We start from the raw sequence: 57,148 nt of genomic DNA, 5'->3' as shown, positions 1-57,148 counted from the left end.
GAAAAACTTCGTCTGCTTGCTCTAATTCTTCTAGCGTAAAGGCTCGCTCTTCTACCGGAATATTATTTTTGAAGCTAAGGTTTAAAATAACATCCTTTGTAATTCCTTTTAAGATTAAATGATTTGATTCATGGGTGATCACAGCCCCATTTTTTATGATAAATACATTTGAGGCACTTCCCTCGGTTACGGTTTGCCCACGATGTTGAATTGCTTCATAGCAGCCCTGTTCAGCAGCTTTTTGTTTCGCTAATAAGTTCCCTAATAAATTTAGGCTTTTAATATCACAGCGCAGCCAGCGAATATCCTCCGTTAAAATCGTCTTCACACCAGATTTTAGGCTCTCTAGGGGCCGGGGAACTATATTCGTGTAAGCAATTAAAGTTGGCTTAATCTCTGTTGTAGGAAATACATGATTGCGAGGTGCGGCCCCTCTGGTGATCTGCATATAAATATTCCCTTGTTCAAGGTTGTTTTTAACCAAAAGATTCTCTACCAGCTCTGTTAATTGTGCCGTGTTATATGGAAGCGAGATTCCAATGCTGCTTGCACTTTTTTCAAATCGCTCCAAATGTTCCTTCGCAGTGAACATTTTCCCGTTATAGACACGAATCACCTCATAGACGCCATCGCCAAACTGAAAGCCTCTGTCTTCGACGTCAACCCTCGCTTCTGAACGGTCTATCAATTCCCCGTTTAATAAAGCAAATCCCATTCTCCCATTTCCCCTTTTCCTTTTATTCAGCTTGAGCTAACTCAAAGATTGCTTGTGCATAGATAGCCGTTGCTTTTAATAAGTCTTCGATAAAGATATATTCATCTTTTTGATGGGCAATGTCAGTTCTTCCTGAAAATAATGGGCCCTTCATCTAGCAGACTTTTAATATGTAATAGTTCCTGGGTGTCTTTGATCAGTAACTCTCTTCTCTTTTCTACTTCCGCAAGCCAATTGATTTTTTCCATCCAACTTGACCTCCTTATTAAACTTCTAATAAAAACAATAGCATTTTTACAAATAAATTAGCAATCCTCTCTGGTCAATCAAATAAGATTTATTTCCTAATAAAAATTTACTAAAAATTCAATTTATTATCATATTCTTAACGTTATTGCCCATAGACTAAAGTAAGAAAAAGCTAAAGGAGGGGAAAATCCGAACGATTTAAGCGATAAATGGAAGATTATTTGAAAAATTACTTGTAATGGTGGAAATTTTCAGATATTGTGGGTACAATAAGGTTAATGATAGACATCATAGTTCCCACTGCAACGATTCACAAAAAGGAGTTGTCTGCGGAAAAGAAAATTACATAATATGCAAAGAGGCTGTCGGTAGCAGGAATATATTGCCATAGGGTTTGAAAAAAGGATAGGGAGTGGTTCTTTGAAACCTTCGACTAACCGGATGTTAAACCGCATCAAATGCATCTACATGTTTATTCGTAATAATGGGACTGTCACGACGCAAGAACTTGTAGAGGAATTTGGTATCACTCCTCGCACCATACAACGAGACTTAAATGTTTTAGCCTATAATGACTTGGTAATAAGCCCAAGCCGCGGAAAATGGACGACCACAGAAAAGAAAGTGAAGTTATCCTCTTAAACATCGAATAAAAGTAAAATGAATATAATCAACTGAAATAGCATGCCTTTCGCATGCTATTTTTATTCGTTTTCTTCAATGAAAGGTTCATATAAAAGTCGTTGACGATTTTCTAGAAAATACTTAGTGATGGTATAGTGGTCTGTCAACTCGTATTCAATTCTTGAGATATCCCCATGATCAAAACAATAAACACGACAAAAAAACAGCTTTACTTATTTAGTAAAGCTGCGGTGCCTCTTTCTTTTGGCTATATATCTAATGAGCGAGGTTATGATTAAGATGGTCATTATTGAACAATGTTTTTCCCGTAAAAAATTTCATCCATCTCAAGCTTTAAACGTTCGGTAATTTCAATTAGTTCATCAGGGTTTAATTTATCTTTTGTATACCCAAATAAATAATTATTAATATCGAATGCTCTTAGCTTGCATTTTGTATGAAAAATGTTTTCTTGATAGACATTTACATCAATCATATCGAATAACTCGCCCAAATCCTCTGGTATATAGTTTTGAATGGAGTTAATTTCATGATCAATAAAAAGCTTATGACCTGTTTTATCCCGTGTAAATCCACGAACACGATAGTCTATTGTCATTACATCCGTCTCAAAGGAACGAATAAGATAATGAAGTGCCTTTAAAGGCGAGATTTCCCCACAGGTCGATACATCAATATCAGCTCGAAATGTACTGATTCCCTCATCTGGGTGGAACTCAGGGTATGTATGCACTGTGATGTGGCTTTTATCTAGCTTCATTATAATTGAATCTGGCAGCGGCCCTGGTGATTCCTCAAAGTGTTCTGATGGGGCGTTTGTCACCGGACCTTCTGATACCAGCATGGTTACACTTGCTCCCTGCGGATCAAAATCCTGGGCGGCAACATTCAGAACATGTGCACCAATGATTTCGGCAACATCCTTTAAAATTTTTTGTAATCTTCCGCCGCTATATTCTTTATCAATATATTGTAAATATGCCTCACGCTCTTCTCTCGTCCGTGTATAGCAAATATCATACATATTAAAACTTAATGACTTCGTCAAGTTATTAAAACCATGTAATTCAATGAGGTTCTGGTGTGTTAGTTCCATGACGGCTTCCCCCTTAACAATATAAATTCTCTTGTAAATATTTTTAGAATGCCCATTTATAAAAAAATCACCCAACATTTGATCATTGATAATTTTTAACATATTCTTTTCCGTTTGGTGGAAAATAACTATATGTGAATGGATGAGGTGATGAAATGAGAAAATTGATATCTATACTATTGCTTGTAATAATGGTGATACCAGGACTTGCAAAGGCAGAGTCGACGCTGAACGTCGCCTTTATTAGAGATGGATATTTGTGGACATTAATGAACGGCAAGGAAGAGAAGATTACAACAAAAGCTGCTATCTATCATTATGACCCGCAATGGTCACCTGATGGGAAATGGATTCTCTATCAGATTGAACCTAAAGAGAATACAAATGTAGACTTTCAGAATGAAATTTGGGTATATAGTTTAGAAACGAAACAGCATAAACGAATTACTCCTGATGGCGCCAATCCAAAATGGTCACCTGTAGAAAATATCGTGGCCTTTAAAAGCGGCAGGGTTCTTAATGTCTCGAACCTTGATACTTTTTATAATATCGCTCTAGGTGTTGATGATTATGCTTGGTTTCCTGACGGGAAGTCTTTTATTGGCTCTTCAAGTGCATCCTTGCACCCTGATGGCTGGACAAATCCAAAGCTTTATAAAATCGAACTTAATAAAGACTTTGATAGTGTTACAAGTCTGACGGAAGGAGTAAAGCCTTTATATACGATCCCTAGTGAAATTAAAAAGGGGGATGTCAATCTACTGGCCATTAATGCCAGTGATTTCCACTTTTCTCCTGATGCCCAATGGATTAGCTTTATCGTCAGCCCTACAGCTTCCTGGTCGATGGATAGTAATTTAGTTGGTGTTATTTCTGCGGATGGGAAAATGTTCGAAGCCATTGATGAAATTATTCTCCATCTAGATTCTCCTAAATGGGCGCCGAAAAAAAATCTATTAGGTTATATTTCTGGGGGAGGTAGAATTGTGCTCGGGTTTAAAGAGAAAGATATGACGATTACCGAAATGCCTGCTTTTAAATCCATGAACCTAACTCCTGCCAGTTTTGCTGAACTAGGTTTTTCTTGGCGAGATGATGATTCGCTTGTTGTTTCTAGAGTAAAGGAAAGTGAATGGTCAAACGATCCAGCCAAGAGACCAAACCCATCGTTGTATTTAATTAAAATGGGTGAACCGATGCAGATCCAAATTTCGCATCCACCAAAAGGGTATGGAGATTATCAGCCCACATATATTAAAGCGATTAAGAAGCTCACATGGGTAAGAAAGAAACACTTAACTGATTCTAGCCAGAATTTGTGGATGGCAGACGCAGATGGAAAAAATGCTCAGGTATGGTTAGAGCGGATCAGCGGATATGATTTCTATTTTTAAAGAAGAAACGCATGTGGATTTGGCTCCACATGCGTTCATTTATTTAACTTGATACTCTTTTAATAACTCTACTTCTAGCTCTGTTAGCTCCCTGTATTCTCCAAGCTCGAGCGTCTCATCTAACTGGAGCGGTCCCATGGATATCCGCTTTAAATAAACCACTCTTTTCCCTACAGCCTGGAACATTCTTTTCACCTGATGAAATTTCCCTTCGGTAATGGTAAGTTCAATGTCGGAATGTAGTCCTGTTTTTAATATTTTTAAGTCACCAGGTTTAGTTTCGTATCCGTCATCGAGTATTACCCCTTCGGAAAAGGCTTTAACGTCTTCTTCGGTTACTTCGCTGTCTATCACTGCAAAATATGTCTTGGGAACATGTTTCTTCGGTGATAATAATTTGTGGGCTAGCTGCCCATCATTGGTAATAAGCAATAACCCCTCAGTATCCTTGTCCAGCCTTCCAACAGGAAACGGCTCATACACTTGGTCATCCATTTCTAATAAATCAATAACCGTTTCTGTTGATTGATCTTCTGTCGCGGACAATACTCCTGGCGGCTTGTTCATCATTAAATAAATAAACTCTTTGTATTCCACTACTTCACCATTTAAGGTCACCGTTTGTGTATTTGTGTCGACATGCTGTTTCGGATCCTTTACAACGACATCGTCTACCTTTACGGCACCGGTTTTTAAAAGCTGCTTTACTTCTTTACGGCTGCCAAACCCTAGATTGGCCAGCATTTTGTCAATTCTCACTATAATCTCTCTCCCCTTATTCTTAGGAGTTATGAACCCATTCCCAATTTACTTTTTAGACGTTCTACCCTGTTACCAAATAGTCTGGTAAGAAGTCCTGATTTTAATCCAAGGTAAAAATAGATAATCACCCCAACACCGGCACTAATCATAATAATAATGAGCGATTGAAACTTACTTTCTGGCGATAGGAACAATGATAGCAATTGATAAATCAACCCTGTACCCACCCACATTAAGCCAGCAAAAATAACAATTAATAAACTTCTGCGCCATACTAGCTTAAACGGATATCCTGCAAACTTTTTAATAACAAAAATATAAATTAAAATTGATACGGTATACCCAAGTGCTGTTGATAATACAGCTCCTTTAGTACCAAACAGATTGATTAAAGGAATATTAAGGGACAGCTTAATTAACAACCCAACCAGCAATCCTAAAACGGTAAACCTTTGCTCATTTATTCCTTGCAGAATCGCTGCCGTCACTAAAAACAGGGCAAATAGGATAGCAACTGGAGCATACACACTTAAAACCTCTGTACCGAGCATCTTATGCTCATAAAACACCGTGTAAACCGGTTCAGCTAAAAGTGAGATTCCGACAGCAGCAGGTAAAGTTAAAAACAGCATAATTTGAAAGGACTGATTTAATTGTGTATTTAAGTCCCTTCGGTTATTTTCAACATAGGCTTTCGTGATACTTGGGACAAGTGCCAGTGAAAATCCAGTAGCCAATGAAACAGGGATAATCACGATTTTATGTGATTCAAAATTTAAAATAGAGAACGCTGCTTTAGCTGCAGCTTCACTATTCCCCATCTCCATTAAAGCCCTAGTAACTGTAACTTGATCAATCGCTTGAAATAACGGACCTGCAATCCCGACAAACACAAATGGGGCAGCATAGACAATGATCTCTTTATAAATTTCACGTAAGGATATTTTTACTGTCCCTCTATCTTGCCGCAGCAGTTCATCAAGGTGCGGTTTCCGCTTATACAAATACAAAAAAAGGACCACCAAACTTCCAATCGCACCAATAAAAGCAGCAAAGGTAGCTACACTCACAGCAGTTACTATACTACCATCTAAAATATGGATGACAATAAAGGCTCCAGCTAATAGAAATACAATCCGAACAATTTGTTCGACTACCTGCGAAACGGCTGATGGTCCCATGGATTGATGGCCTTGGAAGAATCCTCTGATCAGACTCATAAACGGAACCACGATAAGTGCAAAACTGACAGCTCTAATTACAGTAGTAATGTCCTTAATGCTTGACGCCACTTCTTTGTCGTTTTTAGGGAAAATCCACTCGGCAAGGAATGGTGCTGATAGATACAAAATTAAAAACGACGCAAAACCGGTTATCAGCATAATCAATAATCCGGATTTAAACAACTTCCTGCCTACAGCATATTCCTCAATTGCATTATATTTTGAAATAAACTTTGATACAGCCAGTGGTACCCCGGCGGTTGCTATACTAATAAAAATCGTATAGGGTATGTAAGAATATTGATATAGTGCAGTTCCCTCAGATCCAACGATCTGGTAAAAAGGGATCACATAAAGCAAACCAAGAACCTTTGATAAAATTGTTCCAAAAGTTAATATAAATGTACCTCTTATTAGCTTAGATGACATAACCTCTAAAATCCCTTCCTAGTGAAGAAAAATAACTACTTTTGCACACTATTAGTAGTTTACATCTCTTTTATCCCCGATGCTACTAACAACGATAGTAAATTTAATAAAATTGTTGACATTTCGTTTTCTTTTCAGAATTTGTGGATATGTTTATAATGAGTAATTAGGATGACTATAAATAAAGTTGGTGTAGTAGATGGATTATGATGTAATTGTAATCGGCGGCGGCCCTTCTGGCTTGATGGCAGCCATTGCTGCAGGTGAAAAAGGTGCAAGGGTTCTATTAATTGATAAAGGTGATAAGTTAGGCAGAAAGCTGGCTATTTCAGGCGGCGGTCGCTGTAATGTTACTAATCGTCTGCCTATTGAAGAAATTATTAAGCATTTACCTGGCAACGGTAAATTTTTATATAGTGCATTTTCGATTTTTAGTAATGAAGATATTATCAAGTTCTTTGAAAGACTAGGTATTGAGTTAAAAGAAGAAGACCATGGCCGGATGTTCCCCGTTTCAGATAAAGCACAATCTGTCGTTGACGCCCTGTTAACTCAATTAGAAAAGCTGCGAGTGAAAGTGTATACCAATAGCCCCGTTGCCAACCTTGAATATAAGGATGGGCGTGTCGCGTCTGTGCTATTAAAAAATGGAACGAAAATCTCGGCTAAAGCAATCGTCATTGCCGTGGGAGGAAAATCCGTTCCTCATACCGGTTCAACCGGAGACGGTTACGCTTGGGCCAAAAAAGCGGGGCACACGATCACTGAATTATTTCCTACAGAGGTGCCTGTCACCTCTAATGAGCCATTTATTAAAAACAAATCACTACAGGGCCTTTCTTTAAGGGATATCGAATTAAGCGTTTTGAATCCAAAAGGAAAGCCGATCATTTCTCACCGGATGGATATGATTTTTACTCACTTTGGTCTTAGCGGCCCTGCGGTACTTCGCTGCAGCCAATTTGTCGTAAAGGCGATGAAGAAGTGGAAGCTAAATGAAGTGACCATGAGCGTTGATGCTTTACCTGATAAAAAAGAAGAAGAGGTATTTCAAGAAATTGTGAAACTGGTAAAAAGCGATCCAAAGAAGAGTATCAAAAACACCTTGAAAGGCTTTCTTCCTGAACGATATCTTTTATTTATTTTAGAGTTTAATGGCATCGATGCTTTAGTGCAGGGTACAATGATTTCAAATGAAAAAATTAGAAGCTTTGCGAAAAGCTGCAAGCAATTCTTAGTAAAGGTTAATGGAACATTGCCGCTAGAAAAAGCATTCGTTACCGGTGGAGGTGTATCCGTTAAAGAAATAGAACCACAAACGATGGGCTCAAAAATGATGGAAGGTCTCTTTTTTTGTGGTGAGATCCTCGATGTCCATGGATACACAGGCGGCTATAACATCACCTCTGCTTTAGTAACTGGCAGACTTGCGGGGGGTAATGCTGCACTTTTTTCTAAATAATACGAATGTTAAAACCCTAGTCAAATTGACTAGGGTTTGCCAATTGAGTACTAGTTCTTCCCGGTGAACTCTGTCCTTTTAGCTTTCTTTTAAATACAAGACTGAGAAGTAAATAAAGAAGAGGAAGCCCCATGCTGATCCTTTACAATTGGCAAAATAAAGGCCACATGAGCCATTGCCCAATCTGCCGTATGATGTCTGCTTGCCCAGCGATCTGCTATTACTCCATAGCGAAAAATCGGCATTAATTCCCTAATATCAAATTGTCCGATTGAGCCCAAAATAATTAAGGATGTTTAAGAATAAGATTGAAAATCAGATGTTCTGAACACACCGTGGTTTTTATGGGTAATTGCGGGGGGTACTTTTGGATTAAACATGATAGGACCAGTGCTCATTTGGAAGATTACAAGCAGTAAAACAAAGGGATAGGCTTGGAGTTCAGTATTTTTTGGGGCCTAACTTTTGTCAGGCCCGGTAAATAATCATGGCTGAAAAACAATAAATCTGTTCTTCTTCTACTTCCTCTGACATCGCTGCGACGTTATACTTTATATCTACTAATTTCTTTTCATCTATACCTTTTAAAAACCGATTCATTTCTTTTTCCAAATCTTTTTCATGCTCGCGGTCGAATAGCTTAACCTGAATCATTACCATATCCCCTTTCCATTTTTCTACTAGTATTTCCAATTTTTCAGAAAATTAAAATTTACATCAAAAAAACGATTCCACACTTGGAATCGTTTTTCGCTGATGAACTATTTAGTTTCTCCGGTCCATTCGAGCATACCGCCAGCCATATTGCGGACTTTGTACCCTTGTTCCTGAAGATAGTGACAAACGTTACCACTTCGTGCACTTGAGCGGCAAATAAAGATATATTCTTTTTCCTTATCAAAATAGTCTAGGTTAACAGGAATATCTCCCATCTTGATATGCTTTGCACCAGGGATTTTTCCTTGAGCAACTTCATGATCCTCACGAACGTCGACCAGTTCAAGCTTTTCCCCTTGCTCCAGCTTTTTCTTTAATTCTTCTGTCGTGATCATTTGAATCTCTTCCATCTATACATCCCCTTTTGAAAAACTTAATTAGCTACGATATTAACTAGCTTACCTGGAACGGTGATGACTTTACGGATTGTTTTACCCTCGATTTGTTCCTTAACACGGTCATCGTCCATTGCAATTCCTTCTAGTGCTTCTTTGCTTGCACCGGTTGGTACCATAAGCTTGGTTTTCACTTTGCCGTTTACTTGGATCACAATTTCCACTTCGTCATCCACAAGCTTCGCCTCATCATATGCCGGCCACGCCTCATATGAAATCGTTTCACTAAACCCTAGTTTCTCCCAAAGCTCTTCAGCAATATGCGGGCAAACAGGGGCCAGCATTTTAACAAAGCCCTCAACGTAATCTTTTGGAAGAACTGTTGCTTTGTAGGCCTCATTAATAAATACCATCATTTGCGAAATTGCCGTATTAAAACGTAAGCCTTCATAGTCTTCTGTTACCTTTTTAACCGTCTGATGGTAGACCTTTTCTAAGGCTGATGCCTCTTCTGTTGCTTGAATCTTAGGGTTCAGTTCACCGTTCTCCTCTACGAATAAACGCCAAATACGATCTAGGAAACGACGTGAACCATCCAATCCATTTGTCGACCAAGCGATACTCGCATCAAGTGGTCCCATAAACATTTCATACAAGCGAAGTGTATCTGCTCCATGGCTATCTATAATATCATCAGGATTTACTACATTTCCTTTTGATTTACTCATCTTCTCATTGCCTTCACCTAAGATCATTCCTTGGTTGAAAAGCTTTTGGAAAGGCTCTTTCGTTGGCACCACACCGATATCATATAGGAATTTATGCCAGAAGCGTGCATATAACAAGTGAAGTACGGCATGCTCTGCTCCACCAATATAGATATCAACTGGGAGCCAATGATTCAACTTCTCAGGTGCAGCTAGTGCTTGATCATTCGTAGGATCAATATACCGTAAATAGTACCAGCAGCTGCCTGCCCATTGAGGCATTGTATTCGTTTCACGTCGGCCTTTTTTACCTGTCTCTGGATCAACCACATTTACCCAGTCTTCAATATTTGCAAGAGGTGATTCACCAGTTCCTGAAGGCTTGATATCCTTTGTCTTTGGAAGCATTAATGGAAGCTGGTCATCAGGTACAGCGGTCATCGTGCCATCTTCCCAATGGATGATTGGAATCGGCTCACCCCAATAACGCTGACGACTGAACAACCAATCACGTAAACGGAAGGTTACTTTCTTCGTACCAATGCCTTTTTCTTCTAACCAAGCAATCATCTTTTGAATCGCTTCAGTTTTGTCTAAACCATTTAGGAACTCGGAGTTAATATGCTCCCCATCACCTGTATAGGCTTCTGTTTCAATATCTCCGCCTGCCACAACCGGTTTAATCGGAAGCTTGAACTCTTTTGCAAACTCATAATCTCGCTCATCATGTGCTGGAACTGCCATAATTGCACCTGTACCATAGCTCACTAATACATAATCAGCTATCCAAATTGGCATCTTCTCGCCGTTAGCTGGATTAATCGCGTAGGCACCAGTAAAGACACCTGTTTTCTCTTTTGCAAGATCTGTCCGTTCTAAATCGCTCTTCGTCTTTACTTTATCTAAATAGGCTTCAACAGCAGCACGCTGTTCTTCGGTCGTGATTTTATCAACAAAGCTATGCTCAGGAGCAAGCACGGCATAGGTTGCACCAAAAAGCGTATCAGGACGAGTAGTGAATACGGTAAATGTTTCTTCATGTCCCTCGATGTTAAAAGTAACTTCAGCACCTTCTGAGCGGCCAATCCAGTTTCGCTGCATTTCTTTTAAACTCTCAGGCCAGTCTAGTTCTTCTAAATCTTCAAGTAAACGATCACCATAGGCTGTAATTTTTAAGATCCACTGTTTCATTGGTCGACGTTCAACGGGATGTCTGCCACGCTCACTTTTGCCATCTATAACTTCTTCATTTGCTAAAACAGTTCCAAGTGCAGGACACCAGTTAACAGCTACCTCATCCACATATGCAAGACCCTTTTCAAACAGCTTTAAGAAAATCCATTGTGTCCATTTATAGTATTCAGGATCAGTTGTGTTTACTTCACGGTCCCAATCATATGAAAACCCGAGTGCCTTTATTTGCCTGCGGAAGGTATTAATATTTTGCTCCGTAAATTCCGCAGGGTCATTACCCGTATCCAATGCATATTGTTCTGCAGGTAATCCGAAAGCATCCCATCCCATTGGGTGAAGGACATTATATCCTTGCATACGCTTTAAGCGTGAAAGGATATCGGTTGCCGTGTAACCTTCAGGGTGTCCGACATGCAAGCCTGCACCGGATGGATATGGGAACATATCTAAAGCGTAGAATTTTCTTTTGTCATATTCCTCGCTCGTTTTAAACGTCTTTTCCTCTTCCCATTTAATTTGCCACTTCTTTTCGATTTGCTGGTGACCGAAACTCATAATTTTTCCTCCTAAAAAAAAATAAAAAACCCCTCATCCCAAAAAGGGACGAGAGGATTATGTATGTATCTTCCCGCGGTACCACCCACATTAGTGCCTAAAAACACTCGCTTCATTCAGCCATAACGCGGCAGACGGCAAACATTACTATGATTCATGTCTGCAACTCCTAGGCGAGTTCGTGATGCACCCGATTGACTTTCACCAGCCGTCAACTCTCTAACTACAGGTACTAACCACTACTACTCCTAATCACGGTTTTTAACTATAAATGAAACTTCGATCAGTGAAGTTTTAATGCCCGTTAATGCGGGATAAAAGTATTACGGTTATTGTATTAAATTTTCCGGCAATATGCAAGCAAACTTAAGCCTAATTTCAGGATAGTCTAAAAATCTTTCATTTAAACATCACCATGAAAGAACAAAGAAGAAGATCGATTAGGAACTTCTCCTTTGTTCCACTTTATATTGTAGCGGTAACCGATGTTTCGGATTTTAAACGTCGGTCGTAAAGTAGTGTTGTGATAATCGCAACTAGGAATAATGCAAGTAGGACGTAGAATAGTGCAGACATGCTGTACAGATCAACGAGCATTCCTCCTAATAATGGTCCGAGCATTCTGCCTCCTGTTGCTGTGCTCGTTACGATTCCTTGGTAGAAACCCTCCCGTCCCTGTGGAGCAAGGTTAAAGGCAACGGTTGGAACAGCAGGCCAGATAAACATTTCCCCTATTGTCAGGATTATCATTGCGACTAGGAACCCTGTAAAGGCACTTGCATTTCCGGCCACTATAAACGAAACAATAAATATCCCAATCCCAATTAAAATTTGAATTTTCAAGGTAGAATTAAGGTGTTTTAAGACGCCGTTTAAGATTGGCTGGCCTAGAACAATTAATGCTCCGTTTATCGTCCATAAAAGACTGTATTGGCTTAAGCTTATATTGATTTCTTGCGAGTGGGAGGCAATGGTTGTGGACCATTGCACGTAAGCGACCCAGCATAGTAAATAGCCTGAGCAGAGAATTAATAACGCAATAAGATTTTTCCGATTAGTACGGAAAGCTGCTTCCTTAATTCCTTTCGCTGGTTTAACCGACTCTTCAGTTGAGATTCCCTTGTAGCCAAATAGAGCAATTAATAAGAATATAGAGAACATAACCGTATTCGCAAGGAAGATTAATTCAAATGAGTAATCTGCAATAACCCCTCCAAGCGCAGCTCCTATTGCTACCCCTAGATTTTGAGCTACGTAAATGGCATTAAAAGCCCTGCGTCCGCCCTCTTTCCAAACTGACCCTGCCATTGCAAACATAGCAGGAAATACAATTCCAGTCCCGAAGCCAATGATGATTAAGAAAAAAATGTATTCTGGCCAGCCATGCCAGAAGGTTAACCCAACTAATGCTGTTAGCGTTATGCATATTCCAAGCAAGATTGATTTATAGCCGCCAATTTTATCAAACAGACTTCCTCCGAACAAGTTTCCGATTACACTTGCTGCAGAGTTTAACATTAATACTACACCGGCCATTGTTAAGGATTTCCCTAAGTGATCATGAATATAGATGGTGTTTAAAGGCCATAAAAAAGAAGAGCCTGTAACATTCACTGCCATACCAATAATTAAGAGCCATACGGCACGCGGCATGAAAAACGCTCCTTTACCATTTAACTATTTCGATTTCCAAAGGATATTGTATTCCCATTTCAAGGTGCATGCAATCATTTTGTTTATTAGAATCTTAATTGTTGGAATTGAGATCTAGACTTGTCACTAATACGCTCGACAAGTGACCTCTTCTTGTGATTTTGACACTTAACTGGTCACTTAGACACCGGCTAAGTGACCTCTTCTCTTGCTTCTGAGTCCCAACGGTCACTTAGACAATTTAAAATAAAAAAAGTCCTCAAGGGACTTTAAAGAGCAGACTATTTCCATTCAACTAACTGTTACCTTTTCTTCTTTTTAGAGTTATCTACAGCAACTTTACTTTTATTAACAACCTTTTCAATTATTAGCTCCACATGAAAATGTTTTTCATCAATGGCTGAAACACTTGAAACTTTTCCTTTTTTACCTTTGATTGTAATATTTTCTCCTAAGGATGGAACACGTTGAAGCAGCTGGCTCAGAAGGACATTTTTGTTTTCGATAAAATGAACAACAAACATAAGGGTCTCTCCATTTCATATGGATTACATACTCCCTATAAATTATTTATTGACGATGAGTTTTAGACCATAATTCATCCTAGACAGGCGGCCTTTTCTATAGCAAATTGACACATCCAAATAATTTTGTAAAAATCAAAACAAGAAAACACTATTTCTATAAAAGTAATGGGTTATGTTATGAGGTGCATTTCTATAATTGAAGTCGAAATGACAAACGTTTTTACATAGCGATTGGTATATTTAACGCAAAACGTCGCCGAAAAATTGACGGTTTTTTTTAATATGAGGATGAAAGCCATTTCCCTTTGAAAAATCAGAGAAAAAGGTCTTCATAAAGGTGATGAAGACCTTTCCCTTTAAAAAATCAGAGAAAAAGGTCTTCATAAAAGTGATGAAGACCTTTCCCTTTGAAAAATCAGATAAAAAGGTCTTCATAAAGGTGATGAAGACCTTTCCCTTTGAAAAATCAGATAAAAAGGTCTTCATAAAGGTGATGAAGACCTTTCCCTTTGAAAAATCAGATAAAAAGGTCTTCATAAAAGTGATGAAGACCTTTTCCTTTGAAAAATCAGATAAACATTTGAAAGGGTCTATTTTTTTACTGCTGGAAGTTGTGCAGGGAAATAACTATTGGTCGCATGATCTTTTTTCTTCTCGTTAACTGTTTCCGCTTTGACAGCTTCTTTCACTTTCTCGATTTCCGCATTTAGTTCATCAATGCTAACGCCCTTTTTCACAAGTTCCTCTGTTGCCAAACGAATCGCATTGTTTGATTGTACAACTGATTCTCTTAATGAGTCCATTGATCCTTGCGGGTTGTGGAAGCCTGAAGAATTTTCTGCTGCAATGATATCCCAGAACCATTGGCCCTTACGGACAAATTCTTGAGCTTGCTTAATTTTATCTTCGCTTACTCCAGAAGTAATCATTTTGTTTACATAGTAGTGAGCAGATGTTGAGATATCTTGTGCTTCATGTAATGCACTAACGTTAGCATCTTGAATTTCAAGAACGCGGTCTTTTAATTTGTCTAAATCACGATCACCGTGGCATTGTCCACAAGATGTCTGCATCGTTTTAAGTGGAGAAGTCCACCAGTGGGAAGTGATTTTTCTCTTTCCGTCTACACGCTCATATGGCATATGACAGTCAGCACAGGATACATTTGCCTTACCGTGCGTACCGCCAGCATGTGTTTCATACTCAGGGTGCTGTGCTTTAATCATTGGTGTTCCGGAGATCGTACTAACCCAATCTTTCTCAAATCCATTTTCTTTTGCAATTGTATCGTAGTATTTATACATTTGTTCGGGTTTAAATCCTTCATTCCAAGGGAAAGTAACTTCACTATTGTTAGCAGCAAAATGGTACTCTACATGACACTGACCACAAACATAGCTTCTCATATCATTTTTAGTAGGGTTTGAGGTATCAATACCTTGTGCTTCTAAAGCTTTATAAAAGCTTGGACGAGTGATACGTAAGTCCATTGTTTGCGGATCATGACAATCTGAACATCCGATTGGCGAGTGGCCCATTTCTACACCTTTTGGCCAAATGACTTCATTGAAGTTTGCTCCCCAATAATCGTCACCCATTTCTTTAATCATGCTAGGTACTGCGGTTGACTTACATGTATAACATGAACCAACTGATTTATCAGTAATCCGTTTAATATCACGAACATCATCAAGCGCATAGATGTGACCACGATCTTCGTTATACTCAGTTGCGAACCCATAGCCGTTGAAAAGAACTGGCAGTAATGGTTCTTTGTCTGGATCATACTTGCTTCGCTTTACCGATCCATTGTATTTTGTGTCTTCCATTTTTTCATTTTTCATATAGCTATTATATTGTAGTGGATATAAATCCTTAAATGCTTCATTACTTATTTCATCTTCAGATAGGCCTGTAGTCTCCTGTGTTTCCTTAGCACCCGCTGTCTTCTCACTGGTATTTTCACTGCTGCAGCCAGTAATAATGAGGACGAATGCTAATAGAAGGAGATATGCCCCAATTCGGAACCTATTCATTCTTAAAATCCTCCCTTAGTATTTAACAATTCTCCAGACTTAGCTGGCTTATCATAACGATCATCTTTAAAGTCTTTTCCGTGCGGTACTGTCTTGTGACATGTTATACAGCTATCCTTTGCATCATGTGAGACGTTATCAATTGTACTCTGATGACATTCAGCACAATTTTTATTAATAACCTTCAAGGTCCTTGTAGTAGCATAAATTCGATCTGGGATATCTTCTGTCCCCAAAGTGTTGTAATAAATATGCGTCATACCGGCTCGTCCTTTAAAGAATAACTTTCCTGCCTCACTCTCATGTGGTAAGTGGCAGTCGTTACACTGCAGTGCCGCATGAGTTGAATCCATGAATGACGTATATACCGATTGCATCGTGTGGCAATTTTGACAAAAACCAGGTGAGTCTAGATATGCCATTGTTTTAACCGTACCAACGGAAAAACCAATACCAGCTAAAAGAGCTATAACAATTAACACTCTTTTATCAATCGCCAGCAGTTTTTTCAACATCTTTTTCATTTTTTCACCTCCCATAATATTCCTATCTCTCTGTTTAATGTATATAACAAAGTGTAAAACACTCTATTACCTAGGATTGCTTCCTTCTTCTCATTAGAAGGGTTATAATTCCCGCTGCCAACAGACTAACACCACTGAATGTCGCGATCGCAAGCTTAGTTGCGCTTTCATTTTCTTTCATTTCATTGATGCCTTTATTAGGGGTTTCTACCATTTCAATAGTTGTCATCGTTTCACCGCGCTGATACTCGAGTAAGAAGTTTTTCTCGTCCCCTGCCTTTATTCCCTGGTAATGATAGGAGAATATCCCCTCCTCATCTGCATGAGTTTTCTTTTCCTCAGGTGCTGGGTCGAGTTTTATCTTTTCAGCCTTTAATGGCTGAACAAAGGAAACATTGCATAGGCCAATATCTGCAAAGCTTTTAAATTGATAGGGCAACGATCGGTTTTTTTTATCGACAACGATATTATCGGTATAAAATTCAACCACAAACTTATATATCTCATTGGGCTGTATTTCTTCACTTGTAACCCATGAAATGGTGCCTTTTTCAGTGTCGATTATGTATTCAATATCATACACCCTAGATAAATCACTAGAATAATCAGCAACATAACCAATGCGGAAATTCTTTTCTTCCAGCGGCAGCGGTATCTCAATTTGACCCTTTAGCGGCTGATCTGAATGGTTTAACATCGTTCCCTGATATCCAATTAATAGTGGGGGATGTTCATTCTTTTCATCGTTCGGGTGATAGGCAAATTCTGGCATTACTTGAATCGTCAGTTCTTCCATTGTTAAGAGATTTTCATTGGATTCTGCGTTTGAAATTAGAGGATTAGTCAATAGAAATAAACTCAGCAGAAGGGTTATAATAAAAGAGTATTTTTTCATAAAATTACATCCTTTCAGGTTAGGAACTACTGATTAAAATCACGAAAATTGCCTTAAAAAAATTGCTAGGAAAACCAGTTTGCTTTTTCGGTTTTCTAACAATGAATGGGATGGACAGAGGATTCCTCTTTTCCATATCTTATTTATCCCATGATTGAGAACCTCCATCTGTGACCCACATCACTCTTTAATCTCTAGTTATTACTAATTTGTGAACTGGGTTTTAACCTTATTTTCACAGTATTTTCTATGTAAATCTCTAAAATAAAGAAACCCTCAACTCGAAAAGTTGAGGGTCTTTAAACGCTATTATGATGATTGATCCTGCTCCTGATGGAACTTTGATTTAACAGGCTGGCCGCCAGAATTTTCATATTTCTTTTTCGATTCCTTTATTAAATCAACATCCTGCCCAATTTCAAGATCTTGATTATTGATCCCATTTCGTGTCTTTTGCTCAGGGTTTTGTTGTTTGGAGCGCTTTTTCAATATACTCCTCCTCCTCGATAATCCTGACCTTCAAGTATCATTGAATTCTGAAGTTGCTGCAGCTGCAGCCTCATCCGGTGGAGTTGATCACGCTGTTGAGAATTTGCACTATGTGCCATTTTTGCAATGTCATTATAAGATTCTTCTAACATTTGCAATGCTCTTGTGTAGTCATCATTATTATAATGCTGCTGGAGACTGGCTTCTTTAAATTGTTCCTCTGCAAAGGCAATGGTCTGTTCACATTGCAGCATTAATTCGCCCATTGAATCACGAGTAGCCATCACGGGACCCCCTTCATGTTGACATGACGATATTCCAAACTTATCTGATATCTGAAGCACAACGCTTCATTTCTTATTTTGTTCTCTTATGCTAAAATTTAATCTGTTACTTTTCATTAAATTAAAAGGAGGTCGCCTGAGATGAATCAGACCAACCCTTTTCCATATGCCTCCGATGATAAACGCTACCATACGTGGAATTATCACCTTCGCCAGTATTTCGGTCATAAAGTCTTCAAGGTCGCATTAGATGGTGGTTTTGACTGTCCAAACCGTGACGGTACGGTAGCACATGGAGGTTGTACATTTTGCAGTGCTGCAGGTTCAGGGGATTTTGCAGGAAACCGCGTAAATGACCTGGAAATTCAATTTCAAGAAATCAAAGAAAAGATGCATACAAAGTGGAAGGACGGCAAATATATGGCCTACTTCCAAGCTTATACAAATACTCATGCACCGGTAGAGGTCCTTCGTGAAAAGTTCAAAAAGGTGCTTAACCAAGAGGGTGTCGTGGGGATTTCGATTGCTACCCGACCTGATTGTTTACCAGATGATGTCGTCGAATATTTGGCTGAGTTAAACGAAAGAACATACCTATGGGTTGAACTTGGATTACAAACAGTGCATGAGAGAACAGCGCTATTAATAAATCGTGCCCATGATTTCCAATGTTATATTGACGGTGTAAACAAGTTAAGAAAACATGGAATTCGTATTTGCTCTCATATTATTAATGGTTTGCCCCTCGAAACTTCTGAAATGATGATGAAAACAGCTCATGAAGTCGCAAAATTGGATGTTCAGGGAATAAAAATCCATTTACTTCATTTGTTAAAAGGAACACCAATGGTGAAGCAATATGAAAAAGGGATGCTCGAATTTCTTTCTCTTGATTCTTATGTAAACTTAGTATGTGATCAATTAGAAATCTTACCGCCTGAAATGATTGTTCACCGCATCACAGGTGACGGTCCCATTGATTTAATGGTTGGACCGATGTGGAGTGTGAACAAGTGGGAAGTTCTAAACTCGATTGACGCTGAGCTAAAAAAGAGAAACAGCTTTCAAGGAAAATATTACCGGCAAAGTAAAGTGGGGAGTTAAGTGTGAAGATTACCCGTATCCTCCCCTTTGCGAGACAGCTACTTGAAAAAGCTGTTATAACCGGAGACGTCGTAGTAGACGCTACATTAGGTAATGGCCATGATACGGTATTTTTAGCCAGCCTTGTTGGAGAAAATGGCAGAGTGTATGGATTTGATGTGCAAGAAGAAGCCATCCTTGCGAGTGAAAAACGCTTAGCCGAGCAGGGTTTCTCCAACCAAGTGACACTTTTCCACGCAGGACACGAATTTATTGAAAAGTTGATTCCTGTTGAAGATTACGGGTTAATTACCGGTGCTATCTTTAATCTAGGATATTTGCCTGGAAGCGATAAAACCATTGTAACAAAACCTGAGACAACCATTTCCGCGATTGGACAGCTTTTAAAACTCATGAAACCTGAAGGCATAATCGTCCTTGTCATCTACCAAGGTCATGTTGAAGGTGCAATTGAACGGGATGCTTTACTCACTTATTGCCAGCAGCTCAACCAAAAAACAGCACATGTACTACAGTACCAATTTTTAAACCAGCAAAATAACCCGCCGTTTATAATAGCAATTGAAAAAGGATAACCAGGCAATTGCCTGGTTTTTGCATTCACTTAAATCTTGTTACAACTGTTGGAACCCATTTCTGAACAGCCCGATAGGCTAGTCCATTTACATAAAAAAAGTAACTAATTGATCCGCCGGCTTTGATGATTCCTTTTGCAAGTTTACGTACATTCTTTTGTTTGCGGACCTTTCCATCTGATAAATAAATGCCCAATAAGCCACGGTTAATAAGCTGATGAAACTTTTTATGAGGCAGATACTCCGTATGACGGTCGGCTTCTATTACAAAATGTTTCAATCGATTAAAGAGCGTTTCTTGATCTTCGTAATAGGAACAGAAATTCAAGTCACCGCCAGCCCTATCTTCTTCTTGATCGATAAAATAATCTAACAAGATATGAAGTCCCTGTATGTATGGAAAATATCCGTTGCGAATATTTTCTGCATCCTTCTTGTGAAAATCCTCTCTCATCGCATAAGAAATGAGACAAAAAATCCCCAATGTCGAACCCGAGCAAGCCGAAAATTCATACCACTCCATCTCAGGCAAATTCCGTTGATGACGATGGAACCATTCCTCTAATCGCGGAACACGTTCCTCGTGAATGACATGCTTATGAATTTGTAAATCACAATAGTAATCACAAAGCTCGAGGAGATATTCTCTAATGATGGGATAGTTCTTTACTTCCTTTAATACATTCCTGCAGGTTTCAGCTAACTCGTTTAGATAACCTCCATCATCTTGGTCTTGCCTGAGACGGTAATAATTTTTGGGCACTGCTTCAGCCGATAAAGCATCTTTCATTGACTCATGAATGGCAGCAAAATCATCAGGATCTAACGAAGTACTACGATCACAAAGATTATCTAAGTAATCACTGATCGTTTGATAGGCAACGATAAATTTAATAGCTTTTTTATAGTTTTCGGTGGCAGTAAGGGATAAAATCCCTCCCCCCTCACAATGAAAGGTTTTATGCTCTATGCTTGCAAGAGCCTGAGTTCTGAGCTCTGGATTAGGAATGCTCTCCGCACGTGTTTTCCAGTAAGCTAGTTCCTTGTGAACAGCAGGTATGATTTGCCGGTAAACCTTCATCATAAGTTTGATGGGCATCATAAATCTTCATCCCTCCTTTTACACAATATAGCCAATTGCCTTTAGCTGGCTGGTTACAAAGTCTTTAGCATATTCAAATACATCTTCCCGTTCCGGCTCATTAAAGATTTCATGATAGCATTTCGGCCATTCTTTAAATCTTTTCTCAGATAATGGAGCATGGTTGAACCATTCCTTAACGGAAGCTTTATTCACTATTTTATCGTCGCCCCCTTGTATGACAAGAAGTGGAACATCCTGCGTCTTTTCTAAATTTTCAAAGGCTTGTTTTATGCTATCAGCTAATTCACGATACCAGCGTATAGAAACCTTTGTAATATATAGGGTATCATTCGAATCTACTTCCCAAATATCCTCGTTTCTTGTTGCCATTTGAACGGATATTCCAGAATCCATCCTTAATGAAGGAAACACCATGTTTAACAGATAAGAAAGCATATTCAAGAATTTTGAAGGGGTATGAACAAGGCCTAAACAAGGAGAAGAAAGAATTAATCCAGCAATATTCAATCTCTCTTCCTGTAAAAGACGGACTGCTATTAAACCACCCATACTATGCCCAAGTACGAAAACGGGTAATTCGTAACGATAGGCTGCTTGAATCCAATCCTTTACTTCCACCATATACTCATCGAAGGAATCAATATGTCCCCTGCGGGATCTTGTTGTCATGCCTTGTCCGGGAAGATCCGCCATGATGACATGAAAGCCCGATGTGCGCCACATTTCAATCAGCCAGCCATATCGGCGATGATGTTCCATTGCCCCATGTATCATAACAATGACTGCTTTCGCTTCCCCTTCTGCTTCCCACTTCCACATATTTTTTTCCTCCTAGAAAAAAATTCTATATAATATATATTAACATGCTCATTATGCACCTGCACCTCTGTATCCTTACATATGTTCAAACCTGCATGAAGGGAATATACAAAAAAGGAGAGGAATTAAATGATTTATCCATATAAAAATAAATATCCCAAAATTGCAGAATCGGCATTTATTGCTGACTATGCCACGATAACAGGTGATGTTGAAATCGGTGAGGAATCAAGCGTCTGGTTTAATTCCGTCATTAGAGGAGATGTCGCACCAACAATCATCGGAAAAAAAGTAAATATCCAGGATAACTCTGTCCTGCACCAAAGTCCAGATAACCCTTTAATTATTGAAGATGAAGTAACCATCGGACACCAAGTGATCCTGCACAGCTGCATCATTAGAAAAAGGGCTTTAATTGGTATGGGTTCCATTGTATTGGACCAGGCTGAAATCGGTGAAGGTGCATTTATTGGTGCTGGAAGCCTCGTACCGCAAGGAAAAAAGATTCCGCCCAATACATTAGCATTCGGTAGACCTGCAAAAGTGATTAGGGAACTAAATGATCATGACCTTAAAGAAATGGATAGAATCTATACAGAATATGCTGAAAAAGCACAGTATTATAAGTCGATACAAAAATAATCTAAAAAACGCACCCAAAAACAGCTCATGGGTGCGACTTTTTTAGTTTTTCATCACTTGAAGCTCTTTTGTGCCTGTGGATTCTGATTGAAACTGATATTTACCTTCTACGTACACTTGGTGCCAAACCATGAACATAAGAACTGTCCATATCTTACGACTGTTATCCATCTTACCTAGACAATGGTCATCAAGCAGTTTTAATAAGTAGTTTTTATTAATGAGATATTCAGTATCACTATCCCGGACTACACCTTTTGCCCAGCTAGTCATTTCGTCTTTCAGCCAGTGCCGTATTGGCACAGGAAATCCTAGTTTTTTCCGAGTCAGCACATGATCCGGTACAATTCCTTCTACAGCCTTCCGAAGAATATACTTGGTAGTAGCATTGGTTGTTTTCAAACCAGCAGGTATTGTAGAGGCAACCTTAAATACTTCCTTATCAAGAAAAGGCACACGCAATTCTAATGAATGTGCCATAGTCATTCGGTCTGCTTTAAGTAAAATATCACCACGCATCCACGTATGGATATCAATATATTGCATCTGATCGACTGGAGTATAGCCTACTGATTCCATGTAAAGCGGTTTTGTAATGTCAGTGTAATGTAATCCAGGATCGTAAACATTCAATAATCTGCTCTTTTCCTCCTCAGTAAACATCTTGGCATTGCCAATGTATCTCTCTTCGAGTGGTGTTACACCTCGTTCAATAAAGCTTTTTCCTTTGGTTCCTTCAGGGAGCATGGTTGAAAGCCATTTAAGGAATACCTTTATTACCCTTGGGATATTATTAAAGACTTCTAGTGATTGCGGCTCTCGGTAAATGTTATAGCCTCCAAAGAGTTCATCTGCTCCCTCGCCTGAAAGTACCACCGTAACATGCTTCCTTGCTTCTCGAGCAACAAAGTACAGAGGTACGCAGGCAGGATCAGCAAGCGGGTCATCCATGTGCCAAAGGATTTTTGGGAGTTCCCTCATATACTCTTCTGGAGTTATCACATAGCTGATATTCTCAACCCCAAGTTTTTCGGCAGATTCCTTCGCAACATCAATTTCACTGAACCCATTTCTCTCAAACCCGACAGAAAAGGTTTTGATGGCAGGATGAAATTCCTTGGCAATCGAGGCAATAATCGTCGAATCTATTCCTCCAGATAAAAAAGAACCTACAGGAACGTCACTGCGCATATGAATTTTCACCGAGTCAATCAGTACTTCCCTGATTTCTTTAATAAAATCCTCTTCTGATTTATTTACTGGCTTAAAATGAGCCTTCCAATATGGATATACTTCCATGGGCAAGCCAGTTTTTTTTATAAAATAATGTCCTGGTTCCAGCTTTTTGATTCCGATTGACAACGTTTCTGGCTCTGGAACAAATTGATAGGTAAAATAATGCTGAAGCGCTTTGTAGTTAAGAGCATCATTTTTAAGAGCCAATAAAATGCTTTTCTTCTCAGAAGCAAAAAAGGTCCTTCCTTCTTCCTCATAATAAAAGAAGGGCTTTATTCCAAAATGATCTCTTGCACCGTAAAGGGTCTTATCAACCTTATCCCATATCACAAAAGCAAACATTCCCCGCAGCTTTTCCACTAGCTTCTCTTTCACTTGACTATAAAGTGCAATAATAACCTCTGTATCGGAATGGGTGGAAAACGTTAGGCCAGCATCCTCTAGTTCTTCTCGTAGTTCAAGATAATTATAAATTTCGCCATTAAAGATAATCCAATAACGCTCGTTTTCAAAGGATAGGGGCTGATGGCCACTTTCAATATCAATAATGCTTAGACGCCGAAATCCAAATTGGATCCACTCATCTTCATAAAAACCTTCATCATCAGGACCACGATGGGTAATGATACCATTCATATCGTTAAATTGCTGTGTTGGAATTTTTCTTTTTTCCTCGTTTATACAGCCTATAAAGCCACACATTTGATTTCACCTACTCCAAACTAAATTATCTATAAAAGAAATTAAAGTATCTTACAGTTTTCACCTGTTTAAGTAGTCTTAAACATATTATTCTTTGTTTCCCTTTGTAAGAAGTAGACGTGAAACAAAAAAGAGGAGTTACATGTGGAAACATGCAACTCCTCTTTTTTAAAGCTTATTTTATAATTCTGCTTGTTGACGTAATGTATCTGCTTTGTCTGTACGCTCCCAAGGAAGATCAACATCTGTCCGGCCAAAATGCCCGTAAGCTGCTGTCTGCTTATAGATTGGGCGTCGTAAGTTTAGCATGTTGATGATGCCAGCAGGGCGAAGGTCAAAGTTATTGCTGACTAAATCAACAAGAACTTCTTCACTTACTTTCCCTGTACGGAAAGTATCAACAGAAATGGAAACTGGTTTAGCAACACCAATTGCATACGCTAGCTGTACTTCTACCTTGTCAGCCAGTCCTGCGGCAACAATATTCTTTGCTACATAACGTGCTGCATAAGCTGCAGAGCGGTCAACTTTCGTAGGATCCTTACCAGAGAAGGCACCGCCACCGTGACGAGCATAGCCACCATAAGTATCAACAATAATCTTACGACCTGTTAATCCTGCATCCCCTTGAGGTCCACCGATCACGAAACGGCCTGTTGGATTGATGAAGTATTTTGTGTTTTCATCAATTAACTCTTCAGGTACAACATGATTGATTACATACTCTTTAAGATTACGTTGAATTTGTTCAAGCGTTACTTCAGGATGATGCTGAGTAGAAATAACAATTGTATCAATTCGAACAGGCTTGTCGTTCTCATCGTATTCAACTGTTACTTGTGTTTTACCGTCTGGACGAAGGTATGGAAGAAGCTCTTCTTTACGTACCTCTGTTAGACGACGCGCAAGCTTGTGGGCAAGTGAAATGGGAAGCGGCATAAGCTCCTTCGTTTCATTACAAGCAAAACCAAACATTAAACCTTGGTCCCCTGCACCAATTGCTTCAATTTGTTCATCTGACATTAGACCCTCACGCGCTTCAAGCGCTTGGTCAACACCCATTGCGATGTCAGCAGACTGTTCATCGATCGAAGTTAACACTGCACAAGTCTCGGAATCAAAACCATATTTTGCACGGTTATATCCAATTCCTTTAATTGTTTCACGAACAATTTTCGGTATGTCTACGTAAGTAGAAGTGGTGATTTCACCAGCAACCAGCACTAAACCAGTTGTAACTGATGTTTCAGCAGCAACACGAGCATTCGCATCCTTTGCCAAAATAGCATCTAAAATTGAATCAGAAATCTGGTCACAGATTTTATCTGGGTGACCTTCAGTTACTGATTCAGAAGTGAACAAGCGACGTTTTGTTGACATCTGAATTCCTCCTATATAGTCAATAAAGTGAGGTTATCTGTGTGGGTTTTTATGTATACCTTGCCGTTTAACCTCGGGTTGATACGGAACTCATTCCCTTAGTAGTATGAAATAAACATAGGATTTTTATGAAAGAAACAGAACCTTTCTGAAAAAAACCCTTTGACAGTCTCATGATGGAAGTGTAGATCAGCGACATAGAGCAACGAAAAAAATAAAACCTCTCCTAATGTGAGGAAAGGTTGTCTTCCGCGCCTTTCACTCTTATCGTTCAAGGCAAACGCCTTGCTTCAGGTTTAGCACCGTTGCTCGAAAAAAACTTTTTCATAATCTTCGATTGCAGGTTGCTGGGTTTCATTGGGCCTGTCCCTCCACCAGCTCGGGATAAGAGAGTATCCGTTCAAGGATGAATCATACCCTACTATGTCGAATGATGTCAATGATTTTTTTAGAGTTTTACATTTTTTCAAAAGAGCAATGTCCTGTTGAAAAATATAGTGATTAATCGATCCCATTTTTCACCATTAGTATAGACTAATTAGCTGAATGTGTTATACTATTTATAATATTAATAAACTGTAAAGGAAGGATCCAAAAGATGAATTCTGTTCATATTCCCAATGAATTAAGCGAATTATTAGCGGACAGTCATATGCAAATTCAATTATCTGTGCCGCAGTTAGTTGAAAAAATTCTTTCTCGACAAGAAGGAAAGTTGACCTCCACTGGAGCAATAAGTGTGGAAACTGGCAAATATACAGGCAGGTCGCCTCAGGACAAATTCATTGTAATGGAGGAATCCTCCCAAGGAAAAATTGCATGGGGCACAAACCAGCCAATATCGGAAAAAGTATTTCAAAATCTTTATCATAAAGTACTAGATTACTTGAAACAAAAGGAAGAAGTTTTCGTCTTTAGGGGCTATGCTGGTGCTGATATAAAAACCCAGCTGCCGATTCAAGTTGTTAATGAACTTGCGTGGCATAATCTTTTTGCACAGCAGTTATTTATTCGCCCGACAGAAGACGAATTAAGCTCCCACCAGCCAGGGTTCACCGTAATTTCAGCCCCTAATTTTAAAGCTGATCCGGTTGTTGACGGTACAAATTCCGAAGCATTTATCATCATTTCGTTTGAACACCGAACCGTACTAATTGGCGGTACAGAGTATGCTGGAGAAATGAAGAAGTCAATTTTCTCAGTAATGAATTACTTATTACCAGAAAATAATATTCTTTCCATGCATTGCTCGGCCAATGTTGGAGTGGAGGGTAATGTAGCTCTGTTCTTTGGACTTTCAGGCACAGGTAAAACAACACTATCAGCAGATAAGAATCGTCGGTTGATTGGTGATGATGAACACGGATGGTCAGCAAATGGAGTCTTCAATATCGAAGGGGGCTGCTATGCTAAAACGATTAATCTCTCTCGGGATAAAGAACCACAGATCTTCGATGCGATTCGCTTTGGTACTGTCCTAGAGAATGTGAACCTTCATCCTGAATCAAGGGTTCCAGATTATGATGATGGCCGGTTAACGGAGAATACTCGAGCTGCCTATCCAATTGAAGCAATTACTAACATTGTCCAGCCGAGCATCGCAGGTCATCCGAATACAATCGTTTTCTTAACTGCCGATGCATTCGGAGTACTGCCGCCAATCTCAAAATTAACAAGAGAACAAGCGATGTATCATTTCCTAAGTGGATACACCTCAAAACTCGCAGGTACAGAAAGAGGTGTATCCTCACCTGAGGCTACGTTCTCAACCTGCTTCGGTGCACCATTCCTGCCACTCCCAGCCACACGCTATGCAGAGATGCTCGGAGAAAAAATTCTTGAGCATAGCGCGAATGTCTACCTTGTGAATACAGGGTGGACAGGCGGAGAATATGGAATAGGCAGCCGAATGAAATTAAGCTATACAAGGGCGATGGTTCAGGCAGCACTTGAAGGCGAGCTTAACCATGTCGAGACTGTAAAGGATGAAATCTTCGGATTAAATATTCCGCTTCACATTGCCGGTGTTCCTGATGAGGTCCTTCAGCCAAGTAAAACTTGGAGAGATCAACAGGCCTATAAGAAAAAAGCAAAAGAACTAGCCGAGAAATTTAAAAACAATTTCACAAAATTCACCAACGTTTCTGAGGATATTATTAGAAAAGGTGGACCATTGGCGTAAAAAGAGGCCCTTATCTCATGATAAGGGCCTCAATACATCATGGCAGTCTTACTTCTACTTTTTCAGACTGTTCTAGTATATTAAATTGAAATTCTCCATAGCAAATTCACCAACTTTTTTATCTCCTACTGTAAAGTGTAAATTCCATATACCTGGCTCTTCAAATGGGTGGAAACTCGCTACACCTTCTGCACCTCCGAAAGGGCAGCCGGCTATTACCGTTGTTGCGAGGTGTGCTCTAGTCCATGTTTTAACATGGACACCGTCAATTTTTAGATATTGGTATAATTTCTAACTCTTCAAATCAGACGCAGATCATTTACAATTCTTACACTTTTACACAAAGAAAAAGCAGGTAATTTTTCTACCTGCTTAGTTCGTTGAATTTAATGAAATTAATTGATAGCTAATCTTGGTGTAGTTATTTTGCCATTCTACTTTCTTGATTACGGCTGTCCCGTTTGAATCACTATCGATTGTCTTTCTAACATCAATTGGAATATCAATTGGATATAGCCTGTACCCTTCTTTCTCTAATAGAAACAGATTTTCTTCTAGTCTCTGTTCCCTTCCTTTTGTAACAATCATCGTATTTAACTCAAGAGGCATACCCATATTATTCGCTCCCTCTACTAGTTATTTATTATATTTTACCATTTTTTTGATTGGCTTTTCATCCACATTGATAAATTCTTTACAACATTTCTATTTATGACGGGCGGGAAGTAGTGGGTGAACTCAGGAAAGTACCAGGATTCAACCTGTTTCTCGTTTTCTTTTAACCTTTTCTCAAGTCGATAGGCATGTTCAATCGTCACATTCTGGTCCTTTACCCCATGGATAATAAGTACTGGGGCATCTAGCCTCTCCAACTGATAAAGGGGCGTGCGCTCTTTATATCGCTCAGGATACTTAGTTGGGGTGCCGCCAATCACTCTTTTCATCATCCTTCTCAGATCATTTCTTTCCAGATACGTTAATTCCATATCACTGACCCCGCCCCAGGTTACTAAAGAGGCTGCTTCCGGAAATTCAATTGCTGTCATTAACGCCATAACCCCGCCCCGGGAAAAGCCGAATACATGGATATTCCTCACCCTGGGAAGTGATTTCAACAAATTGAATCCTGCAAAAGCATCCTCCCGGTCTTCACCGGCAAAATCCTCATTTCCCTCCCCGCCTTGGTTGCCCCGATAATAAGGGGCAAAAACAATAAAACCCTCTGCAGCAAATTGAGCAATTCGTGCTGGTCTCACCTTGCCTACGTTCTTTATTCCTCCACGCAAATATAAAAAGCCATCCAGAGGTTCCTTACCAACTGGGACAGCCAGCATACCCTTCACTCTCAGGCCATTTGAAAGATAGGTAATGACTTGTAACTCTACATGGGGATTAGGAGAAGGGAAGCGCTGTACTGCAACAATTTTCCCGTCAATCTTAAACAACCTCACCACTCCTTTGCTTTTAAAAAAATTTTTACTGTTCTGGGCATTCACACATTTTAACCCTCTACATACGATATCTTAGGCTAATTGCCCAGAAGTTTAGGTATTAAAGGAGGTTTATTTAGATGAAAAAGTGGTTGAAAGTCAGTCTAACTACAGCTCTCATTAGCTTTCTCATGTTTTCACTAGCAGCTTGTAATTCAAATAAAGCTGATAATGAAAAATTAGAAAAGGTCCGTGTCGTAGAGGTAACACGCTCTATTTTCTATGCCCCTGAGTATGTTGCAATAGCCAAGGGATTTTTTAAAGAGGAAGGCTTAGACGTTGAGTTGTCTACTGCTTTTGGCGGTGACAAAACAATGACAACCCTGCTATCAGGAGGAGCGGATATCGCTCTAGTCGGTTCAGAAACATCCATTTATGTCTATGCACAAGGTTCGAATGACCCAGTCATTAACTTTGCCCAATTAACACAGACAGATGGAACATTTCTTGTTGCAAGAGAAAAAATTGATCATTTCACTTGGGACTTACTAAAAGGCTCTACTTTCTTAGGGCAGCGTACTGGCGGAATGCCGCAAATGGTCGGTGAATTTGTACTTAAGAAACATGGGATCGATCCACACCAAGATTTAAATTTAATTCAAAACATCGACTTTGCCAATATCGCTAGCGCATTTGCCTCAGGAACGGGTGACTTCGTCCAATTATTTGAACCACAAGCAAGCATTTTTGAAAAAGAAGGCAAGGGACATATTATCGCAAGCTTTGGCACAGAATCTGGGCATGTACCTTATACAACCTTCATGGCTAAAGAAAGCTACTTGAATGACAATAAGGATGTTATCGAAAGATTTACAAGAGCGCTATACAAAGCACAAGAATGGGTGCAAACACATAGTGCCGATGAAATCGCAGAGGCCATTCTTCCATATTTCGAGGATACAGATATTGAGATCATAAAAATGGTAATCGACCGCTACAAAGAACAAGGTTCGTTCGCCACAGACCCAATCCTTGATGAGGAAGAGTGGAACAATCTTCAAAATATCATGGATGAAGCAGGAGAACTGCCGAAAGCAGTCGACCATAAAACACTAGTTAATACAGAAGTAGCTGAAAAAATCCTCAATGAATAAGAGCAAAGGGAGGCCAGTCATATGAGTTTTTTAAGCATTCAAGACATTCATCACACCTACTTTACCAAAGCCTCAGCGACCACGGCCCTCACCAATATTTCCCTGCAGGTTGAGGAAGGGGAATTCATCTCCTTCCTCGGTCCTAGCGGCTGTGGAAAAACAACCTTGCTATCGATTATTGCCGGACTGATAAAGCCTACCCAAGGAACTGTCCTGCTTGAGGAAAAAAGAATCTCAACTAGAGAAAATCAGATAGGATATATGCTGCAGCAGGACTATTTGTTCCCTTGGAAAACCATCGAAGAAAATAGCTTAGTCGGCCTAAAATTATCAAAGCAACTAACAGATACATCTAAAAAGGCTGCTTTAAGCCTTTTAAAGCAAATGGGTTTAGCGGGAGTTGAAAAACAGTTGCCCAAACAGCTTTCAGGTGGTATGCGCCAGCGTGTAGCCCTTGTTAGAACACTTGCAACTGAACCAAAACTGCTGATGTTGGATGAACCCTTTTCAGCTCTCGATTATCAAACAAAATTAAAACTGGAGGATTTAGTTTCCAACACATTGGAAAAGTTTGGAAAGACCGCTATCCTCGTTACCCACGATATTGGAGAAGCGATTGCTATGAGTGACCGAATCATTTTATTTTCACCAAGTCCCGGAAGAATTCATAAAGAGTTTCAAATGCCTGAAGAATTGAAGAATCTAACTCCTTTTAAAGCAAGAAATCACCCAGCATATACAAGCATCTTTCAAACCATATGGAAGGAGCTGGAGTCTCTTGAACCCGAAAAATAATAAAGTAAGAGACCTCCATCAGGAATATCTTCATTCCTTAACTGTTGAAAAAAGGTGGGTGAGATTTTACCAACTTATTATATTCTTGTTCTTTTTTACAAGCTGGGAATTAGCAAGTCAAAAGAGATGGATTGACCCGCTCCTATTTAGTTCTCCATCAAAAATATGGGATTTATTCGTTGACAAAGTTCAAGATGGATCCCTTTTATCAAATTTAGGTGTTACTTTAACAGAAACAGTTCTAGGATTTATTTTAGGGACTCTAGCTGGTACTATCTTAGCGGCAGTATTGTGGTGGTCACCGATGCTCTCAAAAATTTTTGATCCGTATCTTGTCATTCTAAACGCCATGCCAAAAGTGGCATTAGGTCCGATCTTAATTGTGGCACTTGGTCCTGGCTATCCCTCTATTATTGCGATGGGTGCAATTATTTCAGTCATCATTACGACTATCGTAGTTTATACCTCGTTTAAAGAAGTGGACCCAAACTATTTAAAGGTACTTCAAATCTTTGGTGCATCTCGTGCACAATGCTTTAAGGAAGCAATTCTCCCTGCTAGTTTTCCAACTATTATTTCGACACTAAAGGTAAATGTCGGCTTGTCCTGGGTAGGTGTTATTGTTGGGGAATTTCTTGTTTCAGCAAAGGGACTTGGCTACATGATCATTTACGGCTTCCAAGTTTTCAACTTTACCCTTGTCTTCCTCTCACTAATGGTCATCGCGGTATTTGCCACCATTATGTATCAGCTGGTTGAACTGCTAGAGAAAAAACTTATTAAGGAATAGCAGCTTATTTAGGATTTGCTGCTATTCTTTTCCTGATTGAACTTTCTTAAGTATGTAATGCATTCTTCAATTACTTGATCTTTCATAATAAAACTAAAATCATCCCTAAACCTTACTTTTAATATATCTTCTTCTACCACTACAGGTCCTTTTGTTTCAAAATAGTTATTAGATCCATTCAGCTCGGTGACCTTCCCCCAAAAAACGGTCTTAACAAATGCCCCGTTTCGATCATTTACCCTATATACCGCTATTCGTTTTAATTTACCTACCGTTGCCCCTGTTTCCTCGAAAACTTCCCTTGTTGCTGCTGCTTCAAGCGTTTCACCTTGTTCAACCTTGCCCCCAGGAAACTCAAGTCCCCTTACCTTATGGTTTGTAAGGAGCCAAGCATTCTCATATTGACATATAACTAGTACATGTTTTGATTTCTCATTAAAAGAAGTAAGACAAAAAGAAAGCTCAACGCTGTTCCCACTAGCATCAAAAAATTGTTTCATGAAAGAATCCGCCTTATAAAATGTTGTGTTATATACATTATAATCAAAAAAGACGGAAAATCCCTCATTTAAGATTGGATTTCCGCCTTACTATTAAGTGCTCTTAGGTAAAATATTCATCGACTCAATATGTTTTTTGGCTTCTTCGTCACCAAGCTCATAAAGCATCCCGTAAACCTGTTGAATGGTATCATCATAGGCATCGTTTTCACGATCATAATGGTATTGCACATATGGAACATGAGCTCGGAAAAAGTTTTGCCACTCGGTCGAATAATTTTGATCAAACAATTCCCGAAGCTGTGTTATTTCTTCATCAGTTGCCTGAATTTGATAGCTCCACGTTGAACTAGTGGCACTCCTAGTGATTTCTCCAGAACCGACATCTATATAATACGTTTTCTTTTGTTCATTCAACATTTTCAACCCCTTACTGATCATTACTTAAACTTTCCCACAATCAATTAAATTTTATTCTTTTTCATAATTCGACGATCTTTTTAGAAATGTTTAATGTATAATTGCCATAATATTAAGAAAACTAAATTTACTCCTGAACTCAAAAACTTTTACAGGTTAAATTAAAGGATATTTTTTAGTTTTAAGGGAATTCAATAACTAAGGAAAAAACTTTCCTTTAGGAGGTGAAAATGATGAAGTTGGTTGATGAACTATATGAGATGTACCGACATAAGTTAACTGGTGACGAAGAAGATATTGATATGCTTGCTTTTGCTTTTCTAGAAGAGATGTCTCGTGAAGATCTTCTACATTTAATTCAAGAAATGGATAAGCAGGAGTTATACGATTTAATGGGACTTTACTTGATTGAAAGCTTAAAAGGGAAATTTGCACAGGAGGAATATGGCCAGCAGCGCATCTCTACTTATTATCCAAGAAATATACATTGATTTTTACATACTAGGAATGAGAAAACTGCATCTTACAGTTTTCTTTTTTTTGTAAGAATTGGTTTAAATCATGCTACAATAGTAGAGGGAGATGGAGGGAATAATATGTATCCTGTTCTGATTATTAGTATTATAATTATCATTATTGTCCTATTGCTGGCTGTGATTACTACCTCAAAGGCATATACTTACAAACATACTGTGGATTCCCTAGATGATAATCCATATCTTCAAAAAGAAAAACAAGAAGATGAGCATAAATAAAAAACTCCTATTCAAAAGCGAATAGGAGTTTTTTATATTGATTAAGCAAATACCTGACATAAATCTTCTTTACTTTGTTCCAGCCAGAAACGCATTAAGCGTTTTGCGCCTTCTAAATCGTGAAGTTTTGCTTGTCCGCATTGTTTTTCATTTGCCGCTGGAATTTCAACGATTTCAACAGCATCTTGCATTGTATCTTCAAGAAGGTCGATTATTTCCTCGACAGTCGGTTCTCCGCTGACAACCAAATAAAAACCAGTTTGACAGCCCATTGGGGAAATATCAATAATATCAAAGTGGTCATATTTCTCAGAGTGCTTTCTAATATTAAAAGCTAACAAATGCTCTAAGGTATGAATAGCATCCGGCTTCATCGCTTGTTTATTAGGCTGGCAGAAACGAATATCGAATTTATTAACAAAGCCGTCACTTCCAACCTTATGTACTCCACAGTGTCTTACAAATGGGGCTTTTACGGCATTATGATCTAGTTCAAAGCTTTCTACTGAAGGCATCCTTCCAACACTCCTTTTATAAATCTAAATCTAATCATACAATAAAAACACGGTTTTATCATTAAATTAAGTAACAATTTAGACGACTTTACATTTTATATGATATCTTTTAGATAATCGATTTAAGGAGTGTACACTATGCTAAAGAAGTTTTTTATTTTGGTAATTCGTTTTTACCAAACTGTCATTTCGCCAATAAAGCCGCCCACATGCCGTTTTTACCCTACCTGTTCCCATTATGGTTTGGAGGCTGTTCAAAGATTTGGTGCACTAAGAGGCGGATGGCTTACATTAAGACGGATATTAAAATGCCATCCCTTTCATTCAGGTGGAATTGACCCTGTTCCTGAAAAGAAAATTTAATCCTGATAACCGTCCACAAGAAGATCCAGCTTTCCTGTCTTAGGGTCGATGACTAAACCATGAACAGGAACACCCTTTGGCATTAGTGGATGATTTCGAATAACCTCTACACTGTGTTCGACACTTTCCGTAACACTCTCGAATCCATGCAGCCATTTATTAATGTCAATTCCAGAGTATGAAAGGATATTCATCGTTTCCTCGGTTACGCCTCTTTGCAACATACTCTCGATTACTGGTTCAGGCTTTAGACCGCTCATCCCACAATCATGGTGTGCTATAACCAGTACTTCCTCTGCCTGTAATTGATAAACAGCGATCAGGATACTGCGCATAATACTCCCAAACGGATGTGAAACTAGGGCCCCTGCATTCTTAATCGTTTTGACATCACCATTTCCTAAATTCATCGCCTTTGGAAGAAGTTCCAATAGTCTAGTATCCATGCAAGTCAGGATTACTGTCCTCTTATTAGGAAACTTAGTAGTTTCATATTTTTCATATTCATGACTTTCCACAAATTTTTGATTATAATCAAGTATTTCGAATAATAATGTATTATCCTTCATATACATACCGCCTTTCTCTTCTTTTTAATAGCATACAAAATTAATGATCATACTCCAAATTTTTATACTTGCAATTACCGCTTTTTTTTTGTAAGATACATAGAGAAATCGGAATGGTTCCGTATTATGCACTTATCAACTTTTTGAATTATAAAAATTTTTGAACAATAAATCGTAATAAATCCGATTTAAACTGTTTTGGAAGGAGCACTTATGAAAAAATTATTTATTTTTCTATTCTTTATTCTGCCCATCAGTCTTGTATTATCTGCATGTTCAGATGATGTTAACGAAACAGATGAGCAAGAAACTCAATTAACTATTTATACAACTGTTTTCCCGCTTCAATATTTCACAGAACAAATTGGCGGGGAATTTGTAGACGTTAAAACCATTTATCCACCTGGTTCAGATGAACATACCTTTGAACCATCTCAAAAGGATATGATTAAATTGGCCGACTCAGACTTATTTTTCTATATCGGTTTAGGACTAGAAGGATTTGTTGAAAAAGCAAAAAGTTCATTAAAGAACGAAAATGTAACCATGCTTCCTGTTGCGGACCATCTGCACTTGGAAGAAAGTGGAGACCATGCTGAAGAGGAACATGCTGATGATCATGCGAATGAAGCACATGATGATCATGCGGATGAAGCACATGATGATCATGCGAATGAAGCACATGAAGATGAAGAGCACAGCCATGGAGATATTAACCCTCACGTTTGGCTTGACCCTATTTATTCAAAGGAAATAGCAGCAGAAATTAAAGAAGCATTAATTAAAAAAATGCCTGAAAACGAAGCATTTTTTAACGAAAATTACCTTGAGCTAGCACAACAATTAGATGACCTCCATGCAGAATTTAAAGAAACCATTAGTAGTGCTAAGCATAAAAATATTATTGTTACACATGCTGCCTTTGGCTATTGGGAAACAAGGTATGGCATTGAGCAGATTAGTATTTCTGGTCTCTCCACTTCCAATGAACCAACTCAAAGAGAGCTTGAGAAAATCATCTCTTTTGCAGACCATGAAGGACTTCATTTTATATTATTTGAACAAAATGTCCAATCTAAACTTGCAGAGATTGTCCAAAAAGAAATTGGGGCACGAGCTCTTCCTGTGCACAACCTAGCCATTTTAACAGAAGAGAATATTAAAAACAAAGAATCCTACTTTAGTTTAATGAATCAAAATCTTGAAACACTGAAAATCGCACTGAATAATTAAATAATTAATTTAAACATGTCTGCCTTATAGTGGCAGGCATGTTTTGCTTTAAAGATTCAAATGCTATTTCTGTACCTTCAATAAAAGGAGTGATACGAATGGCACAAGATGTATTGTGTGAGGTAAATAATTGCTCTTACTGGGCTAAAGGAAATAAATGCAGTGCTGACAGAATTTATGTTGTCAGTCACCATGGAAAAACGGCCGAGAGTAGCAAACAAACTGATTGTAAAACCTTTGAACCTTCCTCTGACCTCTAATTAAAAATATGAACCAGGTAAATCCGCTGCCTGGTTTATTTTTTGTTAAACTTGGTTAACTTCTCCATTTTATTGCATTGCTCTAATCTTTTTTTGTTTATTTCGAACCCAATTCCAGGGATTGTAGGTACTGAGATAAAACCTTTATTCACTTTGACATCTGGGAAAATGATATCCTCTTCCCAAAACCGGCTGGAGGCTGAAATATCACCAGGGATTGAAAATCCAGGCAGTGAGGCTAGGGCAATATTATGGGCTCTGCTGATACCAAATTCAATCATTCCACCGCACCAGACCGGTACCTCTCGTGCATAACAGTAATCATGAATTTTTTTAGCTTCATTCAGTCCTCCTACCCTGCCAGCTTTTATATTAATTATTTTGCAGCTGCCAAGGTCAATGGCTTTTTTTGCATCCTCTAATGTAACAATGCTCTCGTCCAAACAAATCGGAGTCTTAAGTTCTTTTTGTAATGCTGCATGCTCAATAATATCATCACAGCCTAATGGCTGCTCAATCATAAGTAGGTCTAACTCATCGAGTGCCTTTAATTGTTCAAGATGATTTAATGTGTAGGCAGAATTTGCATCTGCCATCATCGGCAGATCAGGAAAATGCTGGCGAATTTCTGATAAGAAAGAATAATCGTTCAGCGGATTAATCTTCACTTTAAAGCGTTGATATCCTTCAACTAAATAGCTTTCAATCTGCTTAAGTGCGGTAACTATTGAGTTTGACGCTACTACAACACCTGATGGTATTACTTCACGAGTCCCGCCAAGTAGCGCGGATAAAGACCTTCCACTCTGTTTAGCAAACAAATCCCATAAAGCCATTTCTAGTCCGGCTTTTGCCATATTGTTCCTTCTAACAAAGTTAAAAATGCCTCCAGCTTCTTCCGGATGTTTAATTGGATTTGTTTGAAGCAATGGGATTAAGATATCTGTTAACATATGAAAGCAGGTTTTTACCGTTTCCTCCGTATACCAAGGCGTTGTGAATGCTACACACTCACCATAACCGCTGATTCCTTCATTATCCACCACCTCAATTATAATACTTTCTCGTTCTGTAACATTCCCTAAGTGAGTCTGAAATGGAACCTTTAGCGGCATTTTAATCACATTTAGGTTTATGTATGCGATCTGCATAATTAGTCCCTGCTCTTTTCTAGTTTTTTACAAAGGTTTCTTCTTAACAGTTTGTTCGCGGCATTCCTTGGAAGCTCGTCTGTGAAATAATATTTTTTAGGAACTTTATATTTTGCCAAACGATCTAAACAAAATTCGTAGAGCTCCTCTGCAGTTACAGAGGCACCTTCTTTTCTGATGAGAAACGCAGCCGGCACTTGGCCCCAATCATCATCCTCTATTCCAGTCACACCAGCTTCAGCAATATCTTCATGTGCAAGCAGAACTGATTCAATTTCTGCCGGGTAAATGTTCTCCCCGCCTGAAATGATTAAATCAGAGCGGCGGTCTAAGACGAACAAGAAACCTTCTTCGTCCAGGTAGCCAACATCACCCGTGTAAAACCATCCATCACGGAATTTCTCGTTGTTAGCATCTGGCCGATTATAATAGCCTGTTGTTACAATTGGCCCCTTAACGACAATATCCCCAGCTACATATTTAGGAGCTATAACACCATTTTCCGTCTCAATTCGGAGCTGGGCAGGAAATAAGGGTTTTCCAGCAGATCCAAGTTTACTAATGCTGTATTCAGGCGAAAGTGTTACAATTTGTGAGGCAGTCTCGGTCATCCCATACGTTTGAAAAACAGGAATCTCTTTTTCAATGCACGCTTCTAATAAAGGTAACGGGGCTGGGCCTCCTCCTAAAAGCATGCACCGAAAATAATTAGGAAGTTTGGATTCCTCGAGAGTATTAATAATCCGTGAAAGCATTGTCCCAACAACTGACATTACTGTAACCTGCTTGTTCTTAATATCAAGAATGGTTTGATTGACATCAAACTGTTCATGTAAAATCACAGGCATACCGTATATTACACTTTTCATTAAGATTGAATATCCACTAATGTGAAAGAGAGGAACACTGCACAACCATCTGTCCGTTTCTGTAATTCCGAGGTTTAATGCCGAACCTGCTGCACTCCACCAATGGTTACCATAGGTTTGTAATACACCTTTCGGCTTTCCTGTCGTACCTGATGTATACATGATGGTACAAATATCAGCTAGATGAATTTCTTCTTGGATTTCAGGTGCTGCAAAATTTGAAGAAAATAATTCATTCTTAGTGACCTTTTTCAATCCTGGCACCTCTAACGTAAGCATCATCTCAGAAAAGTCAGATTCCAATATAAGAAGTTCAGCCTGCGAATCTGTTAATTGCCAAGCTAATTCTGACGCAGCTAGGCGGTTATTTAAAACTACAGTCCTTGCTCCTAATAATTGAAGAGCAAATAATATTACTATGGTATCTAGGTGATTTTTTAATAGCACAGCAACTAGTTGATCCTTCTGTACTCCATGCCCTTGTAGTTTTGCAGCGGTTTCTAATGAATACTCGTAGAGTTCCTTAAAGGTAATTGACTTATCATTAAAGAATACAGCTGTTCTATCAGGTGTAAGTAATGCTCTTTTTGGCAAAAAATTAGGCAACGAATCCATTTTGTTTCTCCTTTAAACATCACTATTCTAATATAAGGTATGATTAGCGCTCCAGGTGCTTCGCTTCAATCAAGTCAAACTCAATAATGCCCTTAACCTTAACTCAACTAAATTGATATAAAAACAGCCTGATGGGAACCATCAAGCTGCTAGAACAATCAATATCAAGGAAAACGTGGGAATTGACCAAAGTCCGGCTTACGCTTTTCTTTAAACGCATCGCGGCCTTCCTTCGCCTCATCAGTTGTATAATAAAGAAGTGTGGCGTCTCCCGCAAACTGTTGAATACCAGCTAAACCATCTGTATCTGCATTGAAGGCAGCCTTTAAGAAACGAAGTGCAGTTGGGCTCTTATCAAGCATTTCCTCACACCATTTAATTGTTTCTTCCTCAACCTGTTCTAATGGAACAACGGTATTAACTAATCCCATATCAAGAGCTTCTTGCGCGTTATATTGACGGCATAAAAACCAGATTTCTCGCGCCTTTTTATGTCCTATAATTCTTGCGAGGTAACCAGACCCATATCCAGCATCAAAACTTCCAACCTTCGGACCTGTTTGTCCAAATACTGCATTATCTGCTGCAATCGTTAAATCACAAACGACATGGAGAACATGGCCGCCGCCAATTGCATAGCCTTTAACCATTGCCACAACTGGCTTAGGTATCACACGGATAAGTCGTTGTAAATCTAAAACATTTAGACGGGGAATCTTGTCGTCGCCAACATAGCCTCCATGTCCTCGGACACTTTGGTCACCGCCTGAGCAAAATGCTTTATCTCCGGCACCGGTTAAAACAATAACACCAATCTTAGAATCATCACGTGCATATGCAAAAGCATCAATTAATTCCATAACGGTTCTAGGGGTAAATGCATTATGTACCTGTGGACGATTAATGGTGATCTTAGCAATACCATTATATGTATCATATAATATTTCTTCATATTTACGTTCTGCAATCCATTCTACTGTCAAAATGATATCCTCCTTTATTTTTTCAATCAGGATTACTCCTGATTTAAAGACACAAAGTCACTTACTATTGTACCAAACTTTTCTTCTTCCTCCACATGAATTGTATGTCCACTTTGGTAAAAAACAATCCAATTCACGTTTTTAAGGCATTTTTGCATTTCTTTTGCGATTGAACAGAATTTTTCATCCTTAATACCAGTCAACAAAAGTACTTCGCAATGTAAATCATTTAGCCTCTCCCACCAGGACGGTTGTGACCCTGTTCCCATTCCACACAGACTATTGGCCAAGCCTTTCGCGGAGTTTGACAAGCGTTGATGTCTTATTTTGTTTTGAATACTCAAGGGAAGATTCTTATTTGGTGAAAAAAGCGAAATATTCTCCCAATAATCTACAAAATCGTTAATACCTTGGTCTGTTATAAACTTTGCAAGTTCAGCATCTTTCATGCGCCGTTCTTGTCTCTGGACTTCTTTGTTCAATCCAGGCGATGCACTTTCTAATATGAGCTTCCGGACTCGTTCTGGATATAGTATCGCAAAGGTAAGTGCAAGTCTTCCACCCATAGAATAGCCCAATAAGTCGACCTTCTGTATCCCCAGGTGTTCAAGGAGCAGCTTTAAATGCTTTGCCGCTGTCTCTATCTTATAGTCATCAAGATTATCAGGGGAATCTGTCTTACCATGTCCAACAATATCAGGAATAATTACCTGCGAGTGCTTGTCCCAATACTTCAAAAATGGTGTCCAAGTAGAAGAATCTCCAGTAAATCCATGTAGAAGTAGAAATGGAAAGCCTTCACCACTTACCTCGACATGATATTGAATATTGTCGATATTTACCTTCATTCCTCATACCCTTTGACATATTTTGATATTTCCTGGGAAACAGCACTCCAAAGTTCACGATGCTCTGTTAAATTGGTGTCTCTTCTTGTCACAATTTCGTACACATTAATTCCTTTATTTTCACGTGAATTTCCCATTGCAGAGCGTAAATGATCCCAATTTTCAATTTTTGTAAACTTCCCATTGAACATCCGAACCGCATGTTCAAATTCAATATTCAATGGAGTGCCAAATAAAAGTTCAAAGTGTTTTGGGTGTTCCGATTGAGGAAGAAAAGAGAAAATCCCCCCGCCGTTGTTATTAATTAAAATGATATGAATATCGATTTGGTATAACTTTGCTGCTAACAGACCATTCAAATCATGGAAGAATGTTAAATCACCTAACACTAGATATAATGGCTTAGAATATAATGCAGCACCTAAGGCAGTTGAAACAATCCCATCAATACCATTTGCTCCTCTATTAGCGATAATTTTTATAGACAAATCATTTTTAAGGAAAAAGCTGTCTAAGTCTCTAATCGGCATGCTGTTTCCAACAAATAGAGTCGCACCCTCTGGCAGCATTTCTGCCAGTTGATAAAACAATTTACCTTCGCTCAATTCAGCTGAATCTCGGATAGGCATGAATTGATCCTTTGTCAGGTTATTTATTGCAATCCATTTATCTAAGTAATTTCGCTTTATATTACCTTCAACAGAAGCTGCAAGCTTTTCACAGAACCATGACTCATTACAAAACAGCATCTCAGAGGTTAGTGCGTTCGGGTCGCGCCAGCCGCCAGCTCCATCCACCACATATTGATCTGCTTGCTGGTTCTCTTTTAGGAAAATCGACAAAGCTTTTGAGATTGGCATTGCTCCAAAACGAAGGATTACATCTGGTTTTAGTGAAGTTTTGGCGTCAGCATTTCTTAAAAAGGTGTCATAGACCTCCACTACAGACTTAAGGCTATGCTTACCGCTTCTAAGCTGTGACAGCGGATCGGCTAGGATTGGATAGTTTAATTTTTCAGCTAAAATTGCCACTGCAGAGGCAAACTTATCATCTGCAATATCTCCACAGACAATTATTCCATTCTCTATTCCTTTTAGCTTTAAGGCAATTGCCTTTACTAGGTCCTCACTAATTGTTAACTCACCATTTCGTACCTTAACATATCCCAATGGCCTTTCAGACATTTCGAAAATGTCAGCTGTTAAATTCGGAATCAGCGGCTCACGGAACGGAAAATTCAAATGAACTGGTCCCGCTGGGGCTTGTAAAGCCAACGCTGCTGCCCGGGCACATATGGTTCGTGCATAGCGGATGATTTCATTACTTTTTTCTGGAAGTGCCATTTCAGCAAACCACTTAACATGCTTCCCGTACAAATGGATTTGGTCTATGGCTTGTGGTGCTCCAACCTCTCGTAACTCATGTGGGCGGTCTGCTGTTAGAACAATTAAAGGTACGCGTGAGTAATTCGCTTCAACAATTGCAGGAAAATAATTCGCAGCTGCTGTACCAGATGTACAAAGAATAGCTACTGGCTTATTTGTTACTTTAGCAATCCCTAAAGCAAAGAAAGCTGCAGAACGTTCATCTATGTGGATATGGAGTTGTATATCAGGGTGTTCAGCCATTACCATTGCCATAGGTGTAGATCTTGAACCTGGACTCACCACAACATCCTTAACTCCGGTTTGCACTAGTTCTGCAACAAAAGCAGCCAAATAAGCTGTTAATGTCTCTTGATGATTCATATTATTTACCTCCAAGTGCGCGCAGCATTGGTCTAAATTTTAAGCTTGTTTCTAAATATTCACTTTCCGGGTCGGAGTCGGCTACGACACCACACCCCGCGAAAAGAGATGCTTCTTTTCTCTGAATTAGGCCAGAACGAATGGAAACGGAAAACTCACCGTTACCACGATAATCCACCCAACCAAGCGGGGAGGCATAATATCCACGATCCAGACTTTCTACCTGCCTGATTTTCTCAACAGCCTCCTGTTTAGGAAGACCTCCAAGAGCTGGTGTAGGATGGAGCCTTTCAACTAATAAAAGCAGGGACGCATCTTCATGACATTTTCCAATAACCGGAGTATAAAGATGCTGAATGTCTCTAATTTTCATTAGTTGAGGCCTGTCAGGGAGGATCATTTCACTGCAAGACTCTTCTAATGCTTCTTTAATCATTTCGACCACATAACTGTGCTCGATTAAGTTTTTCTGGTCAGTTAATAAGGACTGACCTAATATTCGATCTTCTTCCTCTGTTTTCCCACGGGAGATGGAACCCGCTAAACAGGTTGAGAATACCTGGTCACCTTGTTTTTTTACCAGCCTTTCAGGGGTAGCCCCGACAAAACTATCACCATTTGATTCAAACACAAATATGAAGCTATCCTGCTGCTGGTACGATAAATTATCAAGCACTGACTCAACCATAATTGCATCTTCAAAATACAATCTTAATTCACGGGCAAGGACAATCTTCTTTAATGGACCTGCCTTTAAATCGTTGACAACATTTTCAACCGTTTCCTTCCATTCTATAGGGAATATTTCCTTCTGTTCAATCAGTCTGGCGAATTTTATCTCATTCCTTGTTTCAAGTGATGACAATACTTGGGTTCTTTCCTCTATCACTTTTTCAAATAGTTTATAATTGTCATTTTGGGTACAGACAATATTCGTGGTTAAGAATGTTTGTCCACCAATTATGCTTAACATATATTTTGGGATATGAAATAAGGAATCAGCATACTTTGACCATAGGTCAGTTTTCGTTTTATGTGGGTCAAAAGAGAATCCGCCAAACATAACAGGACCGATAGCAGTTTCTTTATATGGGTTAAAAATGATACTATCCTTTAAAAAGTCTCTCCACTTTTCCTCAACATGAAAAAAGCGGTCAGTAGCCTGATCCGACTGAATTTGTTTTGATATACCAAGTCCTACAAGGACCATCTCTCCTTTGGGATCCTTCCAAAAAAACCTTTCTCCCAAAAAGTTATCTCTCCCGATATTAAAAAATGATAATGGGTTAATCGTATCCACTTTATGAACTTCACTAACCAGAATGGGCCTGTTAAGCTTCTTAGCACGACTAACGGCTATCTGCCCCCGCTCCTTTAGTTCCGTTTCCTGAATGGTAACCAAAAAAATCCCTCCAAAACAGTCCTTAATGACTGTTATCCATTCATTTCTACTCTATTTCTATATTCTACTTTCATTGTAAAGAAGTGAATAAAACTTGTCACTACCTATACACAGGTCTTTCTTATTATATATCAAAAATTCTGTGTCAGCTGTGAATTTGATTTGATTCTTCGTTTATTTCATTTTCCCTCCAATTCCCCTGTAATAGTCAGACAGGAATTATCTACTAGTTTGACTAGGAAAAATCCATTGACACTATTGACGAGATTACATAAACTTAGGTTTGGAAATAAACTTTGTCCATATAATTTTTAAATGACTATATAGATAAATTATCGTAAGGGAGAGAGATGTTATGCAGACAAACTTAAAGCACGGTTCAAAGCCTGCAGTCGAGTCAAACCACGGTTTTCAGGTGTGGTGGCAAATGATTAGACCACATACCTTAACAGCCGCTTTTGTACCGGTTATTCTAGGTACTGTACTTGCACTCGGTTACGAAACCATTAACTTCACTATATTCTTTGCCATGTTATTGGCAAGCTTATTGATTCAGGCTGCTACCAATATGTTCAATGAGTATTATGATTTTAAACGGGGACTCGATAATGAGCATTCTGTAGGAATCGGCGGTACGATTGTCCGTGATGGTATTAAACCAAAAACCGTTTTACAACTTGCCTTTAGTTTCTATGGAATAGCGCTTTTATTAGGAATTTATATTTGTGTGAATACAAGCTGGTGGTTAGCTCTAGTTGGCCTTGTTTGTATGGCAGTGGGTTATTTATATACTGGCGGTCCTTTCCCGATATCATATACACCTTTTGGCGAATTCTTTTCTGGTTTATTCATGGGTATGTTCATCATATTAATTGCTTTCTTTATTCAAACAGGTACTGTTACTACGATGAGTGTTCTTGTGTCTATACCGATTCTAGTCCTAGTGAGCGGTATTAACTTATCAAATAATATTCGTGATCGTGAAGGCGATAAAGAAAATGGCCGTAAGACGTTAGCGGTCCTCTTAGGTAAGAAGAATGCTGTCATCTTACTAGCAGGGATGTTTGCTTTTTCATACCTTTGGATTTTGGCACTGATTATCAGTGATATCGCTCCAATTTGGACAGTTTTTGTGCTCTTAAGCTTAGCGAAGCCGCTCAAAGCTATAAAGATCTTTAAGGCAGGTACCTTACCAATCCAGATGGCACCTGCTATGAAGGCAACTGCCCAAACAAATACAATCTTTGGTTTTCTTCTTACAATTGGTTTGTTACTAGGACATTATGTAGCATAAATAAAAAAAGCTTCTGCCTATATGGCAGAAGCTTTTTTACTTTATCTTCCAGATCTGATCAGCATATTCTTGAATGGTTCTGTCGCTAGAAAAATACCCAGCCTGTGCAATATTGACCAAGCATTTCTTTTGCCAGACTTGCTGATTTGTAAAGGTTTCACCAATATGCTTTTGTGTATCGGCATATGAGGCAAAATCTTTTAGAACAAAGTACTGGTCATTTTCTTCTATAAGAGAATCAAAAATAGGTTCAAACTCATTGTTCACTCCCGGGAAAAATCCATTCACAAGTTGGTCAACTGTCTGTTTTATTCGATTATCATGGTGATAGTATTCTTTTGAACGGTAACCCCCGTATTGTGAATAGTGAAGGACCTGTTCAGCCGTGAGACCAAATGTAAAGATGTTGGAATCACCAACTAATTCTCTAATCTCCACATTTGCTCCATCTAATGTTCCAACTGTTAAGGCCCCATTTATCATAAATTTCATGTTTCCTGTTCCTGAAGCCTCTTTGCTTGCAGTTGATATCTGTTCACTTAAATCAGCTGCAGGGAAGATTTTTTCAGCTAACGAGACCCGGTAATTTTCAAGGAAAATGACTTTTAGTTTATTTGAGATGCTCGGATCATTATTTACTTTCTCAGCTACGGTGTTGATCAGTTTGATTATTTTTTTCGCATAATAATATCCGGGAGATGCTTTTGCACCAAAAATAAACACTCTTGGAACAATTGAAAAGCTCGAATCCTCTTTGAAACGATTATACAGGTACATGATGTGTAAAACCTTTAAAAGCTGCCTTTTATAGGCATGAAGTCGCTTTACCTGGACATCGAATATCGCATCAGGGTCAACGGTCACTCCGTTTTTACTCTGAATGATTTCCGCTAGTACCTTCTTGTTTTCCCTTTTTATTTTTGTCAGCTGGTCTAAAAAGGAGGAATCGTTCTGGTATTTAAGTAGTTGGATTAATTCACTAGGTGTTTTAGCCCATCTCTGCCCTATACTCTCAGTTATCAATGACGCCAGTGCTGGATTAGCTTTTAAAAGCCAACGGCGATGAGCAATACCATTTGTTTTATTATTAAATTTCTCTGGGTAAAGTTGATAAAAATCCTTCATTTCACGATTCTTAAGGATTTCAGTATGCAGCTTGGCTACACCATTAACACTAAAGCTGCCCACTATGGCCAAATGAGCCATCCTCACATAATCATCTGCGATAATCGCAAGCTTTCTAATGTATTCCCAATCTCCCGGAAACTGTTCCCAAAGCTCCATACAATAACGTTCATTGATTTCATTAACAATCATATAAATCCTTGGTAGCAGTGGTTGAAAGATGCGGGTTGGCCACTTTTCTAATGCTTCACTTAAAGTCGTATGATTGGTATAAGAAATCGTATGTCTTGTTATATCCCATGCATGCTCCCAGTCATAGCCTTCTTCATCAATTAAGATTCTCATTAACTCCGGTATAGCTAAAACTGGATGGGTATCATTAATATGAATACATACATCCTGATGGAAGTGATCTAAGTTAACATGTTGTTTACGGTAGGATTTAATGATGGATTGTATACTAGCAGAGACCAATAAATATTGTTGCTTCAGTCTTAAAATTTTGCCTTCATCATGGGTATCATCAGGATATAAAAATTCAGAAATTGACTCTGTTTCTCTTTTATATTTTAAGATATCATGATGAAAAGGAAACTGCTCTGGTTCAGCATTCCATAAACGAAGCGTATTAACCGTATCTGAATTGTAGCCTATGACTGGCATATCATGCGGCACGGCGGTTACCGTTTCAGCATTCAAATGTTGGAATACCAGCCGGCCGTTATCAATCTTTGATTCAACTTTACCCCAAAAAGGGATTTTTACAGATAAATCCGCCTTACGCACTTCCCATACATTGCCGCTTCTTAACCATTGCTCAGGGAGTTCTACCTGATAGCCATCAACAATTTTTTGTTCAAATAGACCATGTTTGTAACGGATTCCATGGCCATGGCCGGGCAAGTTAAGTGATGCAAGTGAATCTAAAAAGCAAGCGGCTAATCTGCCTAAGCCGCCGTTTCCTAATCCTGCATCTGCTTCTAATTCCTCAACTTTTCCCAGGTCTATTCCTAATTCCATTAATCCTTCTTGAACAGTTTCTTCTATCCCTAGATTTATTAGGTTTTGTCTTAATAATTTTCCTAATAAATACTCAATGGAGAGGTAGTATACTTGCTTACCTTTATTGGCAAGATAGCGTTCGTTTGTTTTAATCCAGTCATTACTTACATACTCACGAATCATTCCACCAAGGGTCTGATAATAATCACGCTCAGTACTTTCGCTGAAGCTTTTTCCACAAACCATCTCAACCCTTTTAATAAAGGTTTCTTTAAACTCTATTTTATTAGAGAACATGGGTTTCACTCCTTGAAATCAGCTCTGCATATAGCTGATTAAATCTGAAGGCTGACTGAGCCCAGCTATAATCCATTTTCATCGCTTTTTGCATAATCGTGCCCCATATTTTTTCATCATGGTAGAAATTAATTGCCCTTTTAACCGTATAAAGCATATCGTGTGCATTAAAATTAGTAAAAGAAAAGCCATTACCTTCTTTTGTCTGCTCATTCCAGGATTGGACCGTGTCATTCAGACCGCCAGTTTCTCTAACGATTGGGACAGCACCATATTTCATGGCAATCAATTGTCCTAAGCCGCACGGTTCAAACTGAGACGGCATTAGAAAAAGGTCTGCTGCAGCATACAATTTATGAGCAAGCGGTTCATTAAAACCAATGTTTACTTTTAATTTTTCTGGGTGAATGCTTGCTGCGTACCTTAAATATTCTTCGTACTCAAAATCTCCAGTTCCAAGAACAATTAACTGAATATCTTCTTGTAAAATTTCATTTAAAACACATTTGACAAGATCTAGACCTTTTTGTTTTGTCAGTCTGGTAATCATGACCATTAACGGGGTATTCTTTTTTACTGGTAACCCAAAGTGTTTTTGAATCTCCCGCTTATTCACTGCTTTATTTTTAGGATCAGCTGCTGTATAGGTTTTATATAAATAAGGGTCATCCTTTGGATTATAGAAGTCTTCATCTATCCCATTAAGGATTCCGTATAAATCCTCTTTTCTCGTTTTCAATAGGCCTTCAAGCTTCTCGCCATACTCGATTGTTTGTATTTCTTGTTTATAGGTTGGGCTAACCGTTGTAATTTTGTCCGCAGCAACAAGTGCACCCTTCATGAAGTTGATATTTCCGTAAAACTCTAAATATCTATAGCTTAAAGAGTTTCCATCTAATCCAAGCAAATCACCTAAAACTTCCTTTGGAAAAATCCCTTGAAATTGTAGATTGTGAATCGTATAAACCGTTTTGATTAATCCGTAGCCCTGGCGCTTGTAATATTCCATTCGCAAAAGAAAAGGAATCATTGCTGTATGCCAATCATGGCAATGCAGGACATCTGGATAGAAGCCTAGCTGTGAAAGTGCCTCTAGAACTGCACGATTAAAATAGGAGAAGCGCTCACCATCATCATAATATCCATACAGCCGGTCACGGTTAAAATAATACTCATTATCAATGAAATAATAAGTAAGTCCCTCATAAGTAAGTTCTTCAATTCCACAATACTGATTTCTCCAGCCAACAGGCACAGAAAATTCCTTTACTTTTCTCATCTGATTTTTATAACGTTCTGCAATCGTTCCGTATTTCGGTAAGATTACTCTAATATCAGTACCAAGACTTTTTAATTCTTTAGGCAGGGAGCCTGCAACATCTGCTAGGCCGCCTGATTTTGCAAATGGACCACATTCAGATACTGCGAAAAGAACTTTCACGATTTCATCAGCGCTCCTTGCTTCGTACCCTTACGAACTACAAATGGTGCGCTTGTTGTTCCGGTAATAACAGTGTTAGCTTCTACTTTGACATCTTTATCTAAAATGACTGAATCAAGGTAACAATTATCTTCGATCTGACATTTTTGCATGATGATAGAATTTTTAATAACGACACCTTTACCTATCTTAACACCTCTGGAGATAATGCTATTTTCCACTGTACCTTGAATTAAACAGCCATTCGCAATCATAGTGTTACTCACCGATGAACCTTTCAAGTAACGAGTTGGCGGCTCATCCTTTACTTTGGTAATAATCGGCTGATCTTTTAAGAATAATTGTTTCCAAACATCCGTGTTTAAAAGATTTAAACTTGTAGAATAATAGTCCCCAATTGATTTAATCATCTTCTTATAGCCTGAATATTCATATCGACAAATGGAGTATAGGTTTCCTAAATCTAGCACAACATCCTTCATACATGTATAGCCCGTTTCATTTCTAGATTCAATTAGTTTAACTAGTAAGGATGTCTTAACAAGGTACATCTCCATGGAAGAACCATCTTCATGATAAATCTCCGTTATATCGCAACCTGAATCAATATGCCAATCTAATAAAGGGGTAAAATTCATATTAAAAACAGTATAACTGTTAGCAATGATAGAGTATTCCTGTGTGCTGCGATAGAAAAAGTCTAAATTCGCCCCAAAATTTTCAAATGATCCTATTTTATTATGATCATGATCTACAATCGGAGATGGAAAGAAAAATAATCCATCCCTCTTTCGATTCAAGTCCCAATTCTTCCCTGACCCAAGGTGATCCATTAATGAGCGGTATGTCATTTTAGGAAAAATGGCTACACTTCGGATTCCGGAGTTAACCATATTTGATAGTACAAAATCAATCAGTCGATAGCGTCCTGCAAAGGGCAGGGCGCCTAGTGAACGGTGTAACAGTAGTTCCTCCAAATCGTTATGATAAGTTGTAGCATCTATAACCCCTAATAGATTTTTCTTCAATTTAGTCCCTCCCAGTTTCTATACAGCCGGATACAATTCGTTTAACATTTCTTTTGTTACTAGAATAATTTCATCATCTAATGATCGAATGACTGTTCCATCTGGGATGGTAACATCATAAGGAACAATGGCTTTCTCAATCCTGACATTTTTTCCAATGGTTGCATCTGACATAATGACAGATTCTTTAATGACCGAACCCTTTCCTACACTTACACCTTGGAAAAGAACGGAGGTATCAATTTCTCCTTCTATCGTACAACCTTCGTTAATTAAAGATTCTTTAACAACTGCGTCGGCCGATATATACTGTGGAGGACGATTTGGATTGACGGAATAGATTCTCCAGTCGTGATCAAATAGGTCTAAATCACATTCTTCATTTAGAAGGTCCATGTTTGCCTCCCAAAGACTTTTCACCGTACCTACATCTTTCCAATACCCTTTAAAAGGATAAGCAAATAGTTTCTTATTTTCTTCTAGCAACAATGGAATGATATCCTTACCAAAATCATGACTAGAACCTGGTGTTCTAGCATCCATTTCTAGATATTCTTTCAATGTATTCCAGCTAAAAATATAAACTCCCATAGATGCTAGGTTATTTTTCGGATTAGTCGGCTTTTCATCAAATTCTGTTATTCTTAACTCTTCATTTGTATTCATGATTCCGAAACGGCTAGCCTCAGCCCAAGGTACTTCAATTAAAGAGATCGTCACATCTGCCCGCTTCTCAATGTGATACTCTAGCATACTTTCATAATTCATTTTATAGATATGGTCACCTGATAAGATCAACACATAATCCGGCTGATATTGTTGTAAGTAATTCAGGTTTTGATATATTGCACTCGCCGTCCCGGTATACCACTTTACTTCAGATGTTTCAGCATAAGGAGGTAATACGGTTACACCGCCATCCTTACGGTCAAGATCCCATGCACTGCCAATCCCAATATAAGAGTTTAATAATAATGGCTGATATTGTGTTAGTACTCCTACAGTGTCAATCCCAGAGTTCGTACAGTTGCTCAATGTAAAATCAATGATTCGATATTTCCCCCCGAAAGGAACTGCTGGCTTAGCTAAATCCTTAGTAAGTGAATTCAGCCTACTTCCTTTACCTCCTGCCAACAGCATGGCTACGCACTTTTTCTTTACCATTCCCTATTCTCTCCTTCCGTTTTTTAACTGGCCTAATAATTTGGAATCCATATGCTGGCAAGCTAACATTTATTGAAAAAGGCCTGCCATGAAACGGCTCATTCAGAGCCATTATCGTTCTCTTATTTACAAGCCCTGACCCGCCATACTCAATTAGATCACTGCTTAAGGCCTCACGGTACTCCCGCAGTGCCGGAACACCAACTTTATACTCTGGATAACTTACCCCAGTAAAATTACAAAGTATGATTAAGAAATCATCCTCGTTAATCCCTTTCCTAACGAAAGAGAATACAGATTGGCTGCTATTATTAACATCAATCCATTCAAACCCCTCATGTAGATGATCTAGTTCATACAGCGCCTTAGAACGCCTATAAAACTTTGTTAATTGTTTAACATAGGTATTCACTTTTGCATGCATTTCATAATTTAATAAATGCCAATCCAACTGTTCTTTATCTTTCCACTCAGAAAATTGTCCGATCTCAAATCCCATAAACAGCAGTTTCTTACCCGGGTGTGCAAACATAAATCCTAGGAGTAAACGGAGCTGTGCGAACTTATCCCAGTATTCCCCTGGCATCTTATCAAGAAGGGATTTTTTTCCATGTACTACTTCATCATGGGAGAGCGGCAACATAAACTTTTCTGTAAAAGCATACAGAAGCGAGAATGTTACTTTTGAATGGGCGTTTGAGCGTGAAAAGGGGGGAGTTTCCATATATTCTAAAATGTCATTCATCCAACCCATATTCCATTTATAGTCAAATCCTAAACCACCATAATGAACCGGTGCTGTAACATTCGGAAAGTCGGTAGAGTCCTCTCCAATCATCAAAATAGCGGGGTCATATTCGTGGATTTCATTATTTAATTTTCTTAAAAATTCAATTCCAAAGGGATTAACCCTTTTTTCCTCTGAATTTGGCCAATAGATAATGTTTGCGACAGCATCCATTCTAAAGCCATCGATATGGAAATAATCCATCCAGTAAAACGCATTAGAGATTAGGAAACTTTGAACTTCTCCTTTTCCAAGATCAAAGTTGGCTGTACCCCATACTTGATTCTCCCTATCTGCCTCAGTGTTATAGGAGTAAATATGCGAACCATCAAACCGATATAGACCGTGTGCATCCTTGCAGAAATGCCCAGGTACCCAATCTAAAATAACTCCAATACCTTGTTGATGACATTGGTCGATAAAATACATAAAATCCTGTGGGGTTCCATATCGAGATGTGACAGAGAAGTATCCTGTCCCTTGATACCCCCATGAAGCATCTAGTGGATGTTCTATTATTGGCAGTAATTCTATATGGGTAAACCCATGCTCACTAACATAAGGAATAAGTTCCGAGGCGAGTTCTCTATATGATAAGAATTCTCCCGTTTCATGCTTCTTCCAAGAACCTATATGGACTTCATATATCACCTGAGGTGCCGATGAAAAGTTCTTTTTTTCCCGTTGCTGCATCCATTGGTGGTCCCCCCATTTGTAATGCTTTAAAGAGTGGACAACGGAAGCGGTATTAGGTCTCAATTCTGAGCAAAAAGCATAAGGATCAGCTTTTAGAATTTTTTCACCTTGCCTGGATATGATTTCGTATTTGTATACACTCCCCAACATGTCTTCGTTAACAATGAGGAGCCAAACACCTTCATTGTTTACCTTCTCTAAGTCGTATCCCTCTCCATTCCATTTGTTGAAATCACCGACAAGTCTTATCCTTGTTGCATTTGGAGCCCAAATGCAAAACCGTGTATAGACTCTTTCTGCTTCTCTAAAGATATGTGCTCCAAAGAGTTGGTGACTTTGAAAAAGATTGCCCTCGTGGAATAAGTGCAGTTGATAATCTGTTGGAAAAAACGTATTTACTGCCATTGATAACCTCATCCTCATGAAAATATGTATTTCAAGCTCTTATTATAAGGGCATTTTATACATAAGCCTTGTAAAACTTTTTTATCTTTTCTGACAATTTATTTCATTAACCGACAAAACAATTCATTAACCGACAAATTTCAACAAGATACGATAAAAAATCTACCATGAGAAGACAAAAAGATATAAAGTTTTCTGTGAAATTCACAAAATAAATATTATTTGATTTATTCGATAATAGAGGGATTTTGAGCTGGTTCAGCAAGTAAATGTAAGCGTTGTCAGCGCTTTTACTTGATTTTGAGTACCGTAGTTATTATAGTAGAATATCATTTTCGAGGTTCAGATGATCATTTTATTAAAAGTTCTAACTCCTCCATTAAGCCATCTTATAAGGCTAAATACAGCAGCTAGCATCTATCATTCTCCCGATTTTCTGCAAAAAACACAAAAAAACTGATGACAGAATGTCATCAGTTACATTATTATGACCCCTACGGGATTCGAACCCGTGTTACCTCCGTGAAAGGGAGGTGTCTTAACCACTTGACCAAGGGGCCAAAACATATGGCGGAGAAGGAGGGATTTGAACCCTCGCGCCGGTTACCCGACCTACACCCTTAGCAGGGGCGCCTCTTCAGCCACTTGAGTACTTCCCCATATGGCTCCGCAGGTAGGACTCGAACCTACGACCGATCGGTTAACAGCCGATAGCTCTACCACTGAGCTACTGCGGAAAAACATTATAAAGATGGTGGGCCTAAATGGACTCGAACCATCGACCTCACGCTTATCAGGCGTGCGCTCTAACCAGCTGAGCTATAGGCCCCAAATGGAGCGGGTGATGAGAATCGAACTCACAACATCAGCTTGGAAGGCTGAGGTTTTACCACTAAACTACACCCGCATAATACTTGTTTAAAGATGGGGCGACTGATGGGAATTGAACCCACGAATGCCTGAACCACAATCAGGTGCGTTAACCACTTCGCCACAATCGCCATCATAGCATACTTAATTGAATAAAAATGGTGGCTCAGGACGGAATCGAACCGCCGACACAAGGATTTTCAGTCCTTTGCTCTACCGACTGAGCTACTGAGCCACAAATATAAAGTTACCTAAAATTTGAAGGTGGTCATACCTTCGTCCTCATCTCAGAAAGATTATTCAAGCAGCAGCTCGATGAGTACGCTGAAGACTTTTCTCTGTAGCTTATTCAATCGTGCTCTACCGACTGAGCTACTGAGCCACAAATATAAAGTTACCTAAAATTTGAAGGTGGTCATACCTTCGTCCTCATCTCAGAAAGATTATTCAAGCAGTAGCTCGATGAGTACGCTGAAGCCTTTTCTCTGTAGCTTATTCAATCGTGCTCTACCGACTGAGCTACTGAGCCACAAATATGAAGTTACCATTTTTAATAAAAATGGCGGTCTGGACGGGACTCGAACCCGCGACCTCCTGCGTGACAGGCAGGCATTCTAACCAACTGAACTACCAGACCAAATTGCGGGGACAGGATTTGAACCTGCGACCTTCGGGTTATGAGCCCGACGAGCTACCAGACTGCTCCACCCCGCGACAATAATAATAATAATAATAACTGCTGAAGAATAAATATGGAGGAGGAAGAGGGATTCGAACCCCCGCGCGGTTTGACCCGCCTGTCGGTTTTCAAGACCGATCCCTTCAGCCGAACTTGGGTATTCCTCCGTATACATAAAGCTAATGGTGGACCTTGTAGGACTCGAACCTACGACCGGACGGTTATGAGCCGTCTGCTCTAACCAGCTGAGCTAAAGGTCCATTAAAAAGTGTACTTATCAAGATTCTTAAACTTGTCTGTCCCCATCTCAGAAAGCATATTCAAGCAGCAGCTCGATGGGTACAACTCGTAGAGTATTCATGGAAGCTTTGCTCGTTGCTCTAACCAGCTGAGCTAAAGGTCCATTAAAAAGTGTACTTATCAAGATTCTTAAACCTGTCTGTCCCCATCTCAGAAAGCATATTCAAGCAGCAGCTCGATGGGTACAACTCGTAGAGTATTCATGGAAGCTTTGCTCGTTGCTCTAACCAGCTGAGCTAAAGGTCCATTAAAAAGTGTACTTATCAAGATTTTTAAACCTGTCTGTCCCCATCTCAGAAAGCATATTCAAGCAGCAGCTCGATGGGACAACTCGTAGAGTATTCATGGAAGCTTTGCTCGTTGCTCTAACCAGCTGAGCTAAAGGTCCATTAACAAGTGTTCTTTTAAACTTAATATTTGGTAGCGGCGGAGGGGATCGAACCCCCGACCTTACGGGTATGAACCGTACGCTCTAGCCAGCTGAGCTACACCGCCAAATATTTTAAATTGAATTATGGTGGAGCCTAGCGGGATCGAACCGCTGACCTCCTGCGTGCAAAGCAGGCGCTCTCCCAGCTGAGCTAAGGCCCCATAATATAATCTGAATGGTCGGGAAGACAGGATTCGAACCTGCGACCCCTTGGTCCCAAACCAAGTGCTCTACCAAGCTGAGCTACTTCCCGTAAATGGCGCGCCCGAAAGGAGTCGAACCCATAACCTTCTGATCCGTAGTCAGACGCTCTATCCAATTGAGCTACGGGCGCATTTCTTTCGTAAATATTGGTGCCGAGGACCGGAATCGAACCGGTACGGTAGTCACCTACCGCAGGATTTTAAGTCCTGTGCGTCTGCCAGTTCCGCCACCCCGGCAACATTGGAGCGGAAGACGGGATTCGAACCCGCGACCCCCACCTTGGCAAGGTGGTGTTCTACCACTGAACTACTTCCGCAAATTAAACAAAATGGTGCGGGTGAAGGGAGTCGAACCCCCACGCCTTGCGGCGCCAGATCCTAAGTCTGGTGCGTCTGCCAATTCCGCCACACCCGCATATAAATTGTTAATGGTGAGCCATGAAGGATTCGAACCTTCGACCCTCTGATTAAAAGTCAGATGCTCTACCAACTGAGCTAATGGCTCGTAATCTCATCCGAGTAATACTCTGTATAGCGAGCATTCAAATGAAATAGATGGTGCCGGCTAGAGGACTTGAACCCCCAACCTACTGATTACAAGTCAGTTGCTCTACCAATTGAGCTAAACCGGCACATATGGTGGAGGATGACGGGCTCGAACCGCCGACCCTCTGCTTGTAAGGCAGATGCTCTCCCAGCTGAGCTAATCCTCCATACATAAGCCTGGCAACGTCCTACTCTCACAGGGACGCTTGTCCCAACTACCATCGGCGCTGAGAAGCTTAACTTCCGTGTTCGGGATGGGAACGGGTGTGACCTTCTCGCCTTAATTACCAGACTGATTTGTTGACACTATTTTATTATAATGTCTTTTTTGAATTTTTCAAGAGGAAATTTTTAAAAATTTCATTCCCTCAAAACTAGATAATGTAGAAGAAGTTTTGTAAAACCGAGTTCACCTTACTCATATTGCTATGATTTGTCCAGCTTCGACTCCTAACTTCTCGGCCGTTTCGATCCGTCCCTACAAATCCAAAACCAGGATTTGCAGTGCCGGCCCTCCAACGTCTGTCGAAGTTGACCAGTCGCCTCCGCTTTTCTATTTGGTTAAGTCCTCGAACGATTAGTATCAGTCAGCTCCACACGTCACCGCGCTTCCACCTCTGACCTATCAACCTGATCATCTTTCAGGGTTCTTACTAGCTTACGCTATGGGAAATCTCATCTTGAGGGGGGCTTCATGCTTAGATGCTTTCAGCACTTATCCCGTCCGCACATAGCTACCCAGCGATGCCTTTGGCAAGACAACTGGTACACCAGCGGTGCGTCCATCCCGGTCCTCTCGTACTAAGGACAGCTCCTCTCAAATTTCCTGCGCCCACGACGGATAG

Annotated in this window: 53 protein-coding genes, 21 tRNA genes, 2 rRNA genes, 1 pseudogene, 1 riboswitch and 1 other annotated feature (1 of these 79 cut by a window edge); of the genes and pseudogenes, 16 read left to right on the top strand and 61 right to left on the bottom strand. The window is 39.3% G+C overall.

Going from position 1 to position 57,148, the window contains the following annotated elements; genetic code table 11:
- The 3 genes and pseudogenes from dat to BTR25_RS28510 all read right to left on the bottom strand — a co-directional run.
- Positions 1-715: the 5' portion of a D-amino-acid transaminase gene (gene dat, locus BTR25_RS19100; protein WP_075689624.1), read on the bottom strand. The gene continues 158 nt to the left of window position 1, outside the view; 715 of the gene's 873 nt are visible here — the first part of the coding sequence; it begins with the start codon at positions 713-715; its stop codon lies off the left edge, out of view.
- 22 nt (positions 716-737) lie between these two features.
- Positions 738-863: pseudogene (locus BTR25_RS28515) on the bottom strand (hypothetical protein); the annotation flags it as partial.
- Positions 838-963 carry a hypothetical protein gene (locus BTR25_RS28510; RefSeq protein WP_303046851.1) on the bottom strand — a complete coding sequence of 42 codons (126 nt, stop codon included), beginning with the start codon at positions 961-963 and terminating at the stop codon, positions 838-840. The pseudogene BTR25_RS28515 and the gene BTR25_RS28510, both read right to left, overlap by 26 nt.
- A gap of 421 nt (positions 964-1,384) precedes the next feature.
- Between BTR25_RS28510 and BTR25_RS19095 the strand changes: the two genes are divergently transcribed.
- A complete protein-coding gene (locus BTR25_RS19095; RefSeq protein WP_075689623.1) occupies positions 1,385-1,606 on the top strand; it encodes a DeoR family transcriptional regulator in 222 nt (73 codons plus the stop codon).
- A gap of 289 nt (positions 1,607-1,895) precedes the next feature.
- On the opposite strand, the gene speD is transcribed toward BTR25_RS19095, so the two are convergent.
- A complete protein-coding gene (speD, locus tag BTR25_RS19090; protein ID WP_075689622.1) occupies positions 1,896-2,705 on the bottom strand; it encodes an adenosylmethionine decarboxylase in 810 nt (269 codons plus the stop codon).
- A gap of 155 nt (positions 2,706-2,860) precedes the next feature.
- Here speD and BTR25_RS19085 point away from each other — a divergent pair, with 155 nt between their 5' ends.
- Positions 2,861-4,099 (top strand): TolB family protein, encoded by a 1,239-nt coding sequence (locus BTR25_RS19085; RefSeq protein WP_075689621.1) that lies wholly within the window; start codon positions 2,861-2,863, stop codon positions 4,097-4,099.
- A 39-nt stretch (positions 4,100-4,138) separates the two neighbouring features.
- Here BTR25_RS19085 and BTR25_RS19080 read toward each other — a convergent pair whose 3' ends face one another.
- Positions 4,139-4,858 (bottom strand): pseudouridine synthase, encoded by a 720-nt coding sequence (locus tag BTR25_RS19080; protein ID WP_075689620.1) that lies wholly within the window; start codon positions 4,856-4,858, stop codon positions 4,139-4,141.
- Positions 4,859-4,887: 29 nt separating this feature from the next.
- Positions 4,888-6,513 carry a putative polysaccharide biosynthesis protein gene (locus BTR25_RS19075; protein ID WP_075689619.1) on the bottom strand — a complete coding sequence of 542 codons (1,626 nt, stop codon included), beginning with the start codon at positions 6,511-6,513 and terminating at the stop codon, positions 4,888-4,890.
- A 199-nt stretch (positions 6,514-6,712) separates the two neighbouring features.
- Between BTR25_RS19075 and BTR25_RS19070 the strand changes: the two genes are divergently transcribed.
- Entirely contained in the window at positions 6,713-7,975 is a 1,263-nt protein-coding gene (locus BTR25_RS19070; RefSeq protein ID WP_075689618.1) for a BaiN/RdsA family NAD(P)/FAD-dependent oxidoreductase, read from the top strand.
- Positions 7,976-8,064: 89 nt separating this feature from the next.
- Here BTR25_RS19070 and BTR25_RS27755 read toward each other — a convergent pair whose 3' ends face one another.
- From BTR25_RS27755 to BTR25_RS19015, 11 genes are all read right to left on the bottom strand, one after another.
- A complete protein-coding gene (locus BTR25_RS27755; protein WP_175596832.1) occupies positions 8,065-8,220 on the bottom strand; it encodes a hypothetical protein in 156 nt (51 codons plus the stop codon).
- Positions 8,221-8,443: 223 nt separating this feature from the next.
- Positions 8,444-8,629, bottom strand: a complete 186-nt coding sequence (locus tag BTR25_RS19065) for a sporulation protein Cse60 (protein ID WP_075689617.1) — start codon at positions 8,627-8,629, stop codon at positions 8,444-8,446.
- Between the two features lie 107 nt (positions 8,630-8,736).
- On the bottom strand, positions 8,737-9,042 hold the full coding sequence (locus BTR25_RS19060; RefSeq protein WP_075689616.1) for a rhodanese-like domain-containing protein: 306 nt from the start codon (positions 9,040-9,042) through the stop codon (positions 8,737-8,739).
- A gap of 23 nt (positions 9,043-9,065) precedes the next feature.
- Positions 9,066-11,483 carry a leucine--tRNA ligase gene (gene leuS / locus BTR25_RS19055; RefSeq protein WP_075689615.1) on the bottom strand — a complete coding sequence of 806 codons (2,418 nt, stop codon included), beginning with the start codon at positions 11,481-11,483 and terminating at the stop codon, positions 9,066-9,068.
- Between the two features lie 41 nt (positions 11,484-11,524).
- Positions 11,525-11,748, bottom strand: a binding site (T-box leader).
- 200 nt (positions 11,749-11,948) lie between these two features.
- Entirely contained in the window at positions 11,949-13,136 is a 1,188-nt protein-coding gene (locus BTR25_RS19050) for an MDR family MFS transporter (RefSeq protein WP_075689614.1), read from the bottom strand.
- 302 nt (positions 13,137-13,438) lie between these two features.
- Positions 13,439-13,660 carry a hypothetical protein gene (locus BTR25_RS19045; protein ID WP_075689613.1) on the bottom strand — a complete coding sequence of 74 codons (222 nt, stop codon included), beginning with the start codon at positions 13,658-13,660 and terminating at the stop codon, positions 13,439-13,441.
- A gap of 593 nt (positions 13,661-14,253) precedes the next feature.
- A complete protein-coding gene (locus BTR25_RS19035) occupies positions 14,254-15,699 on the bottom strand; it encodes an ammonia-forming cytochrome c nitrite reductase subunit c552 (RefSeq protein WP_075689611.1) in 1,446 nt (481 codons plus the stop codon).
- 2 nt (positions 15,700-15,701) lie between these two features.
- The gene (locus tag BTR25_RS19030) at positions 15,702-16,223 is read right to left on the bottom strand and encodes a cytochrome c3 family protein (RefSeq protein ID WP_254842749.1); all 522 of its coding nucleotides are present in this window, start codon (positions 16,221-16,223) and stop codon (positions 15,702-15,704) included.
- A gap of 70 nt (positions 16,224-16,293) precedes the next feature.
- A complete protein-coding gene (locus BTR25_RS19025; protein WP_075689610.1) occupies positions 16,294-17,118 on the bottom strand; it encodes a hypothetical protein in 825 nt (274 codons plus the stop codon).
- 309 nt (positions 17,119-17,427) lie between these two features.
- Positions 17,428-17,607, bottom strand: coding sequence for a glycogen biosynthesis protein GlgD (locus tag BTR25_RS19020; protein WP_075689609.1), 180 nt, complete (start codon positions 17,605-17,607; stop codon positions 17,428-17,430).
- Positions 17,604-17,891 carry a YtzC family protein gene (locus BTR25_RS19015; protein ID WP_075689608.1) on the bottom strand — a complete coding sequence of 96 codons (288 nt, stop codon included), beginning with the start codon at positions 17,889-17,891 and terminating at the stop codon, positions 17,604-17,606. Before BTR25_RS19015 ends, BTR25_RS19020 begins: the two co-directional genes overlap by 4 nt.
- A 141-nt stretch (positions 17,892-18,032) precedes the next feature.
- Here BTR25_RS19015 and mnmL point away from each other — a divergent pair, with 141 nt between their 5' ends.
- Both mnmL and mnmM read left to right on the top strand, forming a co-directional pair.
- Positions 18,033-18,995, top strand: a complete 963-nt coding sequence (mnmL, locus tag BTR25_RS19010) for a tRNA modification radical SAM protein MnmL/YtqA (RefSeq protein ID WP_075689607.1) — start codon at positions 18,033-18,035, stop codon at positions 18,993-18,995.
- Between the two features lie 2 nt (positions 18,996-18,997).
- On the top strand, positions 18,998-19,570 hold the full coding sequence (gene mnmM, locus BTR25_RS19005) for a tRNA 5-(aminomethyl)-2-thiouridylate-methyltransferase MnmM (RefSeq protein WP_075689606.1): 573 nt from the start codon (positions 18,998-19,000) through the stop codon (positions 19,568-19,570).
- A 25-nt stretch (positions 19,571-19,595) separates the two neighbouring features.
- Here the strand turns inward: mnmM and BTR25_RS19000 are convergent, their stop codons facing one another.
- Both BTR25_RS19000 and BTR25_RS18995 read right to left on the bottom strand, forming a co-directional pair.
- Entirely contained in the window at positions 19,596-20,672 is a 1,077-nt protein-coding gene (locus BTR25_RS19000) for a tetraprenyl-beta-curcumene synthase family protein (RefSeq protein ID WP_075689605.1), read from the bottom strand.
- An 18-nt stretch (positions 20,673-20,690) separates the two neighbouring features.
- Complete coding sequence (locus BTR25_RS18995) at positions 20,691-21,494, bottom strand: alpha/beta hydrolase (RefSeq protein WP_075689604.1); 804 nt, start codon at positions 21,492-21,494, stop codon at positions 20,691-20,693.
- 129 nt (positions 21,495-21,623) lie between these two features.
- Here BTR25_RS18995 and BTR25_RS18990 point away from each other — a divergent pair, with 129 nt between their 5' ends.
- A complete protein-coding gene (locus BTR25_RS18990; RefSeq protein ID WP_075689603.1) occupies positions 21,624-22,136 on the top strand; it encodes a gamma carbonic anhydrase in 513 nt (170 codons plus the stop codon).
- A gap of 42 nt (positions 22,137-22,178) precedes the next feature.
- Here the strand turns inward: BTR25_RS18990 and asnB are convergent, their stop codons facing one another.
- Positions 22,179-24,074 carry an asparagine synthase (glutamine-hydrolyzing) gene (gene asnB / locus BTR25_RS18985; protein WP_075689602.1) on the bottom strand — a complete coding sequence of 632 codons (1,896 nt, stop codon included), beginning with the start codon at positions 24,072-24,074 and terminating at the stop codon, positions 22,179-22,181.
- A gap of 180 nt (positions 24,075-24,254) precedes the next feature.
- Positions 24,255-25,454: a methionine adenosyltransferase gene (metK, locus tag BTR25_RS18980; RefSeq protein ID WP_075689601.1), complete on the bottom strand. Its 1,200-nt coding sequence runs from the start codon at positions 25,452-25,454 to the stop codon at positions 24,255-24,257.
- A gap of 261 nt (positions 25,455-25,715) precedes the next feature.
- Positions 25,716-25,845: riboswitch (SAM riboswitch) on the bottom strand.
- A 207-nt stretch (positions 25,846-26,052) separates the two neighbouring features.
- Between metK and pckA the strand changes: the two genes are divergently transcribed.
- Complete coding sequence (pckA, locus tag BTR25_RS18975) at positions 26,053-27,636, top strand: phosphoenolpyruvate carboxykinase (ATP) (protein ID WP_075689600.1); 1,584 nt, start codon at positions 26,053-26,055, stop codon at positions 27,634-27,636.
- Positions 27,637-28,008: 372 nt separating this feature from the next.
- Here pckA and BTR25_RS18970 read toward each other — a convergent pair whose 3' ends face one another.
- The gene (locus BTR25_RS18970) at positions 28,009-28,251 is read right to left on the bottom strand and encodes a DUF2584 domain-containing protein (RefSeq protein ID WP_075689599.1); all 243 of its coding nucleotides are present in this window, start codon (positions 28,249-28,251) and stop codon (positions 28,009-28,011) included.
- A gap of 35 nt (positions 28,252-28,286) precedes the next feature.
- Positions 28,287-29,081 (bottom strand): alpha/beta hydrolase family protein, encoded by a 795-nt coding sequence (locus BTR25_RS18965; protein WP_139311286.1) that lies wholly within the window; start codon positions 29,079-29,081, stop codon positions 28,287-28,289.
- Between the two features lie 125 nt (positions 29,082-29,206).
- Between BTR25_RS18965 and BTR25_RS18960 the strand changes: the two genes are divergently transcribed.
- The 3 genes from BTR25_RS18960 to BTR25_RS18950 are packed head-to-tail and all read left to right on the top strand — an operon-like array spanning position 29,207 to position 31,805.
- Positions 29,207-30,220: an ABC transporter substrate-binding protein gene (locus BTR25_RS18960; protein WP_075689598.1), complete on the top strand. Its 1,014-nt coding sequence runs from the start codon at positions 29,207-29,209 to the stop codon at positions 30,218-30,220.
- Between the two features lie 21 nt (positions 30,221-30,241).
- A complete protein-coding gene (locus BTR25_RS18955) occupies positions 30,242-31,015 on the top strand; it encodes an ABC transporter ATP-binding protein (RefSeq protein ID WP_075689597.1) in 774 nt (257 codons plus the stop codon).
- Positions 30,999-31,805 carry an ABC transporter permease gene (locus BTR25_RS18950; protein ID WP_075689596.1) on the top strand — a complete coding sequence of 269 codons (807 nt, stop codon included), beginning with the start codon at positions 30,999-31,001 and terminating at the stop codon, positions 31,803-31,805. The genes BTR25_RS18955 and BTR25_RS18950 overlap by 17 nt, the downstream gene beginning before the upstream one ends.
- Positions 31,806-31,813: 8 nt before the next feature.
- Here the strand turns inward: BTR25_RS18950 and ytkD are convergent, their stop codons facing one another.
- Entirely contained in the window at positions 31,814-32,305 is a 492-nt protein-coding gene (gene ytkD / locus BTR25_RS18945; protein ID WP_075689595.1) for an RNA deprotection pyrophosphohydrolase, read from the bottom strand.
- 93 nt (positions 32,306-32,398) lie between these two features.
- Positions 32,399-32,725 carry a hydrolase gene (locus BTR25_RS18940; protein ID WP_075689594.1) on the bottom strand — a complete coding sequence of 109 codons (327 nt, stop codon included), beginning with the start codon at positions 32,723-32,725 and terminating at the stop codon, positions 32,399-32,401.
- 233 nt (positions 32,726-32,958) lie between these two features.
- Here BTR25_RS18940 and BTR25_RS18935 point away from each other — a divergent pair, with 233 nt between their 5' ends.
- Together BTR25_RS18935 and ytzI are read left to right on the top strand one after the other, a co-directional pair.
- On the top strand, positions 32,959-33,216 hold the full coding sequence (locus BTR25_RS18935) for a DUF6154 family protein (protein ID WP_075689593.1): 258 nt from the start codon (positions 32,959-32,961) through the stop codon (positions 33,214-33,216).
- Between the two features lie 105 nt (positions 33,217-33,321).
- Complete coding sequence (gene ytzI / locus BTR25_RS18930) at positions 33,322-33,480, top strand: YtzI protein (RefSeq protein WP_075689592.1); 159 nt, start codon at positions 33,322-33,324, stop codon at positions 33,478-33,480.
- A gap of 41 nt (positions 33,481-33,521) precedes the next feature.
- Here the strand turns inward: ytzI and BTR25_RS18925 are convergent, their stop codons facing one another.
- Entirely contained in the window at positions 33,522-33,995 is a 474-nt protein-coding gene (locus tag BTR25_RS18925) for an S-ribosylhomocysteine lyase (protein ID WP_075689591.1), read from the bottom strand.
- A 138-nt stretch (positions 33,996-34,133) separates the two neighbouring features.
- Between BTR25_RS18925 and yidD the strand changes: the two genes are divergently transcribed.
- On the top strand, positions 34,134-34,358 hold the full coding sequence (yidD, locus tag BTR25_RS18920) for a membrane protein insertion efficiency factor YidD (protein WP_075689590.1): 225 nt from the start codon (positions 34,134-34,136) through the stop codon (positions 34,356-34,358).
- On the opposite strand, the gene BTR25_RS18915 is transcribed toward yidD, so the two are convergent.
- Positions 34,355-34,927: a beta-class carbonic anhydrase gene (locus tag BTR25_RS18915; protein ID WP_075689589.1), complete on the bottom strand. Its 573-nt coding sequence runs from the start codon at positions 34,925-34,927 to the stop codon at positions 34,355-34,357. The two genes, yidD and BTR25_RS18915, sit on opposite strands and share 4 nt — an antisense overlap.
- Before the next feature lie 213 nt (positions 34,928-35,140).
- Here BTR25_RS18915 and BTR25_RS18910 point away from each other — a divergent pair, with 213 nt between their 5' ends.
- Together BTR25_RS18910 and BTR25_RS18905 are read left to right on the top strand one after the other, a co-directional pair.
- Positions 35,141-36,160 carry a metal ABC transporter solute-binding protein, Zn/Mn family gene (locus BTR25_RS18910; RefSeq protein WP_075689588.1) on the top strand — a complete coding sequence of 340 codons (1,020 nt, stop codon included), beginning with the start codon at positions 35,141-35,143 and terminating at the stop codon, positions 36,158-36,160.
- A gap of 98 nt (positions 36,161-36,258) precedes the next feature.
- Entirely contained in the window at positions 36,259-36,420 is a 162-nt protein-coding gene (locus BTR25_RS18905; protein ID WP_075689587.1) for a DUF1540 domain-containing protein, read from the top strand.
- 35 nt (positions 36,421-36,455) lie between these two features.
- Here the strand turns inward: BTR25_RS18905 and menC are convergent, their stop codons facing one another.
- The 6 genes from menC to BTR25_RS18875 all read right to left on the bottom strand — a co-directional run bounded on the left by menC (position 36,456) and on the right by BTR25_RS18875 (position 44,036).
- Positions 36,456-37,571: an o-succinylbenzoate synthase gene (menC, locus tag BTR25_RS18900; RefSeq protein ID WP_075689586.1), complete on the bottom strand. Its 1,116-nt coding sequence runs from the start codon at positions 37,569-37,571 to the stop codon at positions 36,456-36,458.
- A gap of 2 nt (positions 37,572-37,573) precedes the next feature.
- Entirely contained in the window at positions 37,574-39,055 is a 1,482-nt protein-coding gene (locus BTR25_RS18895) for an o-succinylbenzoate--CoA ligase (RefSeq protein WP_075689585.1), read from the bottom strand.
- A 164-nt stretch (positions 39,056-39,219) separates the two neighbouring features.
- Positions 39,220-40,038, bottom strand: coding sequence for a 1,4-dihydroxy-2-naphthoyl-CoA synthase (gene menB, locus BTR25_RS18890; protein ID WP_075689584.1), 819 nt, complete (start codon positions 40,036-40,038; stop codon positions 39,220-39,222).
- A gap of 32 nt (positions 40,039-40,070) precedes the next feature.
- Positions 40,071-40,886, bottom strand: coding sequence for a 2-succinyl-6-hydroxy-2,4-cyclohexadiene-1-carboxylate synthase (gene menH / locus BTR25_RS18885; RefSeq protein ID WP_075689583.1), 816 nt, complete (start codon positions 40,884-40,886; stop codon positions 40,071-40,073).
- Complete coding sequence (menD, locus tag BTR25_RS18880; RefSeq protein ID WP_075689582.1) at positions 40,883-42,634, bottom strand: 2-succinyl-5-enolpyruvyl-6-hydroxy-3-cyclohexene-1-carboxylic-acid synthase; 1,752 nt, start codon at positions 42,632-42,634, stop codon at positions 40,883-40,885. Before menD ends, menH begins: the two co-directional genes overlap by 4 nt.
- A gap of 1 nt (position 42,635) precedes the next feature.
- Positions 42,636-44,036, bottom strand: coding sequence for an isochorismate synthase (locus tag BTR25_RS18875; RefSeq protein WP_075689581.1), 1,401 nt, complete (start codon positions 44,034-44,036; stop codon positions 42,636-42,638).
- 355 nt (positions 44,037-44,391) lie between these two features.
- Here BTR25_RS18875 and BTR25_RS18870 point away from each other — a divergent pair, with 355 nt between their 5' ends.
- On the top strand, positions 44,392-45,330 hold the full coding sequence (locus BTR25_RS18870; RefSeq protein WP_075689580.1) for a 1,4-dihydroxy-2-naphthoate polyprenyltransferase: 939 nt from the start codon (positions 44,392-44,394) through the stop codon (positions 45,328-45,330).
- A gap of 36 nt (positions 45,331-45,366) precedes the next feature.
- Here BTR25_RS18870 and BTR25_RS18865 read toward each other — a convergent pair whose 3' ends face one another.
- The 28 genes from BTR25_RS18865 to BTR25_RS18730 form a co-directional block, all read right to left on the bottom strand.
- A complete protein-coding gene (locus tag BTR25_RS18865) occupies positions 45,367-47,754 on the bottom strand; it encodes a glycogen/starch/alpha-glucan phosphorylase (RefSeq protein ID WP_075689579.1) in 2,388 nt (795 codons plus the stop codon).
- Positions 47,744-49,195, bottom strand: coding sequence for a glycogen synthase GlgA (gene glgA / locus BTR25_RS18860; protein WP_075689578.1), 1,452 nt, complete (start codon positions 49,193-49,195; stop codon positions 47,744-47,746). The genes BTR25_RS18865 and glgA overlap by 11 nt, the downstream gene beginning before the upstream one ends.
- The gene (locus tag BTR25_RS18855) at positions 49,192-50,223 is read right to left on the bottom strand and encodes a GlgC family sugar phosphate nucleotidyltransferase (RefSeq protein WP_075689577.1); all 1,032 of its coding nucleotides are present in this window, start codon (positions 50,221-50,223) and stop codon (positions 49,192-49,194) included. Before BTR25_RS18855 ends, glgA begins: the two co-directional genes overlap by 4 nt.
- 18 nt (positions 50,224-50,241) lie before the next feature.
- Positions 50,242-51,387, bottom strand: coding sequence for a glucose-1-phosphate adenylyltransferase (locus tag BTR25_RS18850; RefSeq protein WP_075689576.1), 1,146 nt, complete (start codon positions 51,385-51,387; stop codon positions 50,242-50,244).
- Positions 51,344-53,275, bottom strand: coding sequence for a 1,4-alpha-glucan branching protein GlgB (glgB, locus tag BTR25_RS18845; RefSeq protein ID WP_075689575.1), 1,932 nt, complete (start codon positions 53,273-53,275; stop codon positions 51,344-51,346). Before glgB ends, BTR25_RS18850 begins: the two co-directional genes overlap by 44 nt.
- Before the next feature lie 488 nt (positions 53,276-53,763).
- Positions 53,764-53,835, bottom strand: a tRNA-Glu gene (locus BTR25_RS18840).
- A gap of 8 nt (positions 53,836-53,843) precedes the next feature.
- Positions 53,844-53,934: transfer RNA gene (locus tag BTR25_RS18835), tRNA-Ser, on the bottom strand.
- A gap of 3 nt (positions 53,935-53,937) precedes the next feature.
- Positions 53,938-54,012 (bottom strand) — tRNA-Asn (locus tag BTR25_RS18830).
- Positions 54,013-54,027: 15 nt separating this feature from the next.
- Positions 54,028-54,104 (bottom strand) — tRNA-Ile (locus tag BTR25_RS18825).
- 4 nt (positions 54,105-54,108) lie between these two features.
- Positions 54,109-54,182: transfer RNA gene (locus BTR25_RS18820), tRNA-Gly, on the bottom strand.
- An 18-nt stretch (positions 54,183-54,200) separates the two neighbouring features.
- Positions 54,201-54,276, bottom strand: a tRNA-His gene (locus BTR25_RS18815).
- A gap of 28 nt (positions 54,277-54,304) precedes the next feature.
- Positions 54,305-54,380 (bottom strand) — tRNA-Phe (locus BTR25_RS18810).
- Between the two features lie 325 nt (positions 54,381-54,705).
- Positions 54,706-54,782 (bottom strand) — tRNA-Asp (locus tag BTR25_RS18805).
- 3 nt (positions 54,783-54,785) lie between these two features.
- Positions 54,786-54,859, bottom strand: a tRNA-Met gene (locus tag BTR25_RS18800).
- Between the two features lie 39 nt (positions 54,860-54,898).
- Positions 54,899-54,991, bottom strand: a tRNA-Ser gene (locus tag BTR25_RS18795).
- A 16-nt stretch (positions 54,992-55,007) separates the two neighbouring features.
- Positions 55,008-55,084, bottom strand: a tRNA-Ile gene (locus BTR25_RS18790).
- Positions 55,085-55,542: 458 nt separating this feature from the next.
- Positions 55,543-55,619: transfer RNA gene (locus BTR25_RS18785), tRNA-Met, on the bottom strand.
- 20 nt (positions 55,620-55,639) lie between these two features.
- Positions 55,640-55,715 (bottom strand) — tRNA-Ala (locus BTR25_RS18780).
- Positions 55,716-55,730: 15 nt separating this feature from the next.
- Positions 55,731-55,807: transfer RNA gene (locus BTR25_RS18775), tRNA-Pro, on the bottom strand.
- A gap of 4 nt (positions 55,808-55,811) precedes the next feature.
- Positions 55,812-55,888: transfer RNA gene (locus BTR25_RS18770), tRNA-Arg, on the bottom strand.
- A 17-nt stretch (positions 55,889-55,905) separates the two neighbouring features.
- Positions 55,906-55,994, bottom strand: a tRNA-Leu gene (locus BTR25_RS18765).
- A 5-nt stretch (positions 55,995-55,999) separates the two neighbouring features.
- Positions 56,000-56,074 (bottom strand) — tRNA-Gly (locus BTR25_RS18760).
- A 13-nt stretch (positions 56,075-56,087) separates the two neighbouring features.
- Positions 56,088-56,172, bottom strand: a tRNA-Leu gene (locus BTR25_RS18755).
- Positions 56,173-56,186: 14 nt separating this feature from the next.
- Positions 56,187-56,262 (bottom strand) — tRNA-Lys (locus BTR25_RS18750).
- Between the two features lie 51 nt (positions 56,263-56,313).
- Positions 56,314-56,389 (bottom strand) — tRNA-Thr (locus tag BTR25_RS18745).
- Between the two features lie 5 nt (positions 56,390-56,394).
- Positions 56,395-56,470, bottom strand: a tRNA-Val gene (locus BTR25_RS18740).
- A gap of 8 nt (positions 56,471-56,478) precedes the next feature.
- Positions 56,479-56,595 (bottom strand): 5S ribosomal RNA (gene rrf / locus BTR25_RS18735).
- Positions 56,596-56,860: 265 nt separating this feature from the next.
- Positions 56,861-57,148, bottom strand: a 23S ribosomal RNA gene (locus tag BTR25_RS18730); the annotation flags it as partial.

The sequence above is a fragment of the Bacillus sp. MRMR6 genome (genome assembly GCF_001940785.1).
Taxonomy (GTDB): Bacteria; Bacillota; Bacilli; order Bacillales; family Cytobacillaceae; genus Neobacillus.
The sequence above is the reverse complement of the archived record's forward strand: the minus strand, read 5'-3'. Positions and strand labels throughout refer to the sequence as shown.

Coding starts and splice junctions, on each gene's coding strand:
- BTR25_RS28510 (WP_303046851.1), bottom strand. CDS start 963: ATGGAAAAAATCAATTGGCTTGCGGAAGTAGAAAAGAGAAGAGAGTTA.
- speD (WP_075689622.1), bottom strand. CDS start 2,705: ATGGAACTAACACACCAGAACCTCATTGAATTACATGGTTTTAATAAC.
- BTR25_RS19085 (WP_075689621.1), top strand. CDS start 2,861: ATGAGAAAATTGATATCTATACTATTGCTTGTAATAATGGTGATACCA.
- BTR25_RS19075 (WP_075689619.1), bottom strand. CDS start 6,513: ATGTCATCTAAGCTAATAAGAGGTACATTTATATTAACTTTTGGAACA.
- BTR25_RS19070 (WP_075689618.1), top strand. CDS start 6,713: ATGGATTATGATGTAATTGTAATCGGCGGCGGCCCTTCTGGCTTGATG.
- BTR25_RS27755 (WP_175596832.1), bottom strand. CDS start 8,220: ATGCCGATTTTTCGCTATGGAGTAATAGCAGATCGCTGGGCAAGCAGA.
- BTR25_RS19065 (WP_075689617.1), bottom strand. CDS start 8,629: ATGATTCAGGTTAAGCTATTCGACCGCGAGCATGAAAAAGATTTGGAA.
- BTR25_RS19060 (WP_075689616.1), bottom strand. CDS start 9,042: ATGGAAGAGATTCAAATGATCACGACAGAAGAATTAAAGAAAAAGCTG.
- leuS (WP_075689615.1), bottom strand. CDS start 11,483: ATGAGTTTCGGTCACCAGCAAATCGAAAAGAAGTGGCAAATTAAATGG.
- BTR25_RS19050 (WP_075689614.1), bottom strand. CDS start 13,136: ATGCCGCGTGCCGTATGGCTCTTAATTATTGGTATGGCAGTGAATGTT.
- BTR25_RS19045 (WP_075689613.1), bottom strand. CDS start 13,660: ATGTTTGTTGTTCATTTTATCGAAAACAAAAATGTCCTTCTGAGCCAG.
- BTR25_RS19035 (WP_075689611.1), bottom strand. CDS start 15,699: ATGAATAGGTTCCGAATTGGGGCATATCTCCTTCTATTAGCATTCGTC.
- BTR25_RS19030 (WP_254842749.1), bottom strand. CDS start 16,223: ATGAAAAAGATGTTGAAAAAACTGCTGGCGATTGATAAAAGAGTGTTA.
- BTR25_RS19025 (WP_075689610.1), bottom strand. CDS start 17,118: ATGAAAAAATACTCTTTTATTATAACCCTTCTGCTGAGTTTATTTCTA.
- BTR25_RS19015 (WP_075689608.1), bottom strand. CDS start 17,891: ATGGCTACTCGTGATTCAATGGGCGAATTAATGCTGCAATGTGAACAG.
- mnmL (WP_075689607.1), top strand. CDS start 18,033: ATGAATCAGACCAACCCTTTTCCATATGCCTCCGATGATAAACGCTAC.
- BTR25_RS19000 (WP_075689605.1), bottom strand. CDS start 20,672: ATGATGCCCATCAAACTTATGATGAAGGTTTACCGGCAAATCATACCT.
- BTR25_RS18995 (WP_075689604.1), bottom strand. CDS start 21,494: ATGTGGAAGTGGGAAGCAGAAGGGGAAGCGAAAGCAGTCATTGTTATG.
- BTR25_RS18990 (WP_075689603.1), top strand. CDS start 21,624: ATGATTTATCCATATAAAAATAAATATCCCAAAATTGCAGAATCGGCA.
- asnB (WP_075689602.1), bottom strand. CDS start 24,074: ATGTGTGGCTTTATAGGCTGTATAAACGAGGAAAAAAGAAAAATTCCA.
- metK (WP_075689601.1), bottom strand. CDS start 25,454: ATGTCAACAAAACGTCGCTTGTTCACTTCTGAATCAGTAACTGAAGGT.
- pckA (WP_075689600.1), top strand. CDS start 26,053: ATGAATTCTGTTCATATTCCCAATGAATTAAGCGAATTATTAGCGGAC.
- BTR25_RS18970 (WP_075689599.1), bottom strand. CDS start 28,251: ATGGGTATGCCTCTTGAGTTAAATACGATGATTGTTACAAAAGGAAGG.
- BTR25_RS18960 (WP_075689598.1), top strand. CDS start 29,207: ATGAAAAAGTGGTTGAAAGTCAGTCTAACTACAGCTCTCATTAGCTTT.
- BTR25_RS18955 (WP_075689597.1), top strand. CDS start 30,242: ATGAGTTTTTTAAGCATTCAAGACATTCATCACACCTACTTTACCAAA.
- ytkD (WP_075689595.1), bottom strand. CDS start 32,305: ATGAAACAATTTTTTGATGCTAGTGGGAACAGCGTTGAGCTTTCTTTT.
- BTR25_RS18940 (WP_075689594.1), bottom strand. CDS start 32,725: ATGTTGAATGAACAAAAGAAAACGTATTATATAGATGTCGGTTCTGGA.
- BTR25_RS18935 (WP_075689593.1), top strand. CDS start 32,959: ATGAAGTTGGTTGATGAACTATATGAGATGTACCGACATAAGTTAACT.
- ytzI (WP_075689592.1), top strand. CDS start 33,322: ATGTATCCTGTTCTGATTATTAGTATTATAATTATCATTATTGTCCTA.
- BTR25_RS18925 (WP_075689591.1), bottom strand. CDS start 33,995: ATGCCTTCAGTAGAAAGCTTTGAACTAGATCATAATGCCGTAAAAGCC.
- yidD (WP_075689590.1), top strand. CDS start 34,134: ATGCTAAAGAAGTTTTTTATTTTGGTAATTCGTTTTTACCAAACTGTC.
- BTR25_RS18915 (WP_075689589.1), bottom strand. CDS start 34,927: ATGAAGGATAATACATTATTATTCGAAATACTTGATTATAATCAAAAA.
- BTR25_RS18910 (WP_075689588.1), top strand. CDS start 35,141: ATGAAAAAATTATTTATTTTTCTATTCTTTATTCTGCCCATCAGTCTT.
- BTR25_RS18905 (WP_075689587.1), top strand. CDS start 36,259: ATGGCACAAGATGTATTGTGTGAGGTAAATAATTGCTCTTACTGGGCT.
- menC (WP_075689586.1), bottom strand. CDS start 37,571: ATGCAGATCGCATACATAAACCTAAATGTGATTAAAATGCCGCTAAAG.
- BTR25_RS18895 (WP_075689585.1), bottom strand. CDS start 39,055: ATGGATTCGTTGCCTAATTTTTTGCCAAAAAGAGCATTACTTACACCT.
- menH (WP_075689583.1), bottom strand. CDS start 40,886: ATGAAGGTAAATATCGACAATATTCAATATCATGTCGAGGTAAGTGGT.
- menD (WP_075689582.1), bottom strand. CDS start 42,634: ATGAATCATCAAGAGACATTAACAGCTTATTTGGCTGCTTTTGTTGCA.
- BTR25_RS18870 (WP_075689580.1), top strand. CDS start 44,392: ATGCAGACAAACTTAAAGCACGGTTCAAAGCCTGCAGTCGAGTCAAAC.
- BTR25_RS18865 (WP_075689579.1), bottom strand. CDS start 47,754: ATGTTCTCTAATAAAATAGAGTTTAAAGAAACCTTTATTAAAAGGGTT.
- BTR25_RS18850 (WP_075689576.1), bottom strand. CDS start 51,387: ATGGTAAAGAAAAAGTGCGTAGCCATGCTGTTGGCAGGAGGTAAAGGA.
- glgB (WP_075689575.1), bottom strand. CDS start 53,275: ATGGCAGTAAATACGTTTTTTCCAACAGATTATCAACTGCACTTATTC.